Source organism: Hydrocarboniphaga sp. FW305-C-57 (genome assembly GCF_058783045.1).
In genome coordinates, this window is the sequence record NZ_JBYSYG010000004.1 from 169,847 (window position 1) to 227,517 (window position 57,671).

Here is a 57,671-nt window from a genome sequence, read left to right on the forward strand (position 1 = left end):
CGGGCTTCGCGGTCGACAGCCAGGTGCGCCGCACCGATGCGCTGCTGCGCGCCTACGGCATCGCCAGCGTTCCGGCGATCGTGGTCGGTGGCAAGTACACGACCAATGCGTCGATGGCGGGCGATTTCGACAAGATGATCAAGGTGACCGACTTCCTCATCGAGAAAGTCCGCCAGGAACGCAAGAAATAAACACCAATCGGGACTTGCCGCGGGCGACGCCGCGGCGAGCGTGGCGCACGATCGTCGCCGCCCGGCTCCTGGCCGGGCTTTTTGTTGGTGCGGGGACCGGTTCCGGCGCCACCGCTGCCGAGCTGTCGCTGATGTCGGTCGACCGGGCCTGCGAGCGGCTCGGCCAGCGCCTGCAGAGCGTCGATCCGGCCGATTGCCGGCGCGCCAACTTCCATCTCGGCGACGGCGCGAGCCGCCTGCGCCAGGCCCTGCTCTACAAGGACTTTCCGGCGCATGGCGACGTGTTCCAGCCGCGCCGCGTGCTGCTGATCGGCGGCATCCACGGCGACGAATTCTCGAGCGTCAGCATGGTGTTCCAGTGGATGCGCAAGCTCGAGCAGGAGCGCATCCAGCCGTTCTACTGGCGCGTGATTCCGAGCGCGAACCCGGATGGCCTGTTCGCCAACCCGGCGACGCGCGAGAACCGCGCGGGCGTCGACCTCAACCGCAACTTCCCGAGTGCGGACTGGAACAGGCGCGCACTGGCCTACTGGCGCAGCAAGGCCGGCTCGGACAAGCGCCGCTTCCCGGGCAAGTCGGCGATGTCCGAGCCCGAGACGCGCTGGCTCGTCTCGCAGATCGAGAGCTTCAAGCCCGATGCGATCGTCTCGGTGCACGCGCCCTATGGCGTGCTCGACTACGACGGCCCGTTGCGCCCGCCCGAGCGCTTCGGCTATTTGCGCCTGCAACCGCTCGGCGTTTACCCGGGCTCGCTCGGCAATTACGCGGGCGTCGACCACAAGCTGCCGGTGATCACGCTGGAGCTGCCCAACGCCGGCATCATGCCGACCGCCGCGCAATCGCAGCGCATCTGGACCGACATGCTGAACTGGCTCTCGCGCAATCTGCCGCGCGAGCGCCCGCCGCTCTACGAGCGGCTCGACGACGAGGTGTGGCTGAACCAGCCGCGCGATCCCTGAGAAGCTGCGTCGGGCTGCTGCGCTCGGCGTCTCTACGCCTGCCGAAGCTTCTCCGCTAACGGGAGCCGGCTGCCAGCTTCGGCAGGCTCTGCACCCCGATCGAATCGGGCAGTTCGCCGTAGCGGTGCGCGAGCCAGCGTTCCTGGAAGCAGTACCGTGCGACGTTGCTGATGTCGTAGAGATACCAGGCGTTGACCGAGCCGCCGATCACCGCCCCGACCACCGGCATCGCGCTCGCGGCCTTGCGCCAGCCCAGATGCCTGCCGGCCTGGAGCGCGAGATTGTTGAGACTCATCGTCGCGGCCTCCTTGGCGAGCTCGCGCTCGGCCGCGCGTTCGATGCCGTCACGCCAGGCCGCGTCGTCGAGCTCGGCGCTGTTGCGCCAGACCGCCTGCTGCGCAGCCTGCTTCTCCTCGATCGAATTGGCCGATGCGAGCGCGAAGATGGCGATACCGAGCCGCCGGCTCTCCTCGGGCGTCATCACCTGGCCATAGCACAGCGCGGTTCGCTGGATGCTGCGGAACGCGAGCACCAGCAGTGCCGGCACGTCGGCGACCATGCCGGCCGCACCGGCGATGCCGAGCACGGCGCCCGCTCCACCGGCCATTGCCATGCCGCGACGGCGCAGCCGGGCCGACAGCTGGTCGCAGACTTCGAGCTCGACGTCGAGCAGCTCTTCGATGCGCCCGACCTTGGCCTGCTTGAGCAGCGCCGCGTGACCCGAGAAGCGCCCGGCCGTGCTCTGCACCGCGGACAGCGCGGTGCGCAGGGCTTCGGTCGGAATCATCGTCTGCACGGCCTGGCTCGCCGGCCCGGCGGCCTTGCCGAACCAGCGCGCGGCCGGCGGTGGCTCCTGGGCCTGCCAGCGGCGGATTTCGGCCAGGCGATCGAGTTCGTAGCGGTTCATGGATTCACCTTAATGCGCAGCGCTGAACGATGGCCGTGGTTTCGGGATGGATCGTAGGACGGGCCGCGACCCGTCCTACGTCAGCCGCAGGCCGCCGTCGACCGGCAGCACCGCCCCGTTGATGTAGCCGGCCTCGTCGGACAGCAAGAAGCGCACGGTGCGGGCCACTTCGGCGCCGCCGCCGAGCTGCTTCATCGGAATGCGCTGCTGCTCGGCGAGGCGCTCGGCTTCGTCGAGCTTGTCGCCGACGCCCCAGATCATGCGGCCCGGGGCGACGCCGTTGACGCGGATGCGCGGGGCGAGCTCGATCGCCAGGCTTTCGGTGACCGACCACAGCCCGGCTTTGGCCGCGCAATAGGCGACGTAACCCGGCATCGGCTTGCGCGCGTGGATGTCGAGTACGTTGACGATGGCGCCGCTCCGCATGCGCGCCGCGCAGGCCTTGGCGAGGAACAGCGGGCCCTTGAGGTTGCTCGCGATGAGGTCGCCGAACTGGGCCGGCGTCAGCGTCTCGAGCGCGGTCGGGTAGAAGCTCGAGGCGTTGTTGACGAGCGCATCGAGCCGGCCCCAGCGCCCGATCGCGGTCTGCGCGAGCGCCTCGGGCAGCGCATCGTCGGCCATGTCGCCTGCGAAGCAGGCGGCCGAATCGGAGCGGCGGGCGTTGAAGTCGGCCTCGAGTTTGCGGGCGCCCTCGCCGGAGAGCCGGTAGTGCAGCAGCACGCGATAGCCGGCTTCGTGCAGGGCCGTGGCGATGGCCGAGCCGATGCGGCGGCCGGCGCCGGTGACGATGGCGACGGGCGGATTTCCGATGAGGGCTGGTTCTGACGAGTCGGTCTTCATGGCCTGCGGCGGGGACGTCGTTGCGGCTGAAGGGGCTCCGTCACGGGAGCGCGGTATGATGGAACGGCTCATTCCCCGCCCATTTCCGGTTCCCATTGTCGCCGAAGCGGCGCGATTCGTGCGCGGCCTTCCGCCTCCGTGGCTCCCTCAACTTTCACTCGATGCTCGACGCCATCCTGCTGGGCCTGATCGAAGGCCTCACCGAATTCCTTCCCATTTCCAGTACCGGTCATCTGCTGATCGCCGAGCACTGGCTCGGCCGCCGCTCCGACCTGTTCAACGTCGCCGTGCAGGCCGGCGCGATCCTCGCGGTGACGCTGGTCTATCGCGCGCGCATCCGCCAGCTCGCCACCGGCTGGAACGATCCCGCGCTGCGCGACTACACGCTCAAGCTCGGCGCCGCCTTCCTAGTCACCGCGGTGCTCGGCCTGCTCGCCAAGAAGCTCGGCGCCGAACTGCCCGAGAACACGCGCCCGATCGCCACCGCGCTGATCGTCGGCGGCCTGATCATCTTCATCGTCGAAGGCTGGGCCAAGCGCCAGCCGATCCGCGACCTGGTGACCTGGAAGCTGGCGTTCGCGGTCGGCGCGGCGCAGGTGGTCGCGGGCTCGTTTCCGGGCACCTCGCGTTCGGCAGCCGCGATCTTCGTCGCCATGCTGGCCGGGCTGACCAATCGCAAGCTCGCGGCCGAGTTCGCGTTCATGGTCGGCATTCCGACCATGCTCGCAGCCAGCGCCTACGAGCTGCTCAAGCTCGCGATGCACGGACAATTGCAGACCGAGAACTGGAGCGAGCTCGGCGTCGGCTTCGCGATGTCGGCGGTCACCGGCTTCATCGCGGTGAAGTGGCTGCTGCGTTACGTCTCGGGTCACAGCTTCGTGCTGTTCGCCTGGTATCGAATTGCGCTCGGAGCCATTTTGTTGATACTGCTCGGATAACACGATGGATCCGGGAGCATCGGCGGACACGGCGGAGGGGCCGGCCGGCGGTGAACAATTCGCGAGGACCAGGGAGACATGGTCATGGCCATTACGAGCCGTTTCACCGGCAAGCACGCGGTACTGCTGCTCTCGTCGACGCTGAGTCTGTCGTTCGCAGCGCAGGCCGGGCAAGGCCCTTACGTCGGAGTCGGGGGCGGAGTCAATTTCGTCGACAAGCAGAAGTACAGGATCTACTACCCCAACGGCGGGGGCATGCTCGATGACGGCACCGAGATCGGCCAGATCAAATTCGAGGACGGCTGGGCCGGCGGCCTCGTGCTCGGCTACGCCTCGGAGAGCTGGTTGCGTCCCGAGCTCGAGCTGCTCTACCGGCAGAACGATCTCGACCGTATCCACCTCGAGCCGGCCGGCCTGCTGTCCGGCCTGTTGACCCCGAACGGCACCGATCCGGACGGCGTCAAGGGCAACCAGAACGCCCAGACCGCGATGGTCAACCTCTGGGCCGACCTGTTCCGCAGCAGCCGGGTCCGTCCGTACGCCGGCCTCGGCCTCGGTGCCGCCCGTGTGGCGCTCAGCGACGGTGGCTATGACGGCCAGGACTTCAACAATAGTGCCACCACGGTTTTCGCCTACCAGGTCGGCGCCGGCCTGGGCTTCGATCTCGGCGACCATCTGACGCTGTCGCTCGATTACCGCTACCTGCAGACCGATCGCAGCAAGCTCAACCTGCTACGTGACGATCCGGCCACGCGCGTGAAGTTCCGCTACGAGGCCCAGACCGCGCTGTTGAGCCTGCGCTACTCCTTCGGCGAACGCGCCGAAGAGGCGCCGCCACCGGCTGCGCCGCCGGTCGAGGTGGTTCCACCCGTCGAGCCGCCGGCTCCGCCTCCTGCCCCGCCGCCGCCTGCGTGCGAGTCGCCCAAGCCGGGCGTGCCGTTCTCGCTCGAAGGCTGCGTGGTTGGGCAGACGCTAATCCTGCACGGCGTGAACTTCGAGTTCGACAAATCGCGCCTCACGGTCAACGCCAAGACCCTGCTCGATCTGGTGGCCGACGCCCTGCTCGCGCGCCAGGACATCCAGGTCGAGATCGCCGGCCACACCGATTCCAAGGGCGCCGATGCCTACAACCAGAAGCTGTCCGAAAGCCGGGCCGATGCGGTCAAGCTCTACCTGATCGAACGCGGCATCGATGGCTCGCGCATGAGCACCGTCGGTCATGGCGAGACCCAGCCGGTCGCCGACAACGCGACCGACGAGGGACGCGAGCTCAACCGGCGCGTCGAACTGCGCGTGACCGGCTCCAACCCGGCCGCAGGTCCGGCGCCGACGGTCGCCTCGCCGGTGCCCGAAGGCGACGTTCCGCCGCCGGCGGAGCCCGCGCCCGCTCCCTGAGCGAGGGGCGGTGGTGATGAAAAAGGCCGGCTTTCGCCGGCCTTTTTCATGCCGCGGGACCCGATGGCTTCCAGCGCTTGAGCGCCTGTTCGCGCCGCAGCCTGATCTGCTCGCTGATCGCGGGGCCTTCGAAGCCATCGCGCATGACCTCGCCGGCCTGGGTCGCCAGCGCCACCTCGCGGGCGCGGCGCAGGTAATCGACGGCCGGGTAGTCGCAGTCCTCGAGGCCGAGCCTGCCGCGCGCATCGCAGAGGCAGCTCTGCAAGGCCTGCTCGAAACCCTCGCCGTTCTTGCGGAAGGCTCCGAGCCGGTCGAGCAGCGCGAGCAGCGTGCCGGGCCGCAGCTCGCGCGCCCGATGCACGTTCAGGTGGTCGCGCGTGACCGTCAGCGCGAGGTCGCGGCAGGGGTTCGGCACGCGCAGGCGTTCGCAGAACGCGGCCACCAGCGGCAGCCCGCGCTCCTCGTGCATGCGATGGCTCGGCCATTCCGATTCCGGCGTCGCGGCCTTGCCGAGGTCGTGCAGCAGCGCCGCGACGCGCACCGGCAACGCGAACCGATGGCGGACCGACGCGTCGACCGCCATCAGCGTGTGGCGCAGGGTGTCGACCTCCGGGTGATAGTCGGCGCGCTGCGGAACCCCGCGCAGGGCGGCCACTTCGGGCATCACGCGGGCGAGCGCCCCGCTGGCCTCGAGGTCTTCGAAGAACACGCTGGGCTTCTCCGACTCCATCAGCGCGCGCTCGGTTTCCTTCCAGACGCGCTCGGGTACGAGGTCGTCGGCTTCGCCGGCCGCCACCATCCGCTGGAGCAGGGCCTGGGTCTCGGCCGCGACCGTGAAGCCGCGCGGGGCGTAGCGAGCATGAAAGCGCGCGAGCCGCAGGATGCGTACGGGATCCTCGGCGAAGCTCGCCGACACGTGGCGCAGCACGCGGGCTTCGAGATCGGCGCGGCCGCCGTAGGGGTCGATGATCCGGCCGTCTTCGTCCTGGGCCATCGCGTTGACCGTGAGGTCGCGGCGCAGCAGGTCCTCCTCGAGCGTGACCTCGGGCGAGGCGTCGGTGACGAAGCCACGATAGCCGCGCCCGGACTTGCGCTCGGTACGCGCGAGCGCGTGTTCCTCGCCGGTGTTCGGATCGATGAACACCGGAAAGTCGCGCCCTACGGGCTTGTAGCCGGCGGCGACCATGTCGTCCTGCGTCGAGCCGACCACGACCCAGTCGCGCTCGGTAACCGGGCGCCCGAGCAGCGCGTCGCGTACCGCACCGCCGACCAGATAGCGTTTCATCGGCCGCTGACCTCAGCCGCCCGGCGTGATCGGCTTGAGCAGCCTGTCGGCCGACTGCGGCTGGCCGCTCGCGCGCCAGCCGAACACCGCGCTGTGCCAGGTCACGCGCTGGATATAGCTGCGGGTTTCGTTGTACGGCACGTTCTCGATCCAGACGTCGGCGTCGAGCGACTCGGACGGCGGGCGCCAGCGCTGCACCGGCCGCGGACCGGCGTTGTAGGCGCCGAGTACGAGCACGAATTCCTGCTCGTAGCGTTCGAGCAGCTCCTTGAGATGCAGCGCCCCGAGCCGCGTGTTGACGGCCGGGTCGAACAGCGCGCTCGCATCGGGCGCGGGCTGGCCCTGGCGGCGCGCGGTATCGCGCGCCGTGCCGACGAGCAATTGCAGCAGGCCGAGCGCATCGGCCCGCGAGCGCGCGCGCGGATCGTAGAGGCTCTCCTGGCGCATGACCGCGAAAATCCACTGGCTCGGCACGCCCGACAGCTTCGAGGCGGCCTGCACCTCGGATTCGAACGGCCGCGGGTAGAGCAGCTCGAAGTCGTCGAACACCTGCGCCTTGCTCGCGGCGGTGACGGTCTGCACCCAGGCGTTCCAGGTGCCCGGCAGCCGCGCGGCCTGCATCGCCTGCGCGGGCGTCAGCGAGGCCAGCGTTTCGCCCCATTCGAGCGAGGACCATTCACTGCGACCGGCGAGCCAGAGTTCGCGCGCGCGCTGCACGCCGGGCTGCTGCACGAGCTGGCGCTGCATCGCCGGGTCCTGCGGAGCGGAAATCTGCGTCGGGGTGAAACCACGTCCCAGGCGTCCGGCGGCAAGCAAGGGATAGAAGCCGTTTTCGGCGACCAAGCCTTCGTACAAGGCTTTCGCACCCTCGGCATCGCCCTTGGCGGCGCGGGCGCGGGCCTTCCAATAGCGCCAGCGCGGTTGCGCCGCGAGCGTTGGCGGCATCTGGTCGATCCAGCTGGCGGCCAGCGACCATTGGCCGATCCACAGCGCCGCACGGACTCGCCACTCGTGCGCTCGCTCGTCCAGCGCTGCGAGATCGACCTGCTGAAACGCGGTGACCGAACCCGGCAAGCGGCTCCAGGCGTAACCGAGCGCGACCTCGCGGCGCAACTCTCCGGGCGTCGCCGGCGACGCGAGCGTGCACGGGCTACCGCAAGCCGCGATCAGCGCATTGACGCGCGGAGCCGCGGCGACCGGATCGCGACGCGAAATCTTGGTCACCGCGGCGGCGATCGCGGCCGGCTCCTGCTGGTTGATCAGCGTCGGGCCGCCGGCGATCAGCGAATCGATCTCCCGATCCGGGTTGGCGAGCAGCTGCGCCCACTCGCGCAGCTGCGGCAGCGCCTCGGGCGGCAGCGATTTGAGCAAGAACTGGGCGAGGTCGGCATTGCCGGCTTCGAGCGCCAGGCGCGCGCGCCGCGCGTTGCGCTCGGGCGTCAGCCAGCCCTGGTTGCGCGCCCATTCGAACGGAGCGACGCAGGCGTCCGGCAATTGCGAACCGGTCATCCAGACGCCGAGCAGCTTGTCCTGCAGCTGGGCGAGCGCGGCGGGCTCGGTCGGTGGAGTCGCCGTCAGCGCTCGCAGCTGTTCGCACTTGAGTCGGGCGTCGGCGCGGTTGTCGGCGTAATAGGTGATGAAGTCCGGCCAGCGCTGGCGGCGTGCGAGGTCGAGCAGCCAGTCGCGGCGCAGGTCGCGCGTCCACGGGACGTCGCCGTCGCGGCTCAGCAGCGCCCCGATCGCCGCATCGTCGGGCGCCAGGCCATAGCGCATCGGCATGCGCAGGCGCTGGGCTTCGAGATAGGGGTAGAGCATGTAGCGGCGCAGCGCGTCCGAGGCCTCGCCGGTGCTGCCGGCGAGCTGCGGGGCCGGCATCGCTTCGAGCGCCTTGAGTTGCTGGACGAACTCGGCGCGAACCGCAGCGTAGGGATCGGCCGGCGGCTGAGGCTGCTGGGCCTGCGCGGTGAGGCCCAGGCCGGTGCACAGCACGAGGGTCAGCCGCCGCAGTGGCAGGCCGGCGCGTCGGGTGTTGGCGGGTCGGTCGTTCACGCCGCCATCTTAGCCGCGCGGGCTGAACCGGGCCGATTCCACCTCCCGGTCGGCCGGCCCAGCGGTCCGATTCGGCTGTCATATAGACAAAGCATCCCGATGCTTAGACGGCCTGCGAACGGCAGGCTACCATCCGAAAGAAACGAGCTGGTAAAGGCAAGGGAACATGTTGAGGCACAAGCAAAAGGCTCTTGCCGCGGCAGGGCTGTCGGCGGTGATGACGGCGGTCGTCTCGGGTTGCGCGTCGTCTCCGGTCGCCGGCAGCGGCGAATACGCCGCCGCCAATACCGCCAGCATTCCGCCTCCGGCCGGCGTCATCCCGCCGCCGCAATCGACCTCGCGCTTCCCGGTCTACAACGAATCCGGCGCCACGCCGCCGCGTCCCTCGTTCGAATTCGAAAACACGCTGCCCGATCCGCGCGCCACGCCGGCCTACAAGAAATCCACCCGCGCCGAGGACGAGCAGCGCATCACCGCCGAGCGTCTCGCCCAATGGCAGCGCAGCGGCTCCGGTCTCTCTTCGATCACCACCACCGGTCTGGTCACCCAGGGCGTGCAACCGGCGCTGGTTCCGGCCGTGCAGACCAGCTATTCGGCGTCGATCACGCAGGCCGCCGTGCTGACCGAGGGTCCGGGCTATGCGCAGACCGACTACTACGCGGGCGACTACGCCGGCAGCTCCAGCGGCGCGGTGATTCCGCCGATGCCGCAGTCCGCGCGGCCGGGCGAGTGCTATGCGCTCGTGCGCACGCCCGAGCGGTACCGCAGCGTCTCGCGCGATTACGTCATGCGCCCGGGCTACGACAGCATTCAGATCACGCCGGCGCGCTACGAATCGCAGCAGCAGAGCTACGTCTCGAACGAGTCCTACGAGCGTCTCGAAATCATTCCGGCCACCTTCAAGACGGTGACCGAGCGCGTCGAAGTGTCGCCGCCGTCGGTGCGCTACATGGCCAGCGAGCCGGTCTACGAGACCGTGACCGAGCGCATTCTCGAAACCCCGGCGCGCCAGACCTGGAAGCGCGGCCGCGGCCCGATCCAGCGCGTCGACAACGCCACCGGCGAGATCATGTGCCTGGTCGAGGAGCCGGCCGTCTACAAGACCGTTTCGCGCAAGGTGCTCAAGCAGCAGCCGCAGATGCGCGAGGTGCAGGTGCCCGGCGAGTACCGCACGGTGACGCGCCGCGTGGTCGACCAGCCCGCGCAGGTGCGCCGCGTGGTGGTGCCCGAGCAGCGCTCGACGATGACCGTACAGCGCCTCGTGCAGCCGGCCAGCTACAACACCGTGCGCGTGCCCGACCAGATGGGCAGCGTCACCACGCGCGAGATCGCGGCGCCGTCGACGCTCGAATGGCGTCCGGTGCTCTGCGAAACCAACATGACCGACAGCACCGTCACGCGCGTGCAGCGCGCGCTCAAGAGCGCGGGCTTCGACCCGGGCCCGATCGACGGCAAGGCCGGCGCCAGGACCATGGACGCGCTCAACGCGTATCAGCGTTCCAAGGGCCTGCCGGAAGACCGCTACCTGAACCTGCAGACGCTGCAGTCGCTCGGGGTCGGCGCGTACAGCTAGGCCCGGCCTCACTCCTGAAAGCCCGCGATCGACGCGGGCTTTTTGCTTTCCGGAGCCCGCTCAGGAATCGAGCTTGCCGGCGTCGGGCAACAGGCTCACGCCGCGCAGCGGACTCGCGAGGATGGCGTCGTGCAGCGCGGTGATCGCGGCCAGGCGCGGGAAGGTCTTGCGCCAGACCAGGGCGATGCGCCGCGACGGCGGCTTGGTCGCGAACGGCTTGGCGACGATGAGCCCGGAATCGTCGCTGCGGTTCTCGACCGACGATCGCGGCAGCACGGTGATGCCGAGGCCGCCGGCGACCATGTGGCGGATGGTTTCGAGCGAGCTGCCGGTCTGTGCACGCGGGCCCCCGCCGTCGGGGTCGACGCACTTCGGGCAGGCCTCGACGACCTGGTCGCGGAAGCAATGGCCCGGCCCGAGCAGCAGCAGGTGCTCCTCGGCGAGCTTGCGCGCCGGGATCGCCTCCTCGTGGTTCCAGCGGTGGTCCTGCGGCAGCAGCACGACGAAATCCTCGTCGTAGAGCGGCCAGGCCATGAGGTTCTGCTGGTCGATCGGCAGCGCGACGACGGCGACGTCGAGCTCGTTGTCGCGCAACTGTTCGAGCAGCTTGGCGGTGAAGTTCTCCTCGATCACGAGCGGCATCGTCGGCGTGCGCTCGCGCAGCACCGGAATCAGGTGCGGCAGCAGGTAGGGCCCGACGGTGTAGATCGCGCCGAAGCGCAGCGGGCCGGACAGCTCGTCGCGGCCTTCGTGGGCGATGTCCTCGACGAGCTTGGCCTCGGCGAGCACGCGGCGGGCCTGGGCGATCACGCGCTCGCCGACCGGCGTCGGCCGCGCTTCGCCGCGATTGCGCTCGAACAGCAGCACGCCGAGTTCGTCCTCGAGCTTCTTGACGGCCACCGACAGCGTCGGCTGCGAGACGAAGGAGCGCTCGGCAGCACGGCCGAAATGACGTTCCTTGTCGAGATTGACGAGGTAGCGGAGTTCGGTGAGCGTCATAGCCAGTCGCGCGGCGAAAGGTATTGGGCGAGCGCGGCCTCGGCGCTGCCGGCTTCGGGCTCGAACTGGTATTGCCAGCTCGCGAGCGGCGGCATCGACATCAGGATCGATTCGGTGCGCCCGCCGGACTGCAGGCCGAACAGGGTGCCGCGGTCGAACACGAGGTTGAACTCGACGTAGCGGCCGCGCCGGTACAGCTGCCAGGCGCGCTCGCGTTCGCCGTAAGCCGCCGCACGACGGCGCTCGACGATCGGCAGGTAGGCGTCGAGAAAGCCGTCGCCGACGCTGCGCATGAGGCCGAAGCTCGCATCGAAGCCGCCCTCGTGCCAGTCGTCGAAGAACAGCCCGCCGATGCCGCGCGTCTCGCCGCGGTGCTTGAGCACGAAGTAGTCGTCGCATTGGCGCTTGAGGCGCGCGTAGACGCCGTCGCCGCTCGCCGCGCAGGCCTTGCGGGCGACCGAATGCCAGTGCTTCGCGTCCTCCTCGAACACGTAATACGGGGTCAGGTCGAAGCCGCCGCCGAACCACCACACCGGCTCCTCGCCGGGTTTTTCGGCGACGAAAAAGCGCACGTTGGCGTGCGCTGTCGGGATGTACGGATTGCGCGGATGCAGCACCAGCGAGACGCCCATCGCGCGAAAGCCGCGGCCCGCGAGTTCGGGCCGATTGGCGCTCGCCGACGGCGGCAGCTTGTCGCCCGCGACGAGCGAGAAGCCCACGCCCGCGCGCTCGAACAGCTCGCCGCCTTCGAGGATGCGCGTCACGCCGTCACCGCGCAGCGGCGCGTCGTCGGGCTTGCGCCAGGCGTCGGCGAGGAATTTCTTCGAGCCGTCGGCGGCTTCGAGAGCGCTGCAGATGCGGGCCTGCAGATCGCGCAGATAGGTTTCGACGGCGGCGGAGTTCATTACGGGGACGGCGAACGAGAGACGGTAGACGGAAAGGCTAACGTCTCGGCCGGCTTTCGTCTCCCGGGCTCAGGCGCGGACCGTGCGTCCGGACAGCAGGTCGCGAATCACCGTCGGCCGCGCCGAGCGTCCGAGCGCGCCGGGCACCACGGCGTCGATCCGCGATCCGAAGCGCAGGCGCACTTCGGTCAGGGTTTTCGCGGGCGCCTGGCCGCTGAGATTGGCACTCGTCGAGACCACCGGGCCGACCGCGTCGCAGAGCGCCTGGGCGACCGGCTGGCGCGTGAGCCGCACCGCGATCTTGCCGCTGCCGCCGGTGATCCACTTTGGTGCCGCCGGCGTCGCCGGCCACAGCCAGGTGAACGGGCCCGGCCAGGTGCGGTAGGCGCGCTCCTCGATCTTTTCGTTGAGCGGCTGCAGCCAGGGCTCGATGTCCTCGAAGTGCGAGGCGATGACGATGAGCCCCTTCTCGACCGGGCGGCGCTTGAGTTCGAGCAGGCGCATGACCGCGGACCGGTTCAGCGGGTCGCAGCCCAGGCCCCAGACGGCCTCGGTCGGATAGGCGATCAGCCCGCCGTCGCGCAGGGCCCTGTGGGCCTGGCGCAGGTGGATCGAGCTGACGACCGGAACCTCGAGCTTGGCGGGCTTCAAGATTTCTTCTTCGCGGACGATTTCTTGACCGCTTTCTTGGTGGCGCTCTTCTTGGCCGGGGCTTTTTTCGCGGCGGCCTTCCTGGTTGCGGCCTTGGCCTCGCCATCGGCCGCCTTCGCGCCCTTCCTGCCTTTTGAGGGTTTATCCTTCAAAGCAGCTTCATTCAAGAAAAACTCACAGTCCAGCGCCGACAGCGATTCCGGATCGCGCGTCTTCGGGATGTTCGCCCGGCGCGTGCCGTCGGTGATGTACGGCCCGAAACGGCCCTTGACGATGCGGATGCCGGTGCCGTCGAAGACCTTGATCGTCGCCGCTTCGAGTGCCGCCGCCTTCTGCTCGATCAGCTCGATCGCGCGCGGCAGGCCAATGGTGTACGGGTCGTCGTCGCGCTTGAGCGAGACGTAGCTCTTGCCGTGCTGCACGTAGGGCCCGAAGCGGCCGATGTTGACCTTCACCTCTTCGCCGTTCGGCAGCGTGCCGAGCCGGCGTGGCAGCTGGAACAGCGCCAATGCGTCTTCGAGCGTGATGGTGTCGATGCGCTGGTTCGCGCGCAGCGAGGCGAAGCGCGGCTTTTCGGGATCGTCCTTGGTGCCGATCTGCACGAACGGCCCGAAGCGGCCGAGGCGCGCGGACACCGGCTTGCCGGTTTCGGGGTCGATGCCGATCTGGCGCGCTTCCGAGACTTCCTGGCGCGACAGTTCCATCTTCTCGTCGACGCGCGGCTTGAAGTTGCCCCAGAACTGCGCGAGCAGCGGCTGCCAGGCCTTCTCGCCACGCGAGACGGCGTCGAGGTCGTCCTCGAGATGGGCCGTGAATTCGTAGTCGACGTACTGGTTGAAGTGATCGGTCAGGAACTTGTTGACGATCATGCCGACGTCGGTCGGCGTGAACTGCTTGCCGTCCAGGCGCACGTAGTCGCGCGCCTGCAGCGTGCTGATGATGGTCGCGTAGGTCGACGGACGGCCGATGTCGAATTCTTCGAGCGTCTTGACCAGCGAGGCTTCGGTGTAGCGCGGCGGCGGCTGGGTGAAGTGCTGCTCGGCGTCGAGCTCGAGCAGGTTCACGGTCTCGCCGACCACGAGCACCGGCAGGCGCTTGTCGTCCTCGTCGTCGTCCTCGCTCTTGTCGAGCGGGTCGGTGACCTTGATGTTGTAGGCGGCCAGAAAGCCCGGTTCGAGCAGTACCGAACCGTTGGCGCGGAACGCATGATGCGCGCCGGCCTTCAAGTCGGCGGCGACGGTGTCGAACACCGCGGCGGTCATCTGGCAGGCCATCGTGCGCTTCCAGATCAGCTCGTAGAGCTTGGCCTGGTCGGGCGTGAGATAGCGCGCGACCGACTTGGGCGTGCGCAGGGCCGAGGTCGGGCGCACGGCTTCGTGCGCTTCCTGGGCGTTCTTGCTCTTGCTCTTGTAGTAGCGCGGCTCGGGCGGCAACGTGTTGGGGCCGAATTCGCTGACGATGGTCTTGCGGATCTCGGCGATCGCTTCCTGCGCGAGGCTCACCGAGTCGGTACGCATGTAGCTGATCAGGCCGACGGTGTCGCCACCGAGGTCGACGCCCTCATAGAGCTGCTGGGCCGTGCGCATCGTGCGGCTCGAGGTGAAGCCGAGCTTGCGGTTGGCTTCCTGCTGCAAGGTCGAGGTCGTGAACGGCGGCGACGGGTTGCGGCGGCGCTGCTTCTTGTCGACGCTGGCGACTTTGAGCGAACCCTGCGCCGCCGCGAGGATGCGCTTGCGCGCGGCCTCGGCGCCGCCGGCTTCGGTCAGCGTGAACTGTTCGACTTTCTGCCCGTCGAGCTCGATGAGCTTGGCCGAGAACGACTGCGCTTCCTTTTGCGCGCGCGCTTCGAGCGTCCAGTATTCCTGGGCGACGAAGGCCTTGATCTCTTCCTCGCGCTCGCAGATCAGGCGCAGCGCCGGCGACTGCACGCGGCCGGCCGACAGGCCCGGCTGCACCTTGCGCCAGAGCAGCGGCGACAGGTTGAAGCCGACCAGGTAATCGAGCGCACGACGCGCTTGCTGTGCGTTGACGAGGTCGTCGGCGACGTCGCGCGGATGGGCGATGGCCTCGCTGACCGCGCGCTGGGTGATTTCGTGGAACACCACGCGCTTCACGGTCTTGCCCTTGAGCGCGTTCTTCTCCTTCAGCAGTTCGACCAGATGCCAGGAAATGGCCTCGCCCTCGCGATCAGGGTCAGTGGCCAGGTAGAGCGCGTCGGCCTCCTTCAGGGCGCTGATGATCGCCCGCACGTGCTTCTCGTTGCGGTCGATGATCTGGTACTTCATCTGGAAATCGGCTTCCGGATCGACTGCGCCGTCCTTGGGCACCAGGTCGCGCACGTGTCCGTACGAAGCGAGCACTTCGTAATCCTTGCCGAGGTACTTCTTGATCGTCTTGGCCTTGGCCGGCGACTCGACGATAACCAGATTCTTGCTCATTCCCGCCACTGCTGGGCGCGGGCCGGGGTGGCCGCGGGATCGTGCTTATAAAGGTAAGCCGCCGCACCTGTCTAGCGAGACTTCCGGAATTTGCAACTCCCCGAGCCCGGTTCGGAGAGGTGAATCGCCATAAAAAAGGGCCGGCGCGAAGGCCGGCCCTGCAATACGCTCAGCCACCGAAACCTGTTCCGGGCACTCTATTTATATGTGTGCCCGGTCGGTCGCTGGCTGGCTGCCGGATCAGTTGCGGCCGCAGAGGATCGACAGCAGCGGATAGTTCGCGAACGGGCAGCTCGAACCGGTACCGGTCCCCGTACCCGTGCCGCCGCCGAGACCGCCAGTCAGGGTGCCGAGCACCTGCTGCACGAGATTCACCACCGGGGCGAGCACCGTGCCGCCGAGCGCGCCGCCGGCGCCACCATTGGCGCCGCCCGAGAGCGCGGCCGTCAGCGGGCCGAGGATCGCCGGCAGCACCTGGTTTTCGATCGGGTCGAGGATCGGCGACAGCGCACCGTTGAGCAGGTTGTCGAAGGCCGGCGTGAGCACGGTGCCGACGGTACCCGCAACAAGCGTGGCGAGCTGGTTGGCGGCCTGGGCGATCTGGCTGCTGATCACGCCGGGCTGGCCGGCCTGCTCCTCGATCGCGGCGAGCGGCACGATCTGCGTGGTGACGTTGACGATCAGGTGGTCGAGCAGGCTCTGCAGGGCGCTGCTGGTGCCAGCCGCGTTGTAGCTCAACGCCGAATTGAGCAGCGCCTGGGTGTCGTTCAGCGCGGTCGAGATCGTCGACAGCGAACCACCGATTACGGGCGCCTCGTAGGCCTGCGCCGGAATCTGCGCGAGCGCCGCCTGCAGCGCGGTATTGAGCTGGGTGACCAGTGCGGCGACCGTCGACAGCTGCAGGTCCGCACCGCCGTTGCCGCCGCCGCTACCGGCCGACAGCTGGGTCGCAATCTGCTGCAGGACCGGGCCGAGCCGGGTCGACAGCGGCGCCAGCGGGGTGCCGTCGAGCGCGGTCAGCAGCTGCTGGAGCTGGGCTAGCGACAGCGAGCCGTCGGCCGAGCAGGTTGAGGCCTGGCCGGCGAGGCCTTGCAGCAGCGTGCTCAGGTTGACGACGAGCGAGTTCATCGCATCGGTCAGCGCGGCCTGGCTGATCGCGCCCGGGTTGGCCGCCGCGGACTGCAGCGGGGTGAGCACGGTGTCGACGAGGTCGAGCACGTTCTGGTTGACGATGGTGTCGGCGCAGATCAGCACCGACTCCAGCGGTGTGCCGCTGAGGGTATCGGCGAGCGGCGCGATCACCGAGCTGCTGAGCTGCGACTGCACCGGATCGAGCGGGCCGGCGACGGCCTTGCCGCCGATCGACGGGTTGGAAGGATTGGACGGCGTATCGGTATCCGACCCGCCGGAGCCACCGCCACCACCGCAGGCGGCGAGCAGGGTCATGCCGCTGAGCGCGGCGGCCGAAAGGATGAGTTTGATGGACGGCTTGAGCATTGGGATCTCCCCCAGGTGGAAAAGCTGGGAGGACCATAAGCCGCTGTTGATGTAGGAGTTTTCTGACGGGGGAAGAACGGCCGAGCGAGCGCGGACCGACGGTGCAAGGGCGAAAAATCAACACCGCCGGTCGTCCCCGACCGGCGGTTCATCAGCTTCCCACAGGGCTTTTCCGGGCCTGACGCGCAGTTCAGGCGTGCGGACCGTCAGGAAACTTTCATTACCTCAGTGCAGGTAATCGCCCTGGTAATACACGAGGTCTTCGACATGCTCGAAAGCTTCCTCGGCCTCGGGCTGGTTGATCAGCACGAGCAGGCAGACCCACTTCACGCGTTCGAGGTCGATCTCATTGTTGAAGGCCATCAGGCGGTCGATGACCACCTCGCGATTGACCGAATCGAGAATGCCGAGCTGCTCGAGGTTGAGCAGAAAGCCGCGGCATTCGGGAGACAGCTTGGCGAGCTCCTCGCGCGCGTAGAGGCGCATCGAGCGGCCGGCGCTGAAGTCGAGCGGCAGTTGGCGTTGTTCGGAGAGCCCTTCGAGCCAGGTGAAGGCGTGGTCCACTTCGTCGAGCGGGAAGCCGGCGGCGGTCAGTTCGTCGCGCAGCGTGTCCTGGTTGTCGGTGTCGGAGAATTCGCCGTGTTGATAGTTCTCGAAGAGATACATCAGCACGTCCAGCACGGTTTCTTTCATGTCGATCCCATTCCGGTTTGAAGAATAAGCGACCTGCGATGCCAGGGCTTGCTTGCCATGAATCGGCCTGAAAACAAGCGCATGTCCACCTTAATGGCGGAGTGATAAATTGTCACCAATTATTTTCGTTGGCTAATTCTCCTAACAAATCCACGCGCGCGCGGATCAAGTGGACGTCTGCCTCAGACGCATGATGCGGCCGACCGAGTCGCTTGCAAGCTGGCCGGTCAGCTCGCCTTCGAGCAAGGCGCTGCCGATGCGCTCGGAAGACCAGCCCAGCCTTTCGGTCAGCTGGTCGACCGCGGTCGGGGCATCGTCGAGCGCCTGCATAAGCGTACGCAAATCATGCGCCGGTTCGGCGCCGCCCAGGGTCAAGCTGTCGAAGATTTCATCCGCAGCGGTATCTGCAAGCGCCTGATTGCCGGTCGGAATCGAGAGCTGGAACGGCTCGGATTCACCGGCTTTGGGCGCCGCGTCGGGGCGCTCGAGCAGGCTGCCGAGCACGCCGGCGAGCTCGACGAAGACGTCGTCGACGGTCTCGACGAGCTTGGCGCCCTGGCGGATCAGCTGATGGCAGCCGCGCGCGAGCGGGTTGTGGATGGACCCCGGAATCGCGAACACCTCGCGTCCCTGGTCGGCCGCGAGCCTCGCGGTGATCAGCGAGCCCGATTCGCGCGCCGCCTCGACCACGAGCACGCCGAGCGCGAGGCCCGAGATGAGCCGGTTGCGGCGCGGAAAGTGTTCTGCCTTCGGCGGCGTGCCGGGCAGGAATTCCGAGATCAGCAGGCCGTGGCCGGCGATCGCATGGGCGAGGTCGCGATGCTGGGCCGGATAGACGCGGTCGAGCCCGGTGCCGCAGACCGCGATGGTGCCGCCGCCGGCCGCGAGCGCCCCGCGATGCGCGGCCCCATCGATGCCGAGCGCGAGGCCGCTGGTGATGACGAGCCCGCGGTTCGCGAGCGCCTCGGCGAAGGCCTGGGCGTTCTCGAGTCCGGCGGCGGTCGCGCTGCGCGCGCCGACGATGGCGATCTGCGGGGCATCGAGCAGGCCGACGTCGCCGATGCAGAACAGCGCCGGCGGCGAGGCGCCGATCTCGCGCAGGCGCTGCGGGTAGCGCGCATCGGTGTAGGCGAGCAGCTCATGGCCACGGCCGGCGAGCCAGGCGAGATCGCGTTCGAGCCGGGCCTCGTCGGGGGCTTCGAGCGCGTTCTGGTCGGAGCCGCTGATCGACAGCCGCTTCCAGCCGCGTCGGCCGGCGCCGATCGCGGCTTCGGCGCTGCCGAACTCGTCGACGAGCCGGCGGATCTCGGGCGTGCCGAGCGGGGAATGCAGCAGTTGCAGCCAGGCGCGCTGGTCGGCGGTGGTGAGGGCGTCGGTCATGCGTCCCACGCTAAGCGGGGCCGCGGCGCAGCGGCAAGAGCGCCGCCCGCTTCAAATCACGACTGGTTAACGGCTGGTGCCCGCCAGCGTGCCGGGTCTCGGCGCCTCGGCCTTGTCGAGCACGTGCGCGGGCCGCGTCACGCTCATGACCAGCGCGTACGACAGCCGCGGCGTGGTCTTGAACACGAGCATCAGGCCGGCCGGCTGGTCGGGCAGCTGCACGCGGTCCTTGGCATGCGGATCGCGCACGAGCTCGCCTTGGCGCAGGATCTGCAGCACGTGGCCGGCTTCGAGCCCGTGCTCGGCGCCGCGATTGATCGCCACGATCTGGTACTGGCTGATCTGCGAAATGCCGTCGAAGGCCGCGACGATGCGCCCGCCGATCGCATGCGTCGGCGCATGCGGGTGGAAATCGGCCTTGAAGGCTTCGTCATCGACCGGCAGCAGGCGATCGCCGATCAGCGCCTCGCGGTAGGTCGCGGAGAGCGCCATCGTCGCCGGCTGGCCGAACTGCCGGACCTCGGCGACGCCGACCGGAATCGCCTCGTGGCCGAGCACGCGCTGGTCGTCCGGGTCGCGATAGACCTGGCCCGGGCGCACGAGCGCGTAACGGTAGGGCTGTCCTTCGGGCAGGTTCCTGGCGTAGATCAGGTTGCCCTCGCCGCCGATCAGGTGATCGTCGACGAAGGCCAGCAGATACGGCGCGGCCGCGAGCTGCTCGGGCGTGACCAGGCGCGGGCCACGCAAAAAGTCGCGGATCGCATCGAGCGGAATTGTCGGAATCGCGCCTTCGATGGACGATTCGCGGATCTGTGGCGACAGCCGCTCGACCGCGAGCCCGAGCTGCGGCCGGCCGTCGACGACCGACAGCTGCAGCACGTCGCCCGGATAGATCAGGTGCGGATTCGCGACCTGGCCGTTGACGATCCAGATTTCCGGCCATTGCCAGGGGTCGAGCAGATAGCGGTTCGAAATGCTCCAGAGCGTGTCGCCACGCTGCACCGTGTAGGTCAGCGGCGCATCCGGTCGCAGCGCCACGGGCGCGGCTGGCGTGGCCATCGGCAGCGGCGCCGATACCGGCGCGGAGACGGGCACGTCGGCTGGTGGTGGTGGCGGCGCGGCCGGTGGCGGAGCGCTCGCGCAGGCGACGAGCGTGGCCAACAGCCCGAAGCCGGCGCAGAACTTCGGCGCGGGGCCGCGGCCAAAGGGGGGCTGTGACCGTTTATAATTTGGCATCACGCCATCCGGTTGATGCCGGCTTTGCGGACCTAAGTGCCCGTCGCCAGCGTGGTTTCGAAACTCTAGCTTTACAGGCGGATACTAGCCATGGCCGTTCTTGAGATACTTCACCATCCCGACCCGCGGTTGCGCATCAAGGCGCGACCGGTTGTCGATTTCGGCCCCGCGCTGCAGAAGCTCATCGACGACATGTTCGAGACCATGTACGCCGCTCCGGGCGTCGGTCTGGCCGCCACGCAGGTCGGTGTCGACCAGCGCGTCGCGGTGATGGACGCGGGCGCCGAAGGCAAGCCCGATCCGCAGGTGCTCATCAACCCGGTCATCGTCGAAGCCAGCGACAAGCAGGAAATGGAAGAAGGCTGCCTGTCGGTGCCCGACGTCGCCGACAAGGTGCAGCGCTACAACAAGCTCAAGCTCAAGGCCTTCGATCGCAACGGCTCGCCCTACGAAGTCGAGGTCGAAGGCCTGCGCGCCCAGGCGATCCAGCACGAGATCGACCATCTCGACGGCAAGCTCTACATCGACTACCTGTCCTCGCTCAAGCGCGAGCGCATTCTCAAGAAGCTGCGCAAGCAGGCCGCGCGCGCGGCGTAAGGTCGGCTCGTTTTGAAACTCGTCTTCGCCGGCACGCCGGACTTCTCGGTCGCGGCGCTCGACGCGCTGCACGCGACGCAACACGAGATCGTCGGTGTCTACACGCAGCCCGATCGCCCGGCCGGGCGCGGGCAGAAACTCACGCCCTCGCCCGTCGCGCAGCGCGCGGTCGAGCTCGGCCTGCCGGTGTTCAAGCCGCTCAAACTGCGCGGCAACGACGAAGCGATCGCCGAACTTCGTGCACTGAAGCCCGAGGTGATGGTCGTCGTCGCCTACGGGCTGATCCTGCCGCAGGCCGTGCTCGATATTCCGCTGCACGGCTGCTTCAACATCCACGCCTCGCTGCTGCCGCGCTGGCGCGGCGCGGCGCCGATCCAGCGCGCGATTCTCGCGGGCGACCGCGAATCGGGCGTGACGATCATGAAGATGGACGCCGGGCTCGACACCGGCCCGATGCTGCTGATCGAGACCACGCCGATCACATCGACGACCACCGCCGCCGAACTGCACGATGCGCTGCAGGCGCAGGGCTCGCGGCTCATCGTCGAGGCGCTGCGCAAGCTCGAAGACGGCACGCTGCGCGAGACCCCGCAGCCGGCCGACGGCGCGACCTACGCGCACAAGCTCGACAAGGCCGAAGCGCGCCTGGACTGGACGAAGACGGCCGTCGAACTCGAACGCGCGGTGCGTGGCTTCAACCCGGTGCCGGTGGCCTGGACCGAACTCGCGGGCGAGCGACTGCGCGTGTTCGCCGCGGCGGTCGACGAATCGCCGGCCGACGATGCCGAACCCGGCAGCGTGCTCGGCGTCGATGCGAGCGGCCTCGCCGTCGCGACCGGCAGCGGGCGCCTGCTGCTGCGTCAGGTGCAGTGGGCCGGCGGCAAGGTGCTGGCCGCGCATCAGGCCATGCAGGGGCGCGATCTGGGCCAGGCGCGCTTCGCATGAGCACGATTCCGCTCAGCGACGACACCCGCGACGACGAGCTCGTGCTGCCGCCCGAGCCCGAACGCCCGGATTGCTGCAACGGCGGCTGTGCGATCTGCGTGCTCGACGGCTGGTACGAAGAAATGGACGCCTGGCGCCAGGAATGCCGCGCGATCAAGGCCGCGCATGCCGCAAGACAGGCCGCAAAGTCCGAAGCCTCGCCGAAGCGTTCGGATTGAACATGCCGCGAGCGCATCGCCGTTCGCGTTTCCCACTTTCTGCTGTGATGGATCGATGAATTCCCCGATGAACTCTCGAGCGCTCGCCGCTCGCGCCGTCGCCCAGGTGCTGGCCGGCGCGAGTCTCGACGATGCGCTCGCCGCCGCACGCCGCCACTGCGGCGAGCGTGATCTTCCGCTGATCAAGAGCATGGCCTACGGTGTGCTGCGCGAGCATGCGCAGCTGCTCGCGCTGAGCAATTCGCTGCTGCAGCGGCCGCTCGAAAACGAGCCTGAAATTTCGGCGCTGCTCGAAGTGGGCTTCTATCAGCTGCGCCGCATGCGCATTCCGCCGCATGCGGCGGTGGCCGATACCGTCGCCGCGGTCGCGGCGCTCGATCGCCCGCGCATGTCGGGCCTCGTGAACGCGCTGCTGCGCCGCTATCAGCGCGAGCGTGAAGCGCTCGAAGCCGCGCTGCCGAAGGATTCGGCGACCACGCACAGCTTTCCGCAATGGATCGTCGATCGCATCCGCGACGATTGGGGCGACGCCGCCGAATCCGTGCTCGCGGCGAGCAACGAGCAGGCGCCGCTGGTGCTGCGCGTGAATCGTCGGCGCATCGATCGCGCGGGCTATCTCGCCAAGCTGCAAGCCGCCGGTCTCGCGGCGCAGGCCATCGAAGCCTTGCCCGAGGCGATCGCGCTCGAATCGGCGGTGCCGGTCGAAAAGCTGCCGGGCTTTGCCGACGGCGAAGTGTCGGTGCAGGACGCGTCGGCCCAGCTCATGGGCCAGCTGCTCGATCTCGAAGACGGCCAGCGCCTGCTCGACGCCTGCGCCGCGCCGGGCGGCAAGACCAGCCACGCGCTCGAACTCGCGAACGTGCAGGTCACCGCGCTCGACATCGATCGCGATCGCCTGCATCGCGTGCACGACAATCTGCGCCGGCTCGGCCTGAGCGCCGACATCAAGGCCGCCGATGCGAGCCGGCCGAGCAGCTGGTGGGACGAGCGACCGTTCGACCGCATTCTCGTCGATGCGCCGTGCTCGGGCAGCGGCGTGATTCGCCGCCACCCGGACATTCGCTGGCTGCGCCGGCCCGACGACATCGCACGCTTCGCCGATCGCCAGAAGAACCTGCTGACCGCGCTGTGGCCGCTGCTCGCGCCGGGCGGCGTGCTCGTCTACGCCACCTGCTCGATCTTCAAGGGCGAAGGCGAAGACGTGGTCAAGCAGTTTCTCGTGCGCATTCCGGACGCCAAGCAGGAAGTCATCGACACGAGTGCCTGGGGCGAGCCGCGCCGGCTCGGCCGGCGCATCGCGCCGAACGGCCCTTTCGACGGCTTTTACTACGCCAAGCTCGTCAAGCCCAAACGTCGCGGTAGTTAGTTCTTCGCGGACTCTGATCCCAGGTTCGACGCCCGTCCATGCGGGCGTCTACGGAGACCTGGCCGCCGTCGATGCGAGGCCGAGATGACGGTCGAAGAAAGCGAGCAGGCGCTCATAGCGCTGTGTTCGATGCGCTTGCTGGTAGAAGCCGTGAGCCTCGTTGTCTTCGATGTACTTTTCGTACGCGATGTCGTGGCGGTCGAGGGCCTTCATGAGCTGCTTGGCCTGACCAAAGGGCACGGTCGAATCCAGGCGCCCGTGGATCAGCAGCAGCGGCGCAGTGAGCTTGGCCGCCGCATCCACCGGAGATGAGAGGACGCTGCCGATGCCACTCATGTACAGCGCTATCAGGCTGCGTCCGTAAGCCGACTCGGACAGGAAGCTGTCCTTGCGCCAGGACTCGATATCGACGATGCCGCCTTCATCGACGATGCAACGAAACAGCGCAGGCCTTTGCGTCGCCGCGGTGAGCGCGACGTAGGCGCCGTAGGCTGCGCCGTGGATGCAGATGCGATCGCCATCGATCTGCCCTTGCTTGCGCAGCCATTCGAGATTGGCGATCAGCGCGCCGGCGAGTCCGATCGCGGGATCGGTTTGCGGCGCTTGTTGCGGCTGGTTGCGGCGCGCTTCGCTGTCGTAGTTGTCGATGTCGAGCACCGCATAGCCGCGGCTGGCGAGCGCCTGCGCATCGGCGTTCCAGGTCCAGCCGGTGGTCGCTCCGTAGAGGCCTTGCAGCTTGACGATCAGCGGCGGTTTGCTCGTGCCCGGGTTCTTGTTCGCGATCGGCAAGGTCAGATAGGCGGTGTCCGATGCCGCTGCCGCGGGCAACTTCAGAAAGCGCCGCGGCGACATCGCGGCCGGATCGATCCTGTCACGCGAAGACAGCAGGTGCTGTACCTGGTTGCGTGAGCGATCGAACAGGTAATAAGTGCCCGCGTCGCGATCGCTCATCACCTTGACCATCGCCTTGGCGCCATCGCGCGTGTAGTCGAGATAGAGCGCCGAATCCTTCGCCAGATCGCGCTCGAGCATTTGCAGAATGGCGCGGTCCGGATGAGTGCTCTCCAGATATTGCAGACGCGCCCGTTCGCTTTCGTAAACCCGCAAGGCGACCGGCTCGCGGCGATCGAACGAATAGACGACGTTCACCGAGCCGCGCGCGCAGCCCAGAACCGCACCGCCCTGCAGCGTGCCGCCTGCGCGGCGCACGAGGCAGCTTTGGGCCGGCCCGTTCATCTGCGTCTGCGTCTGCGCATGGAGCACGCTGCCGTCGGGCAGGATGCGTTCGACTTCGACGCGCAGGCCCGCGGGCGGCTGCAGCTCGATCCAGTCCGATGCTTCGTCGTCTCGCCAGTACAGGTGGTGTCGGCCTTCGTTGTCGAGCACTTCGACGCTCAGCACGCGGCCGCTCGAATCGGCCGCGAACGTCGCCTTGCCCTTGATCGGCGCGGTGGCGACGCGGATGCGGCTGCCCGCGTCGACGTTGAGCCTGTACGCCGACAGCGCTTCGCCGCGATCGCGCGAGCGGGAGTGCTCCAGCAACACCAGCACCTCGGCGTCGTTGCCGGCGATCGGATCGATCATCCAGCCGAAGGCGCGATCGATCTGTCCGTCGCGATCGCCGGAGAGGTAGCGCGGATTCTGGCCGTCGTAATCGACCGCGAACAGCTCGCCGTTGCGCCGCGGCGCGGCCCATCCTTCGGCCTGCACGGCGCCCGACAGCACCAGCCGCTTCGGTGACGCCCACCAGATGTCGTCGACGTGCTGCTTCACCGGCAATTGCAGGCGCAGGCTGGCCTCCATCGTCGCGGTACGCAGTACCACGAGCTGGCTGCGCTCGTCGTCGCGCATGATCGCGGCCACGTAGTCGCCGGTCGGCGATAGCCGTACTTCGACGAAATCGGGATGCGCGGCGAATACCGCGAGCGGAATGTCCGCAGCGGAGCCGGCCTGGGCCGGCAGCAACCTCAGCGCGCCGGCGAGCACGGCGGCGCACTTCCAGATCCAGGCGGCTTTGTTCATCCCGCGATTCCCTCCCCAAGGACGCGGCAGGTTACCAATCCTCGCAAGCCGTGGGTTCGTGGCCGGACGGCAGAAACGAAGAAGGCCGGCGAAAGCCGGCCTTCTTCTTCAAGCAACCAGCGCTTACTGACCGGCTTTGACGCTCGCATCGACGTCGGCGCTGACCGAGGTCGAGCCGACCGTGGAGCCGACCGCGCCGACGGTGGAGCCGACGCCGCTCGCCACGCCGCCGAGCACGCCCTTGGTCTTCTTGACGGTCTTGCCGGCCACTTCGCCGGTCTTGTCGACGGCCTTGCCGCCGGCTTCCTTGGTCTTCTGGCCGGCCTTGACCGCGCCGTCGTGGACCGCGTGCCCGGTGTCGACCGCGGCGTCCTTGGTGGCGCTGCCGAACTGCTTGGCCTTGTCGCCGGCCGCGCTCGCGGCGCCGCCGACGCTGGCGCCAAGGCCCTGGCCGGTCGAGGCGCCGGTCGATAGCGCGCCTTGCGCCTTGGCGTTCGCTCCAGCGGCGAGCGCGGCGGCCGCATCGGCGTCGGCCCTGGCCTGGGCGCCGGTCTGCACGGTGGTGTTGCCGGCCTGGACGCTCGCGCCCGCTCCGACACCGACTTCGGCGGCGAAGGCAGCTGGGGCGCTCAGCGACAGGGCGAGGATCAGGGCAGTGGTTTTGTTCATTGGAGATGCTCCGAGGGACGGCAAGGGATGAGTCGAAGACCGCGAAGTAAGAAAATGCTCACATCGAGCGGGGCTTAGGCTCTTGCAAGCTGCCCGACCGAGAGCTGAATCGGTTCGCAGTTTGCACGAGTGGCCGATCGGCGCCCTAGAGTATTTGCATCATCGGGCCGCTAGCCCTGCGTTGGCCCGTAAGGGCGTTCTTGCACCGCAACAATACCGGGCGTAAGGTTCGCGCCCATCGTGTCCCGAATCCGACCGTTGGCCGAGTGAAAATCATCATCCTGGGTGCTGGGCAAGTCGGCGGTACGCTGGCTGAAAACCTCGCGAGAGAATCGAACGACATCACCGTCGTCGACAAAGACCCCGCCCATCTGGCCGAACTCGGCGAGCGGCTCGACATCCGCACCGTCCATGGCTTCGCTTCCTACCCCGAGGTGCTGCGCCGGGCCGGCGCCGACGATGCCGAAATGGTCATCGCGGTCACCGACAGCGACGAGACCAACATGCTCGCCTGCAAGGTGGCCTACACCCTGTTCCAGACGCCGACCAAGATCGCGCGCGTGCGCTCGCAGGAGTATCTGCGGGACGGCAAGCTGTTCGAGCAGGACGCGCTGTCGGTGGACCTGCACATCTCGCCCGAGCAGCTCGTCACCGACTACATCCATCGGCTGATCGAGTACCCGGGTTCGCTGCAGGTGGTGGATTTCGCCGACGGCCGGGTGCGGCTGGTCGGTGTGAAGGCCTATTACGGCGGCCCGCTGGTGTCGCGCCAGCTCAAGGAACTGCCGCAGCATCTGCCCGACATCGAGGCGCGCGTCGCGGCCATCTATCGGCGCGGCCGGCCGATCCTGCCCGAAGGCGACACCATCATCGAGGCCGAGGACGAGGTCTTCTTCATCGCCGCGAGCGAGCACATCCGCCGGATCATGTCGGAGCTGCGCAAGCAGGACAAACCGGTCAAGCGCGTGATGCTCGCGGGCGGCGGCAACATCGGCCTGCGATTGGCCAAGGCACTCGAAGCGCAGATGCAGGTCAAGATCATCGAGCGCAACCGCGATCGCACCACGTATCTGTCCGAGCAGCTCTCGCGCAGCATCGTGCTGTGCGGCGACGCGGCCAACGAGCAGCTGCTGCTCGAAGAGAACATCGAAGACGTCGACGTCTTCTGCGCGATCACCAACGACGACGAAGCCAACATCCTGTCGGCGATGCTCGCCAAGCGGCTCGGCGCGCGCAAGGCGCTGTCGCTGATCAATCGCCTGTCGTATGTCGACCTCGTCGAAGGCGGCGCGATCGACATCGCCATTTCGCCGCAGCAGTCGACGGTGTCGGCCCTGCTCGCGCACGTGCGCCGTGGCGACGTGGTGCGCGTGCATTCGCTGCGTCGCGGCGCGGCCGAGGCGATCGAAGCCGTCGCGCACGGCGATCGCAAGAGCAGCAAGGTGGTCGGCCGGCGCATCGAGGAGATCAAGCTGCCGCCGGGCTCGACGATCGGCGCGGTGGTGCGTGGAGACGAGGTGATCATCGCGCATCACGACACCGTGATTCAGGCCGACGACCACGTGATCCTGTTCCTCGTCGACAAGAAGCACACGCGCGACGTCGAGCGGCTGTTCCAGGTCGGCGTTTCGTTCCTGTAAGCGGACGCGCCCTTGTACAGCGACTACAACCGGCGTTCGAATTCGGTCAGGCGCTTCGTCGCGGTGCAGCGCATCGTCGGCCTGCTGCTGATGCTGTTCTCGCTGACCATGCTGCCGCCGATCGGCGTCGACCTGCTCTACGGCGAGAACAAGTTCCACGCCTTCGTCGCGGCGATGTGGATCACGCTGATCACCGGCACCGTGATCTGGCTGCCCGCGCGCAAGGTGCGCAGCGAGCTCAAGGTGCGCGACGGCTTTCTGATCACGGTGCTGTTCTGGACCGTGCTCGGAACCTTCGGTGCGATTCCGTTCTACTTCACCGATTCGGCCTGGCACAGCGTCACCGACGCGGTGTTCGAATCGGTCTCGGGGCTGACGACGACGGGCTCGACGGTGGTCGCGCAGGGCGTCGACGAGCTGCCGCATTCGCTCAACTACTACCGCGTGCAGCTGCACTGGCTCGGCGGCATGGGCATCATCGTGCTCGCGGTCGCAGTGTTGCCGATGCTCGGCGTCGGCGGCATGCAGCTCTACATGGCCGAGACGCCCGGCCCGATGAAGAACTCCAAGCTCACGCCGCGCATCACCGAGACCGCGCGCGTGCTCTGGCTGGTCTATGCCACGCTCACGGTGATCTGCGCGCTGGTGTTCTGGGCGCTCGGCATGAGTCCTTTCGATGCGATCTGCCATGCGTTCTCGACGCTGTCGGCCGGCGGCTTCTCGACGCACGATGCGAGCATCGGCTACTTCAACAGCTTGTCGATCGAGATCGCGACGATCGTGTTCATGCTGATCGCGGCGAGCAATTTCACGCTGCACTACATGGCCTGGCAGCGGCGCAGCCTGAGCGTGCATCTGCGCAACGGCGAGTTCCGCACCTTTCTGACGTTGTTCGCGGTGTTCGCCGTGTTCGTCTGCGTGCCGCTGATCGCCTACGGCACCTATACGCCCGGCGAGGCGATCCGCCACGGCGTGTTCCAGCTTGTCGCCTACGGCACCGACGCGGGCTTCGCGACCGCCGATCCGACGAACTGGCCGAGCTACACGCCGCTGCTCGTGATGATCTCGAGCTTCATGTTCGGCTGCTCGGGTTCGACCGCCGGCGGCGTCAAGATGATCCGCCTGATCCTGTTCGTGAAGCAGGCGCTGCGCGAGCTGCAGCGGCTCGTGCATCCGAGCGCGCAGCTGCTGATCAAGATGGACGGCAAGACGGTGTCGAACGACATCGTCTACGCGGTCGGCGGCTTCTTTTCGGTCTACGTCGGGCTCACCATCATCCTGACCTTCGCGATGGTGGGCACCGGGCTCGACACCGTCACCGCGTTCTCGGCGGTGGCCTCGTCGATCAACAACGCCGGCCCGGGTCTCGGCTCGGTCTACGCCAACATGGCCGGCGTCAGCACCGCGGGCAAGTGGATCATGATCTTCGCGATGCTGCTCGGGCGCCTGGAGATCTTCACGCTGCTGGTGGTGTTCACACCGGCGTTCTGGCGGCGCTGAGCCTGGCCTGCTGGAGGCTCGCGAGCTGGCCTCGATGCGTCGGCGCTGACCTTCGTCGCTCCGTGTCAGGCGACCTTCGGCATGGCGATGTAAAAGGGCAGACTTCTCACGCGTTCGATCCACGATCGAATGGCGACGTATTCTTCCAGGGACAATCCGCCCTCGGGTGCCGCGGCAACATAGGGGTACATCGCGATATCGGCGATCGTCGGGCGATCGAGCTCCAGCCACTGTCGTGAGGCGAGGTGAGTTTCGAGTGCCCGGAAAAGGCGCTCGGAAATCCGCGAGGTCATTGCCCGGTCGGCCGGATAACCGAAATGCTCGGCCCCTCTTGCCAAGGCGGGTCCGAAATTCACGTTGGCCGCAGCTGTGCCCAGCCACTGACACACGCGAGCCGCCTGCGAAGGCTCCGTCGGCAACCACGCTTCACCGCCGTACTTTCGCGCAAGGTAAATGAGGATCGCCCCGGAATCGTGAAGGACGAGCGACTCGTCAACGAGGACGGGCAACTCGCACAACGGGTTCAGATCGCTGACGGGTGGACGCAGGTGTTCACCCGCAAGCAGATCGACGGTGATGACCTCGAGGTCGAGAGAGAGGATCGAGGCGAACAGTTTGATTTTGTGACAGTTGCCTGACCAGGCGTAGTCATAGAGTTGCATGCGTTGCTTCCTCGGAAGTCGGTTCAGTGAATTCAATAACGTTACCGTCGGGGTCCCGAATAAAAAGAAACTTGCGTCGTTCGAAAATCAGCGGACCTTCCGTGATGGCGATCTGCTCTGCCTCCAGCCATCGCGCCAGCTCGTCGATATCGTCGACGACGAGACAGGGATGCGTCGTACCGGGGAACTTGATCACTTCGTCGAGCAGGATGTTCTTTCGCTCCGGCCTGCGGACGGCATTGAAGATGAGGTTCAGATAGACGCCGGTCGCGCTGCGCAGCTCGCAGGCCGAGAACTCGGGGAAATCCGCTGTGCATGCGAAGCCGAGGCGACCGTAGAAAGCAAGCGCCTCCGTTCGGTCGGAGACCCGGATTCCGACATGGTCGTAACCGCGGATGGTGGGAGGCATACGGGAGGCTCGGTCGAGTACGCCTCGAATCTAGCTTGACGCTGGTCGTGAGAGAATCCTGGCTACGAGCACTGGACTCATGCAGAAAGTGGAGTAATCGTGGATCGCCTGGCCGCCATGCAAACCTTCGTCCAGATCGTCGACGCCGGATCACTCTCGGCAGCGGCCCGAAAGTCGGGGCGGTCTCTCGCCAGTACGGTCCGGACCTTGGCGGCCCTCGAGGCCCACCTCGGGGTTCGGCTCATCGAACGTACGACGCGCCGGATCAGATTGACGGATGAGGGTGCGAGCTATCGGGAGCATGCGCGTGCGGTGCTGCGGCTCGCCGACGACGCGGACAACGCCGTTTCGGATCGTCGACGGAGGGCGGCGGGACAGCTCACCGTTAGCGCTCCCCTGGTATTCGGGCGTCTTCACGTGGCGCCGGCGATCCTGCGTCTGATCGACAAGGAGCCGGACCTGTCCGTGCGTCTGATCTTGACCGATCGCGTGGTCAACCTGGTTGAAGAGGGATATGACGCGGCCGTGCGCATCGGCGTGCTGCCGGATTCGAATTTGCGCGCGATTCCGCTTGGGACGACGCGCTGGCTCTACTGCGCCAGCCCCGCCTATCTCAAGCGAAAGGGCATTCCTCGATCTGAACAGGCTTTGGCCGGGCACGACTGTCCCCACCTGGAGGGCGGCGGGAATCTCCAGCGCGGGTATTCACGCTTCGTCTGCAACGCTGCAGACACGCTGGTCGACGCGGCGCTGTCGGGCCGGGGCATCGTCCGCGTGCTGAGTTACCAGGTGGCCGAGCATCTTCGCCGGGGTCGCCTGCGCGAGGTTCTCGCGGATGCGTCTTCGACGCCCCTTCCGATCAATTTGATGTTCGCCCATCCCCATCTGATGGCCGCCCGCCTGACCGTGTTCCGGGACGCGCTTCTTCGGCTGCAGGGGTCGCTGGACTTTCTGCAGGACCGCGATCGGAAGACGCGGACCAGATCGTGAGCTTGTCTTCCGCAATGAGGAACCCGGAGAAGTTAGACTGAACGTCCTAAGTTGGCCGAGACGAATGCACCACGCAGGCTCGGAACGAGTCGCGGCATTCATGCCGAAGCGTTGCAGTAAAGCCCGTTAATACAAATTTTCACTATAGAAATGAGCGTCTTCACCAAAGTCAGCCACAGCGAGTTGCAGGACTTCCTCAAGCAATATCCGGTGGGTGAACTGATCGGGTTCCAGGGCATCGGCGAAGGGGTCGAGAACACCAATTATTTCGTCGATACCACCGACGGGCGCTGGGTGCTGACGCTGTTCGAGCGGCTCAATGTCGCGGACCTGCCGTTCTTTCTCGGCCTGATGGATCACATCGCCTCGCGCGGCCTGCCCGGCGCGATGCCGGCGCGCACGCACGCAGGCGAGAACCTGGTGTCGCTCAACGGCAAGCCGGCCGCGCTCGTGCGCCGCCTGGTGGGCCAGTCGGTGCTGTTTCCGACGCTCGAGCAGTGCAAGCAGGTCGGACGCTCGCTCGGCGAACTGCACGTGGCCACCGCTTCGTATCTGGGCCAGTGCGAAAACTCGCGCGGTATCGCCTGGCGCGAGAGCACCGGCCGCGGCCTGCTCGCGCACGTCGACGCGGACACGCGCGCGTTGATCGAGGACGAGCTGCGCGCCCAGGCCGCGCTCGACTGGAACACGCTGCCGCAGGGCGTGATCCACGCCGATCTGTTCCGCGACAACGTGCTGTTCGTCGATGACCGGCTCACCGGACTCATCGATTTCTACTACGCCTGCAACGACTCGCTGCTCTACGACCTCGCGATCACGCTCAACGACTGGTGCACCGAACCCGAAGGCGCACCGAACGAGGCGCGCTGGAACGCGATGGTGACGGCGTATCGCTCGCGTCGCGGCATCACGGCCGCCGAGATCGAGGCCTGGCCGCTGGTGCTGCGCGCGGCGGCGCTGCGTTTCTGGCTGTCACGCCTGTGGGACTGGACTTTCCCGCGCGAAGGCGACGTCGTGCACATGAAAGATCCGAACGCCTACCGGCGCATCCTCGAACACCATCGCACGCACGCGCCGATTGCGCTGGTCTAGAAGCGCGTGAGGCGTGAGGCGCCACTGCGGCCGCCGTTCGCGCCTCACGCCTCTCAGGTTTCAGAAGCCGTACTCGATCGATCCGTACAGCGGATAGAAGCTGCTGCCCTGGCCGGGTACGTAGGCTTCGGCGCCGAAGCCGATTCGCAGTTTCCCGAAGCCTGCGAGCAAGCCGATGGAGCCGTTCGCGCCGAAGCCGTGATCGCGCCTGCTCACGCGTAGGCCTTCGCCTTCCACCACCGCTTTCTGCCAGCCGTAGCCGAGGCCTCCGCGCACGTCGAGGAACAGGCGCGACTTGAGCGGAATCAGCGGACGCAGGCTCAGCGAAACGCCGCGCGACGCACCGGGCAGCTCGTCGACGATCGCATTCGCAATGCCTTGCGCGTCGGGGCTCGCGCTGCTGATGCGCGTGCGGTACTCGCCGAGATCGTAGGCGGCGAATTCGATCGCGTAACTCGGCATGAGCCACCAGCCCGCGTAGATCGCGCCATAAGCGTCCCGATGCTCGGTCTTCACCTGGGCGTCGTAGCCCGCCGAGGCGAGTTGATCGCGCAGCAGCGCATCGCTGATGTCGATGTGCGCCGGGCCACCGCGCACACCGGCGTACCAGCGCGGTGATTCAGGCGCCGCGTCGGCTGCGCTCGCGAACATCGGCAGCAGCGCGAGCAGGCCCGCTGTCAGTGTCGCGATCAGCGTCTTGCCCGAACGGCGCAGCAGCGCGGCGAAGCCGAGCAGCGCGATCAGTCCACCACCGAAAGCGCCACCGCCCGACTTGCCTTCGAGCTCGCTGCGATCGTCGTCGACGATCGTCACCGTGATCGAACCCGGCGTACCGATCATCGCGCCGCCTTCCGGTGCGGACAGCGTGAGCGTGAACTGCTCGTTGCCTTCGGCCAAGCCATCGTCCGCGATGTTGATCGCGATGGTCTTGCTCGCGCCGTCGCCGGCGGCCCAATTCAGCACGCCGCTCGCCGCTTCGAAATCGCTGCCCGCGCTCGCACTGCCGTTCTGCGTCGCATAGCGCACGCGCACCGCACCATCGCTGCCGCCGACGCGATTCACGCGCAGCACGATGCGGCCCGAGGCTTCATCGACGCTCGCACTCGCCGCGTCGAAGCGCAGTGCGCCCGGTGTCGGCTGCGGCGCGAGATCGTCGTCGACGATGGTGACGTGGCCGCTCGCGATCTCGCCGAGCCCCGCGCCGGTCGGCTGCGACAGCGCGATCACGAAGCGCTCCGCGCCTTCGACGAGCGTGTCGTCGGCGATCGCGATCGTCACCGTCTTCGGCGCGACATCGCCATCGGCCCATTGCACGAGCGTGTCGGTCGCTGCGTAATCGGCTGGCGACGATGCGCTTTCGTCCGCGGTGACCAGGCGAACACTTGCTGCGCCGTCGCCTCCATCGCTGCGCAGCAAGCTGATCTGCACCGACCCCGCGTTCTCCGCGATGGCGTAGTCGATCGCGCTCAAGGCGATCGAGCCCGGTCGATACGGCGCGTCGTCGTCGCCGATCGTGAGGCGTGCTTCGGCGAGGCCCAGTGTGGCGCCGCCGGTGGGCGCGGACAAACGCAGCGACACGGTTTCGTCGGGCTCGTCGACGTTGTCGTCGACGATCGGAACGAGCACGGTCTTGGGCGTCGTATCGCCATCGGCGAAGCTCACCTGCGTCGTCACGTCCTGATAATCCGCGCCGGCGGTGGCGCTGATCGCCGCGGTGCCGAAGCTTGCGGAAACCGCACCGGCACTGCCATCGGTGCGCGTCACCGTGATCGCCGCATGACCTGCATTTTCGTTCACACGATAATCCGCGAGCGCGAATTGCAGCGTGCCCGGCGACGGCGGCGCATCGTCGTCGATGATGCCGACCACGATGCTCGACGGCGCGCCGATCGCGGCACCGCCGCTGGCTTCGGACAAGCTCAGGCCGAAGCTTTCGGTGGGTTCATTGAGGCTGTCGTCGAGGATGCGCAGGGTGACGGTCTTGGTGCCGGCTTCGCCGTCGGCGAAGCTCACCACGGTGTCGACGGCTTCGTAATCGGAGCCCGCGCGCGCGGTTCCATCGAAGCTGCGCAGGCGCACGCCGACGGCCGATTCGCTGCCCTCGCTGCGGGTGATGCCGATGCTCACGGTGCCGGCCGATTCATCGACGCGCAGCAGCTCGTTCGCGAAGTGCAGCGAACCCGCGCGCAGGCTGTCGTCGCTCGTGATCGTCAGTGTGTGCGTGCGCTGCTCGCCTAGCGTCGCGTTCTCGGGCGTTTGCAGCGAGAAAATCAGGGTTTCATCGGGCTCGACACGCGTGTCGTCGACGAGCGCGATGTCGATCGCATGTTCGGTCGCGCCGGGCGCGAAGTAGACGCGATCGGAAGCCAGGCCGTAATCCACGCCGAGTTCCGCAGTTCCGGCCAGCGAGTACAACGCGTAGATCGCGCGGCCACTCGGTGCGGACAGACGCGCGATCACACGGACGATGCCGTCGGCCTCGCTCGCGATCGAGCTCGCCTGCGCAAAGCTCAGCGCGGGCGGCTCGTCGTTGTCGACGATGTTCACGCGCATCAGATCGAGTTCGCCGATGTTCGCGCCGCCGTCGGCGCCCGTGAGCGTGAGTTCGAACTGCTCCTCGTCCTCGTCGAGCGCATCGTCGGTGATGCTCACGAATACGGTCTTGGTCGCCGCATCGCCGTCGGCGAAGTTCACGCGTGTTTCGAGCGGCAGATAATCCGAACCCGACCGCGCGCTGCCGTTGCGCGTGCGCACGAGCGCGCTGACCGCCCCATCGCTGCCGCCGCTGCGCGTGACTTCGATGCCGAGCATGCCCACGTTCTCGCCGACTTCGACGCTGCTGACCGCGAATTGCAGCGTGCCCGGAACCGGCGGCTCGTCGTTGTCGTGGATGTACACGTCGGCCTGGTCCTCGTCGACTTCGGCGCCGACGACGTCGCTCATGCGGACGCGCACGGATTCCTGATCTTCGACAAGCGTGTCGTCAATGATCGGAACGCGCACGGTCTTGGGTTCGACGTCGCCGTCTTCGAACAGCACGATCGTATCGACCGGCGTGTAGTCTTCGCCCGCGGTCGCGTTGCCGTCGACGGTGATCACGCGCGCGCTGACTTCGCCCGCGCTGCCGCCGGTGCGCGTGATCGTGACGATCGCGTCGCCGTCGCCTTCACCGATGCTGTACTCGCTCGGATCGAAGCTCAGCGTACCCGGCGAGGGCGCGTCGCCGATCTGCAGGATCGCCTTGTTCGGCTCACCGAGTACACCGCTGGGACTGCCGAGCGTGAGGTTCACGGTGCGTCCGCCGCCGCCACTCAGGATCTGCACTTCGTAAGTCTTGCTGCCGGATTCGCCATCGAGCCATTCGAGCGTGCCGCCCGAGGTTCGATAGTCGCCGCCCGGATGCGCGGTGCCCGCGGTGCTGCCGTAGTTGACGCTGAAGGCGCCGGCGCTGCTGCCGCTGCGGCTCACGCTGATCGTCGCGCGCGTTCCGCTGCCGCCCGGCGTGGTGAAGCGCGCGCTCGTGAACTGCGCGCTCGAATCGGCGATCGCGTTGAGGCGCGTGACGAAGCCGTCGGTGCCGCCCGTGGGCTGCGCCTGATATTCGCCGCCTTGCGGGGAGGTCCAGAAGCCGCGGCCGAAAGTGCGACCGGCGACGACGACGCTACCGTCGTTCGCGAACGCGAGCGTGCGTGCGATGTCTTCGAAGCCGCTGCCGAGCAAGCTCGAATAGAGCAGCCGCGAACCGTCGGCCGAGAACACCGAGACGAAGCCGTCGCGCGCATCGGAGCTGGTGCTCGCATCGCTGCGCGACGCGGCCTGCAGCGAACCCGCCGTGGTCGGGAACGCGCGCTCACCGAAGTGGCTGCTGTAGCCGGCTGCATAGACCGAGCCGTCCGCATGCACCGCGAGCGCTTCGACCGATTCCTCACCGGAGCCGCCGATCAGCGTCGACCAGACCAGGCTCGCGCTGCCCGACAGCGTCGGGTCGATCTTGAGCACGAAGCCCTGCGTCGAGGCCGGATCGCGATTCGGGTCGTAAGCTCCCGGCGTGGTCGGAAAGCCCGCGAGCCGCGAGCTGTAGCCGCCGACGTAGGCACGGCCTTGCGCGTCGACCGCGAGCGCCTGCGCGCGATCGGGCCCGCCGCTGCCGAGCAGGGTCGAGTATTTGAGCGTGCTGCCGTCGAGCGAGAGCAGCGAGAAGAACGCATCGGAGTCTCCGTTGGTGGTCGTGTCGTAGCCATTCGGCGTGGTCGGGAACGCGCGCCGATCGGGGCTCGAAAAATCGAGTGCGGACCAGCCGGCGAGGTAAATGCCTTCGCTGCCGAGCGCGAGCGCGCGAATCTCCTCCTTCTCGGTGCCGCCGATCAGCGTGCTCCAGATCAGGTCGGCCGCCCCGGCACCGGCCGGATGCAGCTTGGCGACGAAGCCGTCGTAGTCGCCGTTGGCGCTGGTGTCGTAGGCGCCGTCGGTGACCGGAAAGCTGGCGCCGAAGCGGTTGTCGGCCTGGCCTGCGAAATAGATGTCGCCGGCCGCGTCCGTGGCGATGCCGTAGACGATGTCCAGTGCGCCCGCACCGCCGAACAGCGTGCCGTAGAGCAGTTGCGAGCCGGTCGGGTCGAGCTTGGCGATGAAGGCGTCGCCGACGTATTTGCCGGCGGTTTGATAGGCGCCGTCGGTGACCGGAAAGCCGCTCGCACCGTCCGCGCGCGTGGTACCGCCGACGATGATGTTGCCGTCGGCGTCGGTGGTCAGCGCGTAAGCCGCGTCGTCGCTGTTGCCGCCGATGTAGGTCGAGAACAGCAGCTCGCCGAGTTCGTAGTCGAGCTTGGCGACGAAGGCCTCCTGGTTGCCGCGGCAGAGCGTGTCGAAGGCGCCTTCGGTGACCGGAAAGCTGAACGGCCCGCCGCTCGAGGTCTGGCAACCGCCGATGCCGGCGACGATCACGCCGTCGGCGACCGTGGTGACCGCGTACAGGTCATCGCCCGCGACGCCGCCCAGATACGTGGAGTAGCGCAGCACCGGGTCGATCACGAGCTCGCGGCTGCGATCGTAGTCGCCGAGCTCGAAGCGCAGCGCGAAACCCTGGTCGGTGGTTTCGAGCGCATAGCCCGCGACGACGGGTTCGGCGCGCCCGTCCGCGCCGAGCTGATACGCGAACGGCCGATGCTGCGTCAGCGTTTCGCCGGCCAGCGTCAGCTGCAGATCGCCGGCTTCGTCGAGCTGCGCCGCCTGCGCGCCGCGGATGTCGATGACGATGCGCCGAGGATCGGCGTTCGGGGCCACTTCGAAGTCGTATTCGAGCTGCCGATCACGGCCGTAGTAGATCGCGTCGATGCCCGGATAGACCGCGCGCTGGCGCAGCTGGCCGTAGGTCGGCAGCTGCGTGCGCCACTGCGACGGATCATTGCCGAGCAGGTAGTTGGCGCGCGCCTTGAGCGGCTTTTCGGCGGCCGGCAGGCTCGTCGTGGCCGCGCGCAGGCGCAGGTCGAGATCGTGCAGTTGATCGTCCGGACCGCGCAGGCGCAAGGTCGCCGAGCGTCCGTCGATCGCGAGCGCGTAGCCGGCTCCGCGCGCCAGGTAGCGATCGCCGTGATGCTCGAACTGCAGCGGCAGCCGGGCCAGCCGTTCGGCGATCTCGCCATGATCCGGTGCCGGCGCCATCCGCGACGACGACGGTGTGACGGGCCGCTCGCCGAGGGCGAAGACCAGCAGGCCCAGGGCCGAAGTCGCCAGCCACAAGCCGCGGCCGGCAGTCGATTTGAAAAGCTCCATGATCCCGCTCTCCCACTCAAAACCAATGAGCCGGGCACGCTAGGCGGCGCGGTGTCGAGGGTCTTTGGGCGGGCCTGAGGGATTTCTGAGGTTTTCGTGAGGCCGGCGAAGAACGGACCCGCGCGAAGACGGCTGCGCGGCCTGCCGGTGGCCTGCTAGCCTTCGCGGCCGCCCGCCGACGAGTCCGGGCGGACACCGCAAACCAGCCGGCCCCGAGCGCCGGCGTGACGAGGACGCCGCATGTCGCAATCGAGCATCAACTCACCGTCCCGCGTGCTGCTCGCGAGCCTGGTCGGCACCACCATCGAGTTCTTCGATTTCTACATCTACGCGACCGCCGCGGTGCTGGTGTTCCCGAAGCTGTTCTTCCCGGCGTCGGATCCCACCTCGGCGACGCTGCAGTCGCTCGCCACCTTCGCGATCGCGTTCTTTGCGCGGCCGATCGGCTCGGCGCTGTTCGGGCATTTCGGCGACCGCATCGGCCGCAAGGCCACGCTGGTCGCCGCGCTGCTGACCATGGGCGGCTCGACCGTGGTGATCGGCCTGCTGCCGACCTACGCGAGCATCGGCGTGCTCGCCCCGGCGCTGCTCGCGCTGTGCCGCTTCGGCCAGGGCCTGGGCCTCGGCGGCGAATGGGGCGGCGCGGTGCTGCTGGCGACCGAGAACGCACCGCCCGGCAAGCGCGCCTGGTATGGCATGTTCCCGCAGCTCGGCGCACCGCTCGGCTTTTTGTGCTCGGGCGGCATCTTTTTGCTGTTGTCGGAGACGCTCACCGACGCGCAGTTCTTCAGCTATGGCTGGCGCATTCCGTTCGTGGCGAGCAGCGTGCTGGTGATCTTCGGCCTCTACGTGCGGCTGCAGATCACCGAAACGCCGGTGTTCCAGCAGGCGCTCGACCGCCACGAGCGCGTGAAGGTGCCGATGCTCGCGGTGCTGCGCGATCACCCGCGCGAGCTCGTGCTCGGCACGCTCGTCGCGGTCGCCACCTTCGTGCTGTTCTACCTGATGACGGTGTTCGCGCTGTCCTGGGGCACCTCGGCGCTCGGCTATGCGCGGCCGACGTTTCTGATGATCCAGCTGTTCGCGATCCTGTTCTTCGCGGCGACGATTCCGCTGTCGGCGAAGCTCGCCGATCGCTACGGCCGGCGCTTTTCGCTGATCTGGATCAGCGCCGCGATCGCCGTCTACGGCCTCGGTTTCGGGGCGCTGTTCGGCGGCGGCGATAAGGGCGTGGTGCTCGCGCTGACGATCGGCCTGGCGCTCATGGGCCTGACCTACGGGCCGCTCGGCACCATCCTGTCGGAGCTGTTCCCGACTTCGGTGCGCTACACGGGCTCGTCGCTGACCTTCAATTTCGCGGGCATCGTCGGCGCTTCGCTGGCGCCGTACATCGCCACCTCGCTGGCGACGAGCTATGGGCTTGCGAGCGTCGGCTACTACCTGAGCGGCGCCGCGCTGCTGACGCTGGTCGCGCTGCTGCTGACGCGCGAGACCAAGGACGAGGATCTCGCGCAGGTCGAGTGACCCTGGCGCCGTAAGAGAAAAAGCGCCGGATCTTCCGACCCGGCGCTTTTTTCATGCCTGGCTGAAACGCTCAGCGACGGCGACGACGCAGCCCCGCGGCGAGCAGCAACGGCAACAGCAGGCCGGCGCCGAACGCACCGCCGCCGCCACCACCGCTCGAGCCACCACCGCCGCCGCTACCACCACCACCCGAGGCCGGCGTGTCGTTCGGCACTTCGCCGAACTCGGTGAAGTCTTCCGTCACGCCGTCGTGGTCGCTGCTGTCGCGCTCGGGCGAGACAGCGTTCTTGCCGAGGCCGCGCAGCGCGAAGCCGTGGGCGCAGCGCAGGTAGTCGGCCTCGTTGACCGTCTTGGCGGCGGCGAGGATGCCGTCGCGCGCTTCGGTGTAGGTCGGCGACGCGGGCGTCGCCTTCAGGCCGGCGATGATGTAATCCATCATGTTGCTGCGGGCGTCGTCGAAGCTGCGCGCCGGGTTGTTGAGGATGCCCGCGTAGCACTGCCAGAGCGCGGTCGCCCAGATTTCGCCGGACGAATGCACTTCGGCATTGCCGGCGCCATCGGTGCCGTAGGCGATCGGCGCCTTGTCGGCCGGCAGCGCTTCGCCGGCCTTGATGTGCTTGAAGGTCAGCGGGTTCTTGGCGAAATCGGTCGAGTACGGAACGCGGCGGATGCCGAAATAGGCGTCGCCGGTCACGTACGCGCCCATGCCGTAGGCGCCCTGGTAGCGATCGTTGCCGGCCACTTGCTTGTCCTCCGGGCGCACCGACAGGATCATCGCCGAGAAGTCGCCCCAGCCCTCGCCCATGCTGCCGCCCTGGTTGTTGTCGAGGCCGGAGCCGTCGTTGACCAGGCGGTTGCTGACGTAGTGGAAGAACTCGTGGGCGATGACCTGGTTGTCGAGCGTGCCGTCGCGGTCGATCGAGGGATCGCGCTTGAGCGACATCGTCACCGTCTTGCCGGCCGCGATCGCGGCCTTGATCGCCTCGCCGGCGTCCTTGCGGATCATGATCGACGGAATCTGGTAGAGCTCGTCGGTGCTGACGAGGTCGAGCGGCACGTCGGCGTTGCCCATCGAGGTCGGGTCGCCGTCGCCGTTGTTGACGACGACGAGCGCGATCGCGCCCGAGATGCTCGCGAACTGCGCCTTGTTGGTGAAGTTGCAGTTGCCGCGGTCGATGATCGCGATCTTGCCGATCAGGTTCGGGTCCGGGATCAGGTTCGGAATCGGCAGCTCCAGACCCAGCAGCGGATCGGGCGGCGTCGACAAGCCGGTGCAGCCGTCGGTGACCGGATCGAGCTTGTCGTCGGCCACGGCGGCGTCCCCGGTCACCTCGAAGGTCTTGGGTCCGAAGCTCGCGCCGTTGAACTTGAGCGTGGCGACGCTTTCGGCCGGCGCGGTCACCTTCACTTCGCCGGCGATGGCGCCGTCGAACAGATACATCTGCATGCGCGGCGAGCTGCCGTCGGACGGCGTCGCCATGTTGGCGTTGTTGCGGCCCGAGGCGTCCTGGCCTTCGGCCTTGAGCACATCGCCTTCGACGCCGCCGCGGCCGAGGTTGGAGAGCTGCGCGTTGCCGGCCACTTCGTCGAAGCCGTGGTCGTACCAGGCGTCGTGCAGCCAGTTGTTGACGAAGAACAGGCTGACGTTGGCGGCCGCAATGGCGTTGTCGCCGGCCGGATTCTCGTCGCCGGTGATCGCGTAGTCGAAGGTGTCGGCGCTGGTGGCGGTGGCGCGGCTGTCGCCGGTGCCGGCCACGTAGCCGTCGCCCGGCGTCGGAACCGGCGTCACGATCGGCAGGAACACGCCGACGCCCGAGTCGATGTAGGCGTCGACGTTGTTGCCACTGGTGGTCGTCGCGCCGGCGTCCTTGATCCACGGATCGCCGTTCTCGATCGGCCCGTGATCGAGCGTCACGAGCGTGGACGCCGCGCCGACGCGCGGCGGCTGAGCGAACGGCGTGCTGCCCGTGTACGGCGCATAGCCGTTGCCGAGCGGCGAGTCGTAGGGCGTGTAGCGGCCGCTGGTGTCGGCGAAGGTCCGGTAGGTGTAGGCGGCTTCGTCGACGAGGTTCTTGCGGAACAGCATCGCGCTGCTGCTGCCCGAGATCACCAGTGAATACGCCATGCTGCCGCCGAGCTTGGATTCGCCGAACAGCTCGACGTAGTAGCCCGGCTCGAGGCGGCCTGCGCGCGGGTAGTAGACGCGCTTGACGCGCGGCTGGCGCAGCAGGCGCTGCGTGCCCGAAATCGCCGGAATCCCGAACAGCTGATAAGCGCCCTGGCTGACCGGGGCGCCGAGCAGCGTGGCCAGAAAGCTCTCGCCGCCGAGCTCGGTCCAGGCCGACACCACGGCCTGCTGCGCGCTGCGCGTGAAATCGGCCGGTGTGCCGGCCGCGTCGGTGGCGAAGTAGCCCGAGATCGCGACGAGCCGTCCGCTGCGATCGATCATCACGTTGAGGCTGCGGTTGAACACCTCGATGCCGTTGACGAGCTGCTTGAAGCGCACCACCGCCGGGCCGTTGCCGTTGTACTGCGAATCGGTGACCTGGGCCTCGGCGATCATCGCCTCGCTCAGCTCGAGCTCGGCGGCGTGGGCGCGCAGGTAATCGCGGGCCTGCGAGACGATCAGTGCATCGGCCTTGAGCGCGCCGACCGCGGGCACCGCTTCGTTTGCGGCCGCCCAGATGAAGGTCGGCTTGTTCATGCGCGCATCGAACCGCGAAGGCAGCGCGCCATTGCCGATCGCGGCGGCCTTGGGCTCGCTCGCTGGCGGAAGCTCGGCGCGGTAGGCGTCGAAGTTGGGCAGCGAGGCTTGGGAGACGCTCGCATAGGCCGAGCACAGGCCGACGAGCAGGCTTGCGCAGGATGCGCGCCGAAGCTTGAACAGGATCATGAAAAAGGAGTCCGAGATTCACGCCGCCAAGACGCTCGGGTCTCGCAGCGCGTGAGCAATTGGAACGGGCGCATCCCGCGACCGGGCAATCCGACATCGGCTGCATCGTCGGAGCGCAGGCTCGATCTCGAAAAGGGGAGAAACCCCCAAGGGTTCGGGGGTTCGGCGACGGCTGGGCTGGATTTACCTGTCGAGCGGTTCGGGTTCGTTGAACCGCCCTACGGTCCAGGCCTGCTCGGCGTTTCCTGTATCGGCCGATTCACGGCAGCACGTAGGTCGCGGTGACGAGCGCCGCCACGTCCTCGCGCGCGGTGGTGCGCACCTCGACCTGCATGACCGCCATGCGCCGGCCGCGACGCAGCACGCGCGCCTCGGCGATCACGTCGCCCGGCAAGGCCCGCGTGAGGAAGTTGCAGTTGAACTGGCTCGTCAGCGCCATTTCGTTCTGGTCGACGCCACCGGCCAGCAGCACCGCGTACATCGCCGCATCGGCGGCTGCCATCAAGACCGGGCCGGAGACCGAATCGCCTGGACGCAGCTGGCGCGGGTGATACGGAATGCGCACGCTCGCGCGGTCGTCCGCGACTTCGAGCACCTCGAGCCCTTCGTCCTCGGTGGACGGAAGTCCGACGCGAATCGCCTGCTGCACGTCGCCTGCGCTGATCAGGGTGGTCATTGCTCTATGCCTCCTGGTTTTTTGTCGTGTTCCTCGCGCGATCGACTCTACACCGGCAAGGTGAACGCTTCAGCCGCCCACGCGCAGCAGCCCGGCGACGCCGTCCCACAGCAGTTTGAGCGACAGCGCGATCAGCAGGCCCTTGAACAGCAGCGCGAACTGACGCTCGTCGAGATAGGCGTGCAGCCTGCGGCCGGTGATGGTGCCGGCGATCACCGCGACGCAGAGCGGAATCAGCACCTGCGGATTGGCGAATGCCGAAAAGCCCGCGAAACCATAGGCGAGCACGCGCAGCAGATGGCCGAGCATCTGCGTCAGCGCGAGCGTGCCGATGGTGGTTTCCTTGCGCCAGTCCGGACGCAGGAACAGCCTGCCGACGAACAGGCCGGTCGCGCCGACGAACAGACCGAGCGAGCCGTTGAGCAGGCCGGCGACGCTGAACAACACGGGCTCCGGAAGCTTCGAGGCGCCGCTGTCCGCGCTCGGCAGCATCGAGGCCAGGATCAGTGCCGCGAGCAGCAGCTGGGTCCAGTGCAGGTCGACGTGCTGTACCCAGGGCGCGAGCAGAAACGTGGCCGGCACCGAAGCGAGCAGGAACCAGCCCGTGGCCTTCCATTCGACGTGGCGCACATAGGCCGTCATGCGCGAGGCGTTCGAGGCCAGCTGCACGGCCGCGAACAGCGGAATCGCTTCCACCGGCGCGAGCCCGATCGCATAGAACAGGCCGATCAGCACGGTGCCGCCGCCGAGGCCGGCGACGCCCGACAGGGTCGAAGTCAGGAAGGCCGCGCCCGCCAGTGCGGCGACGAAGCCGAGGCTGTCGCTCACGCGTGAGCCCGGTGGATGTTCATGAAGCCCGGGCGGGCTCCACCTCGATGGTGACGTGGGCCAGGCCAGGCAGGCCGGCCAGGCACTGCTTGTATTCGGCCGGCGTCAGCGGCGCCACCGAATGCACCGACGCGATCACCGCGAACTTGCCCGGCGCGAGCCGCCACAGATGCAGGTCCGAAACCTGTGCCTGCGCGGCTTCGAGGCGCTGCTGGATGCGCCGCGCGAGCGACGGATCGACGCTGGCGTCGAGCAGGATCATGGCGGTGCGCCGGGCCAGCGACCAGGCCCATTGCAGGATCACGAGGCCGCCGACGATGCCGATGACCGGGTCGGTCCACTGCCAGCCCAGGTAGAGCCCGGCGAGCAGCGCCGCGATCGCCAGGATCGAGGTCAGCGCATCGGCGAGCACGTGCAGATAGGCCGAGCGCAGGTTGTGATCGGCATGCGAATCGTGCTCGCCTGCCTCGTGATCGTGATCGTGATCGTGATCGTGATCGTGATCGTGATCGTGATGGCCGTGGTCGTGCGAATGCCCGGCGCCGCCATGCAGCAGGCCCGCGCTCGCGAGGTTCACGAGCAGCCCGAGCACCGCCACGAGCAGCGCTTCGCCGTAGGCCACCGGCACCGGGCTGCGCAGGCGCTGCACCGACTCGATGATCATCAGCGCCCCGATCGCGCCGAGCATCAGGCTGCTCGTGAACGCCGACAGGTCGCCGATCTTGCCGGTGCCGAAGCTGTAGCGCGGGTTGCTCGCATGGCGACGCGCGAAGCCATAGGCGAACGCGGAGACGCCCAGCGCGGCCGCATGGCTGGCCATGTGCCAGCCGTCGGCGAGCAGGGCCATCGAACCCGACCAGTAGCCGACGGCGATCTCGACGACCATCGTCACCAGCGTCAGCGCCACCACCGCGATCATGCGGCGGCCGTTGTCGTGATGATCGTCGCCCAGGAAGGCATGGCCGCCGTCAGCCTCGCGCGCTGCCGGGCAGGCCGGCAGCTGGCCCGGCTTCGGCGCCTGGGCGGCGTGGTCATGGGAGTGGCCCCGATGAGGCCCCGGATGGGAATGGGAGTGAGCGGTCACGTGAGCAGGTGCGCGGGCAGGCCGACGCTCACAGTATGCCGCTGCGACGCTCGAACCGCAGATCGCCCCGGGGAGTGGACATCGGCGCGGCAGTCCCCATCATGTCGCCTCCGGCTCACGCCGGCATGAGAGTAAAAATTGATTGACGAAACATTAGTCAATAATTATTGCACAAGCATCCGGGCTGACCGGCCGGCCGTTCCACCCAAGCTGTCCACGCGAATTCCGATGAAACTGCGCTTCACCAAGATGCAGGGGGCCGGCAACGACTTCGTCGTCGTCGACGCCACGCGCGAGCGCTTCGCGCCGACACCGGCGCTGCTGCAGCGGCTGACCGACCGCCGCTTCGGCGTCGGCTGCGACCAGGTGCTCGTCATCGAGGCGGCCTCGACGCCGGATGTCGACTTCGACTACCGCATCTTCAACGCCGACGGCAGCGAAGTGGGCCAGTGCGGCAACGGCAGCCGGGCGTTCGCGCTCTACGTCGCCGAGAACGGCCTGTCCGACAAGCCGCGCCTGCGCGTACGCACGAGCACGTCGGTGATCGAACTGCAGCGCCTCGGCGGCAACCTGGTGCGCGTCGACATGGGCGCTCCGCGCTGGGCGCCCGAACAGGTCCCGCTCAGGCTCGCGCAGGCCGAGCGTTATCGGATCGACGTTCCGGCGTTCGGCACCGTCGAATTCGGCGCCGTCAGCATGGGTAACCCGCACGCGGTGATCGTGGTCGACGACGTCGACCGCGCGCCGGTCGAAGCGCTCGGCCGGGCCTTGCAGGCGAGCCCGGAGTTTCCCGAAAGCGTCAACGTGGGTTTTCTGCAGGTGCTCGGACGCGACGCCGGCCGGCTGCGCGTCTACGAGCGCGGTGCCGGCGAAACCCTGGCCTGCGGAACCGGCGCCTGCGCGGCGGCGGTCGTCGGCCGGCGCTGGGGTTTGTTCGACGACGCGGTGACCCTGAAGGCCCGTGGCGGCGACCTGCGGCTCGAGTGGGCCGGCGGTGCCGATGATTCCGTATTCATGACCGGTCCGGCCGAAACCGTATTCACCGGGGAGATCGAATGGCAGAAGTGAAGCAGCCGGCGGCGTTGGATGAAGAACAGGTGCTGGCCTACCTGAAGGCACGGCCGGATTTCCTGACGCGCCACCCCGAATTGCTCGAAACCCTGCAGCTGCAGCACACCAGCGGCTCGGCGGTCTCGCTGATCGAGCGCCAGGTCGAAGTGCTGCGCGGGCGCAGCCAGCGGCTCGAGGACCGGCTCACCCAGCTGCTCGAGAACGCCCGCGACAACGAGCGCCGGGCGACCAACGTGCATCGTCTCGCGCGCACGCTGATCCGCGCCCCGACGCTGGCGGCCGCGATCGTGGGTTTGCAGCAGTGCATGCGCGAGGACTTCGGCATCGACGAAGCCTGGGTCGGCGTGGTGCCGGGCCTGCTCAAGCGCAGCGACATCGAAGGCCTGCACCGGCTCGACGCCGAAGGCGCGGTCGCCAAGCAGTTCGAGAATTTCCTGCGCACCAAGCTCGTCGAATGCGGCCCGCTGTCCGAATCCCGCGCCAGGCTGCTGTTCCCGAAAGCGGCCGAATTGCCGCAATCGGCCGCGGTGGTGCCGCTCGAGCGCGACAAGAACCTCGGCATGCTGGTGCTGGCTTCGCGAGATCCGCAGCGCTTTCAGCCGCGCCAGGGCAAGCTGTTCCTCGAAATGACGGCCGAGCTGGTGGCAGCGGCAGTGCGAGCTAAGCTCGTTTCGTAGGCAATATCCTGCAAAACGCCGCCTAAAAGAGCTCAATCCGGCAAATAACTTGAGGGCTGGCCCTTACGGGATGCCTTACGTTCAGTTTTATCGGGCATAATCGCCGCTCGTTGCCATTCGGCGACGCCGCTGGCCGGCCTTAGCCAGCACACAAACCAACTGACCTGGGAGTTGTTCCATGAAACGTGAACTCGTGATTGCCCTGGGCCTCGCCTCTGTGCTGGCGCTGGCTGCGTGCAAGAAGCAGGAAGAAGTCGCCCCCCCGGAAGCCGCCCCCGCCGCTGAAGCGCCGGCCGAAGCTGCTCCGGCTGCCGAAGCGACCCCGGAAGCCGCTGCCCCGGCCGAAGCGCCGAAGTGCCCGACCGAATCCGATCCGAACGCCGCGTGCCCGGAATCGACCGCTCCGGCCACGCCGGCTGGCGAGTAATCGAGCGCCTAGCGTTTCGGTAGCAGTACCCACGAAGGCGGGAGGGCAACCTCCCGCCTTCGTCGTTTCTGGCGCCCTGGCACTGGCCGCAGCGGCATGGCGGAAGCGGTGGACCTTGGTTGAAAGACCGGCCGCCAGCCCCACATCAGCCGGACTCATAAAACGAGATCGAGTCCCGCTCATGAAACAATTCGACGGAACCACCATCCTCTGCGTACGCCGTGACGGCCAGGTCGCCGTCGGTGGCGACGGCCAGGTGTCGATGGGCAACACGCGCGTGAAGAACAACGCGCGCAAGGTTCGCCGCCTCTACGGCGAAAAAGTCATCGCCGGCTTCGCGGGCGGCACTGCGGATGCCTTCACGCTGTTCGAACGCTTCGAAGGCAAGCTCGAAAAGCACGGCGGCCAGCTCACGCGCGCGGCGGTCGAGATGGCCAAGGACTGGCGCACCGACCGCTACCTGCGCAAGCTCGAGGCGCTGCTGATCGTCGCCGACCGCGAGACCTCGCTGATGATCTCGGGCAACGGCGACGTCATGGAACCCGAGGCCCACGGCGTCATCGCGATCGGCTCGGGCGGCAGCTACGCCACCGCCGCGGCGCGCGCGCTGGTCGAGAACAGCGCCATGTCCGCCCGTGAAATCGTCGAGAAGTCGCTGCATATCGCGGCGGACATCTGCATCTACACCAACCACCATCTCACCGTCGAAACCATCGACGCCTGAGCACTCGAATGAGCCAAAACAATTCAGGCAGCGCGACCTCGATGACCCCGCGCGAAATCGTCCAGGAACTCGACCGCCACATCGTCGGCCAGCGCGCCGCCAAGCGCGCGGTCGCCGTGGCCCTGCGCAACCGCTGGCGCCGCCAGCAGATCGACGGCCCGCTGAAGGCCGAGGTGGTGCCCAAGAACATCCTCATGATCGGCCCGACCGGCGTCGGCAAGACCGAGATCGCGCGTCGGCTCGCCAAGCTCACGAACGCTCCGTTCGTGAAGGTGGAGGCGACCAAGTTCACCGAGGTCGGCTACGTCGGCAAGGACGTCGATTCGATCATTCGCGATCTCGTCGACGCGGCGATGAAGATGACGCGCGAACAGGCCACGCAGCGCGTGCGTGATCGCGCCGAAGTGGCGGCCGAGGATCGCGTGCTCGACGTGCTGGTGCCGCCGCCGAAGGATTTCGGCGAGGCCAGCAACCTGCGCACGAACGAGAACGGGGCTGCGCGCCAGGTGTTCCGCAAGCAGCTGCGCGAGGGCAAGCTCGATGACACCGAGATCGAGATCAAGCTCGCCGCCGGCGCCCCGAACCTGCAGCTCATGGGGCCTCCGGGCATGGAGGAGATGACGAGCCAGCTGCAGCAGATGTTCGCCAACGTCGGCCAGGGCAAGACGCGCTCCAAGAAGATGAAGATCAAGGAAGCGCTCAAGCAGCTCACCGACGAGGAAGCCGTCAAGCTCGTCGACGAGGAGGCGATCAAGCTCGATGCGCTGAGCAACGTCGAGGAAAACGGCATCGTCTTCATCGACGAGCTCGACAAGGTGGCCAAGCGCAGCGAGTACCAGGGTGCCGACGTCTCGCGCGAGGGCGTGCAGCGCGACCTGCTGCCGCTGATCGAGGGCAGCACGGTGACGACCAAGTACGGCAGCGTGAAGACCGACCACATCCTGTTCATCGCGAGCGGCGCGTTCCACATGGCCAAGCCGAGCGACCTGATTCCGGAGCTGCAGGGCCGCCTGCCGATCCGCGTCGAACTCGAGCCGCTCAAGACCGAGGATTTCGTGCGCATCCTGACCGAGCCGAACTACTCGCTGACCGAGCAGTACCGCGCCTTGATGAAGACCGAAGGCGTCGAGGTCGATTTCACCGAAAGCGGCATCAGGCGGCTCGCCGCGGTGGCCTGGACGGTCAACGAAACCACCGAGAACATCGGCGCGCGCCGCCTGCACACGGTCATGGAGCGATTGATGGAAGAGATCGCCTTCGACGCGCCCGACAAGAGCGGCAGCACGCTGACGGTCGACGAGGCCTATGTCGACGGCAAGCTCGGCAAGCTTGCGAAGGACGAGGATTTGAGTCGCTTCATTCTGTAAACGGCTGCATTCGCAGTGCTTAGGGCGGGTTAGCGGCTTCGCCGCTTAACCCGCTTTTTTGTTTCAGCTTCTCGATGTCGGGTGACGCGCGTGAAGCGCCAGCCCGCCCCAAGTCGTTCGTGGCATCGAGCGCCACACCGTCACCCTTTCGTGACACTTCGTGTCACCGCTGACCCTCTTCCTCGCGGATCGGGCGCCCTGAGCGAGCCTCGAGCGACGCCCTGCATTCCGCGATCCGTACGCCAGCGCATTCCGAGGCCGGAATGTTCCTCGTTACGTGCCTGGAAAGCCTTCCATTTTCAATCGTTTATGCACGCCGGGCGGAATGTTCGATGCCTGCCCGCAGCCGATGTTCCACGCATCCGCATTCGCTGGCACGGCCGATGCAACAGGGCCGCCCGCCAGCGCCGACCGCAGGTGGCGAAGGCTCGAGCGTTCGCGTTCGATGAGGAGAGACTCCCTCCGCGCCCGGATCACGGGGTTCGGAACAACCGTCCCGGCAGGGATGGATGCTTTGCAGCAGAAGTTCGTGCGCGGCCGTGCCGGCCTGCGCGAACGACCACCCATCACACAAAGGAGTTCGCGCAATGCGCTACGCACATCCCGGTACCGCCGGTTCGATCCTGACCCTGAAGCCGAAGTACGGTAACTACATCAACGGTGAATTCGTCGCCCCGGTCGAGGGCGCCTACTTCACCAACCCGTCGCCGGTGACCGGCCAGCCGATCGGCGAATTCCCGCGCTCGTCGGCCGCCGACGTGGAGAAGGCGCTCGACGCCGCCCACGCCGCCGCCGAAGCCTGGGGCGACACCTCGGTCACCGCGCGCTCGAACATCCTGCTCAAGATCGCCGACCGCATCGAGCAGAACCTCGAGCTGCTGGCCGTCGCCGAAACCTGGGACAACGGCAAGGCCGTTCGCGAAACCCTCAACGCCGACGTTCCGCTCTCGGCCGACCACTTCCGCTACTTCGCGGGCTGCATCCGCGCCCAGGAAGGCACGCTCGGCGAGATCGACGCCAAGACCACCGCGTACCACATCCACGAGCCGCTCGGTGTCGTCGGCCAGATCATTCCGTGGAACTTCCCGCTGCTGATGGCGGCCTGGAAGCTCGCCCCGGCGCTCGCCGCAGGCAACTGCGTCGTGCTCAAGCCGGCCGAGCAGACCCCGCTGTCGATCACCATCCTGATGGAACTGATCGGCGACCTGCTGCCCAAGGGCGTGCTGAACATCGTCCACGGTTTCGGCAAGGAAGCCGGCGAAGCGCTGGCGAGCAACAAGCGCATCGCCAAGATCGCCTTCACGGGTTCCACGCCGGTCGGTTCGCACATCATGAGCCTGGCGGCCAAGAACATCATTCCAAGCACCGTCGAGCTCGGCGGCAAGAGCCCGAACATCTACTTCGAAGACGTCATGCAGGCGGAGCCGGAGTTCATCGAGAAGTGCGCCGAAGGCATCGTGCTGGCGTTCTTCAACCAGGGCGAAGTCTGCACCTGTCCGTCGCGCGCTCTGATCCAGGAATCGATCTACGAGCCGCTGATGGCCGAGGTCATGAAGAAGATCAAGAAGATCAAGCGCGGCGATCCGCTCGACACCGACACCATGGTCGGCGCCCAGGCCTCGGCGCAGCAGTTCGACAAGATCCTGTCCTACTTCACGATCGCCAAGAACGAAGGCGCCGAAGTGCTCACCGGCGGCGACGTCGAGAAGCTCGAAGGCACGCTCGGCACGGGTTATTACATCCAGCCGACGCTGCTCAAGGGCACTAACAAGATGCGCGTGTTCCAGGAAGAAATCTTCGGGCCGGTCGTCAGCGTCACGACCTTCAAGACCGAAGAAGAAGCCCTGGCGATCGCCAACGACACCGAGTTCGGCCTCGGCGCCGGCCTGTGGACGCGCGACATCAACCGCGCCTACCGCGTCGGCCGCAAGATCAAGGCCGGCCGCGTCTGGACCAACTGCTACCACCTGTATCCGGCGCACGCCGCGTTCGGTGGCTACAAGAAGTCCGGTGTCGGTCGCGAAACGCACAAGATGATGCTCGACCACTATCAGCAGACCAAGAATCTGCTGGTGAGCTACGACACCAAGCCGCTGGGCTTCTTCTAAGCGAATCGGCTGCTGCGCTCGACGGCTCGCGCGAGGGCAGCAGCTGATTCGCTTTAGTTGGGGCTTCAAACGAAAAGGCCGCCTATCGAGGGCGGCCTTTTCGTTTCTTCTGTGCGCTGAGCGAAGGGAGGATCAATCGTCCATCCCGAGTTCCTTGATCTTGCGCGTCAGCGTGTTGCGGCCCCAGCCGAGGCGGCGGGCAGCTTCCTGGCGCTGGCCGTGGCAGGCCTCGAGGGCGACTTCGATCATCACGCGTTCGAAGGTCGGCACCGCTTCGCCGAGCAGGTCGCTGCGGCCGGTCTTGAGCTCCTGCGCGGCCCAGGCGCGCAGCTTCTCGGGCCAGTTGGCATCGACGAGGCCCGGCGTGGTGGCCATCGGCAGGCCGGCCGGCACCATCGGCTGCGCGATCGCCACCGGAGGCGGCAAGTAGGCCGGAACCACGGGCGTCGGCTCGGGCCGGCGCAGGTCGCGCAGTTCGGGCGGCAGGTCGTCGAGATGCACGTCCTGGCCGGGCGCCATCACGGTCAGCCAGCGACAGGTGTTCTCGAGCTGGCGCACGTTGCCGGGCCAGTCGAACTCCTGCAGGCGTTCCATCACCTCGGGCAGCAGGCGCTTGGGCTCGGTCTTGAGCTCGCGGCCGGCCTGGGCGAGGAAGTGGCGCATGAGCAGCGGAATGTCCTCGCTGCGCTCTCGCAGCGGCGGAATGCGCACGCGGATGACGTTGATGCGGTGGAACAGGTCCTCGCGGAACTTGCCTTCGCGGACCAGGGTTTCGAGGTCCTGGTGCGTCGCCGCGATCACGCGCACGTCGACCTTGACGGGCGAGACGCCGCCGACGCGGTAGAACTCGCCGTTCTGCAGCACGCGCAGCAGGCGCGTCTGCAGGTCGGCCGGCATGTCGCCGATCTCGTCGAGGAACAGCGAGCCGCCGTCGGCCTGCTCGAAGCGGCCCTTGCGCTGCATCTGCGCGCCCGTGAACGCGCCGCGCTCGTGGCCGAAGAATTCCGATTCCATCAAGTCCTTCGGAATCGCGGCCGTGTTGACCGCGATGAAGGGCTTGTTCGCGCGCGGGCTGTTGACGTGCAGGGCGCGCGCGACGAGTTCCTTGCCGGTGCCCGATTCGCCCGTGATCATCACCGTGATCTGGCTCTGCGACAGGCGGCCGATGGCGCGGAACACGTCCTGCATCGCCGGCGCTTCGCCGATGATCGCGGTGGGCACCGACGAGTCGCCGGGCGTTGCCTCGACGGTCTGCTGGCGCTTGGCCGCGGCCCGGCGTACGAGCGCGGCGACGCCGTCGACGTCGAAGGGCTTGGGCAGGTATTCGAACGCGCCGCCCTTGTACGAGGCGACGGCGGCATCGAGATCGGAATGCGCGGTCATGATGATGACCGGCAGCTCCGGCTTGGCCCGGTGCACGCGGTCCATGAGCTCCAGGCCGTTGACGCCCGGCATGCGGATGTCCGACAGCAGCACGTCCGGAGTCGCGTCGTTGAGCGCATCGAGCAGCTCGGCGGCGCCCGGGAACACCTGCACGCTCATGTTCTCGCGCGACAGCGAGCGCTCGAGCACCCAGCGGATCGATTCGTCGTCGTCGACGACCCAGACGGTCAGGGCGGCGCTCATGCCATCGCCCCAGCCGGCTTGTCCAGCGGCAGGAAAATCGAGAAAACGGTTGAACCGGGACGCGACTTGCATTCGATCAGGCCACCGTGCGTGTGCACGAGATATTGGGAGATCGGCAAGCCAAGACCCGTGCCTTCAGGGCGCATCGTGACCATGGGATAGAAGATCTTGTCGATCATGGAGGGAGGAATTCCGGGGCCGTCGTCTTCGATGTCGATCTGGGCGACGAGCCGGTGACGGGTGCCGCCGATCGTGTACTGGCGGCGGGTGCGCGAGCGCAGGGCGATGCAGCCGTCGCCGTCGACCGCCTGGAACGCGTTGCGGACGATGTTCAGCACGGCCTGGATCAGCTGTTCGCGATCGCCGATCAGGTCGGGGATCGACGGATCGTAATCACGCAGGAAGCGCACGCTCTGGGGCGCTTCGGCCTCGACGAGCTGGCGCACGTGCTCTAGCACCTCGTGCACGTTGACCGGCGCCTTCTGCGGGACCCGGTTCGGCCCGAGCAGCCGGTTGACGAGGTTCTGCAGGCGATCGACCTCGCGAATGATCACGCGCGTGTATTCACGGTGCTCGCTGTCGGGGAAATCGCGCTCGAGGAGCTGCGCGGCTCCGCGGATGCCGCCGAGCGGGTTCTTGATCTCGTGCGCGAGGTTGCGGATCAGCTCGCGGCTGGCCTCCTGCTGGGCCAGCAGCAGCTCGTCGCGCGAGATGCGCATGTGGCGGTCGAGCGGCAGGATCTCGATCAGCAGGCCGACGCCGCGCCCGAGCGTGAGCGGCGTGACCGTGCAATCGACGGTGATCGGCTCGTCGCCGGCCTTGCGCAGCTGCAGCTCGCGCTCGACGAAGCCGGTGCCCGCACGCATCGCCTCGCGCAGCCGCGAGGCATGCGGCTGCAGCTGCAGGATCGCCTGCGAGACGAGCTCGCCGATCGCATAGCGGCGGCTGACGCCGAACACGGTCTCGGCCGTGGAGTTGATCGACACGACGCGCAGGTTGGCATCCAGACTGATCACGGCCGTGGTGAGGCCATCCAGGATCTGGGCGGGCGCGTTGCGGCTGATGGGCGCGAGCTTCATGGGCGAGCGATTGCAAAACCTGGGCCACTGGAGGTCATGCCCGAGCGCTCATAGTGCGCGGCGCACCCCGCTGGTGCGCCCCCGATGCGAGCAGTCGACGACTGCTGCGCACCAATTTAATGCATCACTTCTTGCTCGGGGGCATGACGTGCACGATTACGGGCGGAGTCCGCACGAGCAGCTTGCCATCCCGGTCCACGACCCCGACGTCGACGAGGTGCGAGCCGCGGTCGACGTTGCCGATGAGGTGCCCGCGCTCCTGGGTCGGCTTGGCGTTCTGGGCGACGCCGTCGAGGTAATAAACGAGCCCGGCGCCCTCGGGCAGCGGGCTTTGCAGCTCCACGCGTACCGACAGCGTGCGGCTGGTGTCGCGAATCACCTGCTCGGGCTGCGGGGCGGAGATGCTGAGCCTGGGTTTGTCGGCGGCCGGGGGCTCGGCGCTCGGTTCGCTCGCACCGGCCGGCCTGGCGGGCGCGGTCGCCGTCGGAGTGCCCGGGATGACCTGCAGCTGCGGCAGCTGGGCCGGTTTGGTCTTCGCGTCGGGCGCCTTGTCACCGTAGTGCACGACCCCGTTGGCGTCGGTCCAGCGGTAGACCTCGGCCGCCGCCGACGGCAGGCTCAGGGTCAGCAGCAGGAGAGGGAGCGCGCGCATGGCTGCACTCTAGCCGCTGGGCGCCGGGCTCAGGAATAGCGCAGGCGAACGTCCGCGGATTTCAGATAGTCGGCTTCCTGCTCGAGGTCGGCCTGGGTCAGCGGATGCTGGGCCAGCCACTGGCGCGGGAATTCGAGATCGATTCCGCGCTTGCCGTTGCTCGGCTTGGCCTTGACCGGTACCTGCAGGCCCGGCGCCCGGCTGCGATGCAGCAGGGCCGCCAGCCGGAGCAGGATCGCGAGCTTGCGCACGGTCTCGCCGGTGGCGTCGCCGAGCTCGGTCAGCACGCTCGCGTTGAACTTGCTGCGATGCAGGCGCACGAGTGCGGCGAGCGGCTTCTGGTCGGTTTGCGAAAAGCCCTGCAGGTCGGCATGCCGCAGGATGTATTCGCCATGCTTCTGGTACGACGAATGCGCGATCACCAGGCCGATCTCGTGCAGCTGCGCGGCCCAGCGCAGCAGCGTCGCCGAGGTCTTGCGGTCGAGCTGCCAGCCGTCGCCGAGCTGGTCGAGCAGTCTCAGCGCGGTCTCGGCCACCGCCTGCGCATGCGCGGTGTCGACGCCGTAGCGGGCCGCCATCGCCTGCACCGACTCGTCGCGCACGTCGTGATCGGACAGGCGGCCGAGCAGGTCGTAGACCAGGCCTTCGCGCAGCGCGCGATCGGAGGTCTGCATGCGCTGCAGGTCCAGCGCATCGAACACGCCCGCGAGCACCGCGAGGCCGCCCGCGAACACCGGCCGGCGATCTTCGCGCAGGGCCGGGAAATCGATCTTCGAGACATGGCCGCGCGCGATCACCAGGTCGACGGTCTTCTCGAGCCCGTCGCGCGTGATCAGGTCGTCGGCCCAGCCCTGCTCGCGCATCACGCGCCAGACCCCGCGCACGGTGCCGCTGGCCCCGATCGCCAGATCCCAGCCCTGGCGGCGATAGCGGTGCTCGAGGAACTCGAGCTCGACGCGCGCCGCGAGGCGGGCCTGGCGGAAGCGCGCCCGGCTGATCTCGCCGTCGGCGAAGAACCGTCCCTGATGCACCACGCAGCCCATGCCGACCGATTCCATCAGCAAGGGCTGCGAACCGCGGCCGATGATGAGCTCGGTGCTGCCGCCGCCGATGTCGACCACGAGCCGGCGCTGGTTCTCGGCTCCGCCCATGCCATGGACGACGCCGCCGTAAACCAGCCGCGCCTCCTCGACGCCCGAGATGATTTCGATCTGGTGCCCGAGCGCCTGCTCGGCGCGGGACAGGAAGTCGCTGTTCTCGCCGAGCCGGCGCATGGTGTTGGTGCCGACCGCGCGCACCCGCCCGGCCGGAACGACGGCGAGCCGCTGGCCGAAGCGCTGCAGGCAGGCCAGGGCGCGCGCGGCGACCTCGTTGCTGAGCCGGCGCTGCTCGTCGAGCCCGGCGGCCAGGCGCACCGACTCGCGCAGGCGGTCGACCACCTGCAGCTCCTTGCCGGCCGAGCGCGCCACCATCATGTGGAAACTGTTCGAGCCCAGGTCCACCGCCGCGACCGTGGTTGCGCTGGCAAAGGCGGAGGAAGGGTTCGCGGGCTGGGCCATGCAGTGTGATGATTGATCGATTAAAGTTTCAAAGTTGGCGACCGAATAACAGATCGGCCGAATCGGCCTGCAGGCGGGGCCGTCGTCACGGCTCCGCCGACGCACTATAGCAACGCCATGCGCCGGCCCGGCGCCGCCGATGATTCGTTGACCCAGCCGCCTGAATCCCCGACAATTTCGCTTCTTACGCGCCGTCCGGTACCCATTTCGGACGCGCGCCATTTGCCAGCCCATTTTTAGTTTCTGCACGTCTGGGAGTCGACGGTATGAAATTCGTGCGTCAGGGCGCTTACGCCCTCGCCGCTGTGGCCAGCCTGTGTGCGACTCTGTCTGCTTCGGCAGCCGGGGACGCCGCCGAAGGCCGCAACAAGGCCGATACCTGCATCGGCTGCCACGGTATTCCGTATTACACGAATGCCTATCCGACTTACCGCGTGCCCAAGATCGGTGGCCAGTCGGCCGAATACATCGTCACCGCGCTGAAGGCCTATCGCTCGGGTGAGCGCAAGCATCCGACGATGCATGCCCAGGCCGCGAGCATGACGGACCAGGACATGGAAGACATCGCCGCCTTCCTGACCGCCGCTCCGCGGCATCCGACCGGCAAGTAAGAGCGACCCATGCGTACGTTTGACAAAGGCCCGCTTGTGAAGAAATCCCTCGTGCTGCTCGCGCTGGCGCTCGGCGCCTCCGCTCCCGCCTACGCCGAAGAGCATGGTCATGAAGCCGCCGGCGGCGACTCCAAGCTCGACCAGTTGCTGCCGGTCTGCCAGTCCTGCCACGGCGAACACGGCGCCAAGCCGATCCTGCCGAGCTACCCGGTGCTCGCCGGCCAGCACAGCAACTACATCGAGCACGCGCTCAAGGACTACCGCTCGGGCGTGCGCGGCAACGCGGTCATGAAGGCGCAGGTCGCCAATCTGTCGGATGTCGACATCAAGGCGCTGTCGCACTACTTCTCGCAGCAGGAAAGCCCGCTGTACACGATCACGCTGCCGAAGTCGGGCATGCCGGCGTCGGAACAGTCGCCCGAACAGGCCAAATAATTGCAACAAGCGAAAGGGCCGGCTCTGCCGGCCCTTTTTTCATTTGGGGAGCCGCTCGAATCGTGGCATGACCGAGCGGCACGGCGGCACGAACGAATAAGCCTCACTGACGGTTCGAACTGAGAGAAGATTCATGCGACAGATTTTGATGGCCAGCCTGGTGCTGCTGCTGGCCGCCTGCGGTGGCGGATCGTCGACCGGCGACGGGCCGGGCGAACCGACCGTGCCCGATCCGGGTACCACCCCCACTCCCGATCCGGAACCTCAGCCCGAGCCTGAGCCCGAACCGGAGCCGGAACCCGAACCGCCGGCCCCGCCTCCGCCGGCCAGCGTGTCCTGTTCGTCCGAGTTCAGCGTCGAAAAAGCCAAGGCCGGCGGCGACTGCAGGCCGACCACCGGCGCCTATTGCGAGCTGCCCGAGGAAAACAGCCTGCGCTATCTCTCGGCCGATCCGCTGCCCTGCGCGGGCGTCAGCATCAGCGAATATTCGGTGCGGGCAGCCGGCATGCAGT

General features: G+C 67.5%; 48 protein-coding genes (2 of these 48 running past the window's edge). 23 read left to right on the top strand and 25 right to left on the bottom strand.

Annotated elements, in window-relative coordinates; genetic code table 11:
• Together AC3WUM_RS10230 and AC3WUM_RS10235 are read left to right on the top strand one after the other, a co-directional pair.
• Positions 1-191, top strand: the 3' end of a protein-coding gene (locus AC3WUM_RS10230; protein WP_492410177.1) for a thiol:disulfide interchange protein DsbA/DsbL. Its footprint begins 469 nt before the window's first position; only the last 191 of its 660 coding nucleotides appear in the window; the start codon falls outside the window, past its left edge; its stop codon occupies positions 189-191.
• A gap of 131 nt (positions 192-322) precedes the next feature.
• Entirely contained in the window at positions 323-1,150 is an 828-nt protein-coding gene (locus tag AC3WUM_RS10235) for a M14 family zinc carboxypeptidase (RefSeq protein WP_492410178.1), read from the top strand.
• A gap of 55 nt (positions 1,151-1,205) precedes the next feature.
• Here AC3WUM_RS10235 and AC3WUM_RS10240 read toward each other — a convergent pair whose 3' ends face one another.
• Together AC3WUM_RS10240 and AC3WUM_RS10245 are read right to left on the bottom strand one after the other, a co-directional pair.
• On the bottom strand, positions 1,206-2,057 hold the full coding sequence (locus AC3WUM_RS10240; RefSeq protein WP_492410179.1) for an EcsC family protein: 852 nt from the start codon (positions 2,055-2,057) through the stop codon (positions 1,206-1,208).
• Positions 2,058-2,132: 75 nt separating this feature from the next.
• Positions 2,133-2,897, bottom strand: a complete 765-nt coding sequence (locus tag AC3WUM_RS10245; RefSeq protein ID WP_492410180.1) for an SDR family oxidoreductase — start codon at positions 2,895-2,897, stop codon at positions 2,133-2,135.
• Positions 2,898-3,058: 161 nt separating this feature from the next.
• Between AC3WUM_RS10245 and AC3WUM_RS10250 the strand changes: the two genes are divergently transcribed.
• Both AC3WUM_RS10250 and AC3WUM_RS10255 read left to right on the top strand, forming a co-directional pair.
• Positions 3,059-3,835 (top strand): undecaprenyl-diphosphate phosphatase, encoded by a 777-nt coding sequence (locus AC3WUM_RS10250; RefSeq protein WP_492410181.1) that lies wholly within the window; start codon positions 3,059-3,061, stop codon positions 3,833-3,835.
• 84 nt (positions 3,836-3,919) lie between these two features.
• The gene (locus tag AC3WUM_RS10255; protein ID WP_492410182.1) at positions 3,920-5,230 is read left to right on the top strand and encodes an OmpA family protein; all 1,311 of its coding nucleotides are present in this window, start codon (positions 3,920-3,922) and stop codon (positions 5,228-5,230) included.
• Positions 5,231-5,276: 46 nt separating this feature from the next.
• Here AC3WUM_RS10255 and AC3WUM_RS10260 read toward each other — a convergent pair whose 3' ends face one another.
• Positions 5,277-6,515, bottom strand: coding sequence for a multifunctional CCA addition/repair protein (locus AC3WUM_RS10260; protein ID WP_492410183.1), 1,239 nt, complete (start codon positions 6,513-6,515; stop codon positions 5,277-5,279).
• Positions 6,516-6,527: 12 nt separating this feature from the next.
• Positions 6,528-8,564: a lytic transglycosylase domain-containing protein gene (locus AC3WUM_RS10265; protein WP_492410184.1), complete on the bottom strand. Its 2,037-nt coding sequence runs from the start codon at positions 8,562-8,564 to the stop codon at positions 6,528-6,530.
• A gap of 166 nt (positions 8,565-8,730) precedes the next feature.
• Here AC3WUM_RS10265 and AC3WUM_RS10270 point away from each other — a divergent pair, with 166 nt between their 5' ends.
• On the top strand, positions 8,731-10,137 hold the full coding sequence (locus AC3WUM_RS10270) for a peptidoglycan-binding domain-containing protein (RefSeq protein ID WP_492410185.1): 1,407 nt from the start codon (positions 8,731-8,733) through the stop codon (positions 10,135-10,137).
• Positions 10,138-10,197: 60 nt separating this feature from the next.
• Here the strand turns inward: AC3WUM_RS10270 and AC3WUM_RS10275 are convergent, their stop codons facing one another.
• From AC3WUM_RS10275 to AC3WUM_RS10310, 8 genes are all read right to left on the bottom strand, one after another.
• A complete protein-coding gene (locus AC3WUM_RS10275; RefSeq protein WP_492410186.1) occupies positions 10,198-11,136 on the bottom strand; it encodes a hydrogen peroxide-inducible genes activator in 939 nt (312 codons plus the stop codon).
• The gene (gene hemF, locus AC3WUM_RS10280; RefSeq protein ID WP_492410187.1) at positions 11,133-12,041 is read right to left on the bottom strand and encodes an oxygen-dependent coproporphyrinogen oxidase; all 909 of its coding nucleotides are present in this window, start codon (positions 12,039-12,041) and stop codon (positions 11,133-11,135) included. Before hemF ends, AC3WUM_RS10275 begins: the two co-directional genes overlap by 4 nt.
• Positions 12,042-12,110: 69 nt before the next feature.
• Positions 12,111-12,692, bottom strand: coding sequence for an L-threonylcarbamoyladenylate synthase type 1 TsaC (tsaC, locus tag AC3WUM_RS10285; protein WP_492410188.1), 582 nt, complete (start codon positions 12,690-12,692; stop codon positions 12,111-12,113).
• Positions 12,689-15,130 (bottom strand): DNA topoisomerase I, encoded by a 2,442-nt coding sequence (locus AC3WUM_RS10290; protein ID WP_492410189.1) that lies wholly within the window; start codon positions 15,128-15,130, stop codon positions 12,689-12,691. The genes tsaC and AC3WUM_RS10290 overlap by 4 nt, the downstream gene beginning before the upstream one ends.
• 240 nt (positions 15,131-15,370) lie before the next feature.
• A complete protein-coding gene (locus AC3WUM_RS10295) occupies positions 15,371-16,627 on the bottom strand; it encodes a hypothetical protein (RefSeq protein ID WP_492410190.1) in 1,257 nt (418 codons plus the stop codon).
• 225 nt (positions 16,628-16,852) lie between these two features.
• Positions 16,853-17,320 (bottom strand): Smg family protein, encoded by a 468-nt coding sequence (locus AC3WUM_RS10300; protein WP_007184762.1) that lies wholly within the window; start codon positions 17,318-17,320, stop codon positions 16,853-16,855.
• A gap of 165 nt (positions 17,321-17,485) precedes the next feature.
• Positions 17,486-18,700, bottom strand: a complete 1,215-nt coding sequence (dprA, locus tag AC3WUM_RS10305) for a DNA-processing protein DprA (RefSeq protein ID WP_492410192.1) — start codon at positions 18,698-18,700, stop codon at positions 17,486-17,488.
• A gap of 66 nt (positions 18,701-18,766) precedes the next feature.
• Entirely contained in the window at positions 18,767-19,861 is a 1,095-nt protein-coding gene (locus AC3WUM_RS10310; protein WP_492410193.1) for a LysM peptidoglycan-binding domain-containing protein, read from the bottom strand.
• A 165-nt stretch (positions 19,862-20,026) separates the two neighbouring features.
• Here AC3WUM_RS10310 and def point away from each other — a divergent pair, with 165 nt between their 5' ends.
• From def to rsmB, 4 genes are all read left to right on the top strand, one after another.
• On the top strand, positions 20,027-20,533 hold the full coding sequence (gene def, locus AC3WUM_RS10315; RefSeq protein ID WP_492410194.1) for a peptide deformylase: 507 nt from the start codon (positions 20,027-20,029) through the stop codon (positions 20,531-20,533).
• Between the two features lie 12 nt (positions 20,534-20,545).
• A complete protein-coding gene (gene fmt / locus AC3WUM_RS10320; RefSeq protein WP_492410195.1) occupies positions 20,546-21,478 on the top strand; it encodes a methionyl-tRNA formyltransferase in 933 nt (310 codons plus the stop codon).
• Complete coding sequence (locus AC3WUM_RS10325; RefSeq protein ID WP_492410196.1) at positions 21,475-21,696, top strand: oxidoreductase-like domain-containing protein; 222 nt, start codon at positions 21,475-21,477, stop codon at positions 21,694-21,696. Before fmt ends, AC3WUM_RS10325 begins: the two co-directional genes overlap by 4 nt.
• 67 nt (positions 21,697-21,763) lie before the next feature.
• A complete protein-coding gene (gene rsmB, locus AC3WUM_RS10330; RefSeq protein ID WP_492410197.1) occupies positions 21,764-23,062 on the top strand; it encodes a 16S rRNA (cytosine(967)-C(5))-methyltransferase RsmB in 1,299 nt (432 codons plus the stop codon).
• Positions 23,063-23,110: 48 nt separating this feature from the next.
• Here rsmB and AC3WUM_RS10335 read toward each other — a convergent pair whose 3' ends face one another.
• Together AC3WUM_RS10335 and AC3WUM_RS10340 are read right to left on the bottom strand one after the other, a co-directional pair.
• Positions 23,111-25,084 (bottom strand): alpha/beta hydrolase family protein, encoded by a 1,974-nt coding sequence (locus AC3WUM_RS10335; RefSeq protein ID WP_492410199.1) that lies wholly within the window; start codon positions 25,082-25,084, stop codon positions 23,111-23,113.
• Between the two features lie 123 nt (positions 25,085-25,207).
• Entirely contained in the window at positions 25,208-25,753 is a 546-nt protein-coding gene (locus AC3WUM_RS10340) for a hypothetical protein (protein WP_492410200.1), read from the bottom strand.
• A gap of 266 nt (positions 25,754-26,019) precedes the next feature.
• Between AC3WUM_RS10340 and trkA the strand changes: the two genes are divergently transcribed.
• Complete coding sequence (gene trkA, locus AC3WUM_RS10345) at positions 26,020-27,393, top strand: Trk system potassium transporter TrkA (RefSeq protein ID WP_492410201.1); 1,374 nt, start codon at positions 26,020-26,022, stop codon at positions 27,391-27,393.
• Between the two features lie 12 nt (positions 27,394-27,405).
• Entirely contained in the window at positions 27,406-28,893 is a 1,488-nt protein-coding gene (locus AC3WUM_RS10350; RefSeq protein ID WP_492410202.1) for a TrkH family potassium uptake protein, read from the top strand.
• Positions 28,894-28,958: 65 nt separating this feature from the next.
• Here the strand turns inward: AC3WUM_RS10350 and AC3WUM_RS10355 are convergent, their stop codons facing one another.
• Together AC3WUM_RS10355 and AC3WUM_RS10360 are read right to left on the bottom strand one after the other, a co-directional pair.
• Entirely contained in the window at positions 28,959-29,555 is a 597-nt protein-coding gene (locus AC3WUM_RS10355; protein ID WP_492410203.1) for a glutathione S-transferase family protein, read from the bottom strand.
• Positions 29,542-29,964, bottom strand: a complete 423-nt coding sequence (locus tag AC3WUM_RS10360; RefSeq protein ID WP_492410204.1) for a VOC family protein — start codon at positions 29,962-29,964, stop codon at positions 29,542-29,544. Before AC3WUM_RS10360 ends, AC3WUM_RS10355 begins: the two co-directional genes overlap by 14 nt.
• A gap of 99 nt (positions 29,965-30,063) precedes the next feature.
• On the opposite strand from AC3WUM_RS10360, the gene AC3WUM_RS10365 reads away from it, so the two are divergent.
• Both AC3WUM_RS10365 and AC3WUM_RS10370 read left to right on the top strand, forming a co-directional pair.
• Positions 30,064-30,954 carry a LysR family transcriptional regulator gene (locus tag AC3WUM_RS10365; RefSeq protein ID WP_492410205.1) on the top strand — a complete coding sequence of 297 codons (891 nt, stop codon included), beginning with the start codon at positions 30,064-30,066 and terminating at the stop codon, positions 30,952-30,954.
• A 150-nt stretch (positions 30,955-31,104) separates the two neighbouring features.
• Positions 31,105-32,046, top strand: coding sequence for a homoserine kinase (locus AC3WUM_RS10370; protein ID WP_492410206.1), 942 nt, complete (start codon positions 31,105-31,107; stop codon positions 32,044-32,046).
• Between the two features lie 60 nt (positions 32,047-32,106).
• Here the strand turns inward: AC3WUM_RS10370 and AC3WUM_RS10375 are convergent, their stop codons facing one another.
• Complete coding sequence (locus AC3WUM_RS10375) at positions 32,107-37,818, bottom strand: Calx-beta domain-containing protein (RefSeq protein WP_492410207.1); 5,712 nt, start codon at positions 37,816-37,818, stop codon at positions 32,107-32,109.
• Positions 37,819-38,058: 240 nt separating this feature from the next.
• On the opposite strand from AC3WUM_RS10375, the gene AC3WUM_RS10380 reads away from it, so the two are divergent.
• Positions 38,059-39,342 carry an MFS transporter gene (locus AC3WUM_RS10380; RefSeq protein ID WP_492410208.1) on the top strand — a complete coding sequence of 428 codons (1,284 nt, stop codon included), beginning with the start codon at positions 38,059-38,061 and terminating at the stop codon, positions 39,340-39,342.
• 70 nt (positions 39,343-39,412) lie between these two features.
• Here the strand turns inward: AC3WUM_RS10380 and AC3WUM_RS10385 are convergent, their stop codons facing one another.
• The 4 genes from AC3WUM_RS10385 to dmeF form a co-directional block, all read right to left on the bottom strand.
• Positions 39,413-42,235 (bottom strand): M36 family metallopeptidase, encoded by a 2,823-nt coding sequence (locus AC3WUM_RS10385; RefSeq protein ID WP_492410209.1) that lies wholly within the window; start codon positions 42,233-42,235, stop codon positions 39,413-39,415.
• Between the two features lie 259 nt (positions 42,236-42,494).
• Positions 42,495-42,911, bottom strand: coding sequence for a PaaI family thioesterase (locus tag AC3WUM_RS10390; RefSeq protein ID WP_492410210.1), 417 nt, complete (start codon positions 42,909-42,911; stop codon positions 42,495-42,497).
• Positions 42,912-42,980: 69 nt separating this feature from the next.
• A complete protein-coding gene (locus tag AC3WUM_RS10395) occupies positions 42,981-43,739 on the bottom strand; it encodes a sulfite exporter TauE/SafE family protein (RefSeq protein ID WP_492410211.1) in 759 nt (252 codons plus the stop codon).
• A 19-nt stretch (positions 43,740-43,758) separates the two neighbouring features.
• A complete protein-coding gene (gene dmeF, locus AC3WUM_RS10400; protein WP_492410212.1) occupies positions 43,759-44,823 on the bottom strand; it encodes a CDF family Co(II)/Ni(II) efflux transporter DmeF in 1,065 nt (354 codons plus the stop codon).
• 228 nt (positions 44,824-45,051) lie between these two features.
• Between dmeF and dapF the strand changes: the two genes are divergently transcribed.
• The 6 genes from dapF to exaC all read left to right on the top strand — a co-directional run bounded on the left by dapF (position 45,052) and on the right by exaC (position 51,197).
• Positions 45,052-45,891, top strand: coding sequence for a diaminopimelate epimerase (dapF, locus tag AC3WUM_RS10405; protein ID WP_492410213.1), 840 nt, complete (start codon positions 45,052-45,054; stop codon positions 45,889-45,891).
• Positions 45,879-46,571 (top strand): DUF484 family protein, encoded by a 693-nt coding sequence (locus tag AC3WUM_RS10410; protein WP_492410214.1) that lies wholly within the window; start codon positions 45,879-45,881, stop codon positions 46,569-46,571. The genes dapF and AC3WUM_RS10410 overlap by 13 nt, the downstream gene beginning before the upstream one ends.
• A 178-nt stretch (positions 46,572-46,749) precedes the next feature.
• A complete protein-coding gene (locus tag AC3WUM_RS10415) occupies positions 46,750-46,998 on the top strand; it encodes a hypothetical protein (protein ID WP_492410215.1) in 249 nt (82 codons plus the stop codon).
• Between the two features lie 181 nt (positions 46,999-47,179).
• Positions 47,180-47,722, top strand: a complete 543-nt coding sequence (hslV, locus tag AC3WUM_RS10420) for an ATP-dependent protease subunit HslV (RefSeq protein ID WP_492410216.1) — start codon at positions 47,180-47,182, stop codon at positions 47,720-47,722.
• Between the two features lie 8 nt (positions 47,723-47,730).
• Positions 47,731-49,089, top strand: a complete 1,359-nt coding sequence (gene hslU, locus AC3WUM_RS10425) for an ATP-dependent protease ATPase subunit HslU (RefSeq protein WP_492410217.1) — start codon at positions 47,731-47,733, stop codon at positions 49,087-49,089.
• Between the two features lie 587 nt (positions 49,090-49,676).
• Complete coding sequence (gene exaC, locus AC3WUM_RS10430; RefSeq protein WP_492410218.1) at positions 49,677-51,197, top strand: acetaldehyde dehydrogenase ExaC; 1,521 nt, start codon at positions 49,677-49,679, stop codon at positions 51,195-51,197.
• 132 nt (positions 51,198-51,329) lie between these two features.
• On the opposite strand, the gene ntrC is transcribed toward exaC, so the two are convergent.
• From ntrC to AC3WUM_RS10450, 4 genes are all read right to left on the bottom strand, one after another.
• A complete protein-coding gene (gene ntrC / locus AC3WUM_RS10435; protein WP_492410219.1) occupies positions 51,330-52,823 on the bottom strand; it encodes a nitrogen regulation protein NR(I) in 1,494 nt (497 codons plus the stop codon).
• On the bottom strand, positions 52,820-53,902 hold the full coding sequence (glnL, locus tag AC3WUM_RS10440) for a nitrogen regulation protein NR(II) (RefSeq protein WP_492410220.1): 1,083 nt from the start codon (positions 53,900-53,902) through the stop codon (positions 52,820-52,822). The genes ntrC and glnL overlap by 4 nt, the downstream gene beginning before the upstream one ends.
• A gap of 124 nt (positions 53,903-54,026) precedes the next feature.
• Positions 54,027-54,554, bottom strand: a complete 528-nt coding sequence (locus AC3WUM_RS10445) for a DUF4124 domain-containing protein (RefSeq protein ID WP_492410221.1) — start codon at positions 54,552-54,554, stop codon at positions 54,027-54,029.
• Between the two features lie 29 nt (positions 54,555-54,583).
• Positions 54,584-56,113 carry a Ppx/GppA phosphatase family protein gene (locus AC3WUM_RS10450; protein WP_492410222.1) on the bottom strand — a complete coding sequence of 510 codons (1,530 nt, stop codon included), beginning with the start codon at positions 56,111-56,113 and terminating at the stop codon, positions 54,584-54,586.
• Between the two features lie 266 nt (positions 56,114-56,379).
• Between AC3WUM_RS10450 and AC3WUM_RS10455 the strand changes: the two genes are divergently transcribed.
• From AC3WUM_RS10455 to AC3WUM_RS10465, 3 genes are all read left to right on the top strand, one after another.
• Complete coding sequence (locus AC3WUM_RS10455) at positions 56,380-56,724, top strand: c-type cytochrome (RefSeq protein ID WP_492410223.1); 345 nt, start codon at positions 56,380-56,382, stop codon at positions 56,722-56,724.
• A 9-nt stretch (positions 56,725-56,733) separates the two neighbouring features.
• Positions 56,734-57,159, top strand: a complete 426-nt coding sequence (locus tag AC3WUM_RS10460) for a c-type cytochrome (RefSeq protein WP_492410224.1) — start codon at positions 56,734-56,736, stop codon at positions 57,157-57,159.
• A 133-nt stretch (positions 57,160-57,292) separates the two neighbouring features.
• Positions 57,293-57,671, top strand: the 5' end (the start) of a protein-coding gene (locus AC3WUM_RS10465) for a CE1 family esterase (protein ID WP_492410225.1). 797 nt of this gene lie beyond the right edge of the window; 379 of the gene's 1,176 nt are visible here — the first part of the coding sequence; it begins with the start codon at positions 57,293-57,295; the stop codon falls past the right edge of the window.

Coding starts and splice junctions, on each gene's coding strand:
- AC3WUM_RS10235 (WP_492410178.1), top strand. CDS start 323: ATGTCGGTCGACCGGGCCTGCGAGCGGCTCGGCCAGCGCCTGCAGAGC.
- AC3WUM_RS10240 (WP_492410179.1), bottom strand. CDS start 2,057: ATGAACCGCTACGAACTCGATCGCCTGGCCGAAATCCGCCGCTGGCAG.
- AC3WUM_RS10245 (WP_492410180.1), bottom strand. CDS start 2,897: ATGAAGACCGACTCGTCAGAACCAGCCCTCATCGGAAATCCGCCCGTC.
- AC3WUM_RS10250 (WP_492410181.1), top strand. CDS start 3,059: ATGCTCGACGCCATCCTGCTGGGCCTGATCGAAGGCCTCACCGAATTC.
- AC3WUM_RS10255 (WP_492410182.1), top strand. CDS start 3,920: ATGGCCATTACGAGCCGTTTCACCGGCAAGCACGCGGTACTGCTGCTC.
- AC3WUM_RS10260 (WP_492410183.1), bottom strand. CDS start 6,515: ATGAAACGCTATCTGGTCGGCGGTGCGGTACGCGACGCGCTGCTCGGG.
- AC3WUM_RS10270 (WP_492410185.1), top strand. CDS start 8,731: ATGTTGAGGCACAAGCAAAAGGCTCTTGCCGCGGCAGGGCTGTCGGCG.
- AC3WUM_RS10275 (WP_492410186.1), bottom strand. CDS start 11,136: ATGACGCTCACCGAACTCCGCTACCTCGTCAATCTCGACAAGGAACGT.
- hemF (WP_492410187.1), bottom strand. CDS start 12,041: ATGAACTCCGCCGCCGTCGAAACCTATCTGCGCGATCTGCAGGCCCGC.
- AC3WUM_RS10290 (WP_492410189.1), bottom strand. CDS start 15,130: ATGAGCAAGAATCTGGTTATCGTCGAGTCGCCGGCCAAGGCCAAGACG.
- AC3WUM_RS10295 (WP_492410190.1), bottom strand. CDS start 16,627: ATGCTCAAGCCGTCCATCAAACTCATCCTTTCGGCCGCCGCGCTCAGC.
- AC3WUM_RS10300 (WP_007184762.1), bottom strand. CDS start 17,320: ATGAAAGAAACCGTGCTGGACGTGCTGATGTATCTCTTCGAGAACTAT.
- dprA (WP_492410192.1), bottom strand. CDS start 18,700: ATGACCGACGCCCTCACCACCGCCGACCAGCGCGCCTGGCTGCAACTG.
- def (WP_492410194.1), top strand. CDS start 20,027: ATGGCCGTTCTTGAGATACTTCACCATCCCGACCCGCGGTTGCGCATC.
- AC3WUM_RS10325 (WP_492410196.1), top strand. CDS start 21,475: ATGAGCACGATTCCGCTCAGCGACGACACCCGCGACGACGAGCTCGTG.
- rsmB (WP_492410197.1), top strand. CDS start 21,764: ATGAACTCTCGAGCGCTCGCCGCTCGCGCCGTCGCCCAGGTGCTGGCC.
- AC3WUM_RS10335 (WP_492410199.1), bottom strand. CDS start 25,084: ATGAACAAAGCCGCCTGGATCTGGAAGTGCGCCGCCGTGCTCGCCGGC.
- AC3WUM_RS10340 (WP_492410200.1), bottom strand. CDS start 25,753: ATGAACAAAACCACTGCCCTGATCCTCGCCCTGTCGCTGAGCGCCCCA.
- AC3WUM_RS10355 (WP_492410203.1), bottom strand. CDS start 29,555: ATGCAACTCTATGACTACGCCTGGTCAGGCAACTGTCACAAAATCAAA.
- AC3WUM_RS10360 (WP_492410204.1), bottom strand. CDS start 29,964: ATGCCTCCCACCATCCGCGGTTACGACCATGTCGGAATCCGGGTCTCC.
- AC3WUM_RS10370 (WP_492410206.1), top strand. CDS start 31,105: ATGAGCGTCTTCACCAAAGTCAGCCACAGCGAGTTGCAGGACTTCCTC.
- AC3WUM_RS10375 (WP_492410207.1), bottom strand. CDS start 37,818: ATGGAGCTTTTCAAATCGACTGCCGGCCGCGGCTTGTGGCTGGCGACT.
- AC3WUM_RS10380 (WP_492410208.1), top strand. CDS start 38,059: ATGTCGCAATCGAGCATCAACTCACCGTCCCGCGTGCTGCTCGCGAGC.
- AC3WUM_RS10385 (WP_492410209.1), bottom strand. CDS start 42,235: ATGATCCTGTTCAAGCTTCGGCGCGCATCCTGCGCAAGCCTGCTCGTC.
- AC3WUM_RS10390 (WP_492410210.1), bottom strand. CDS start 42,911: ATGACCACCCTGATCAGCGCAGGCGACGTGCAGCAGGCGATTCGCGTC.
- dapF (WP_492410213.1), top strand. CDS start 45,052: ATGAAACTGCGCTTCACCAAGATGCAGGGGGCCGGCAACGACTTCGTC.
- AC3WUM_RS10410 (WP_492410214.1), top strand. CDS start 45,879: ATGGCAGAAGTGAAGCAGCCGGCGGCGTTGGATGAAGAACAGGTGCTG.
- AC3WUM_RS10415 (WP_492410215.1), top strand. CDS start 46,750: ATGAAACGTGAACTCGTGATTGCCCTGGGCCTCGCCTCTGTGCTGGCG.
- hslV (WP_492410216.1), top strand. CDS start 47,180: ATGAAACAATTCGACGGAACCACCATCCTCTGCGTACGCCGTGACGGC.
- hslU (WP_492410217.1), top strand. CDS start 47,731: ATGAGCCAAAACAATTCAGGCAGCGCGACCTCGATGACCCCGCGCGAA.
- exaC (WP_492410218.1), top strand. CDS start 49,677: ATGCGCTACGCACATCCCGGTACCGCCGGTTCGATCCTGACCCTGAAG.
- ntrC (WP_492410219.1), bottom strand. CDS start 52,823: ATGAGCGCCGCCCTGACCGTCTGGGTCGTCGACGACGACGAATCGATC.
- glnL (WP_492410220.1), bottom strand. CDS start 53,902: ATGAAGCTCGCGCCCATCAGCCGCAACGCGCCCGCCCAGATCCTGGAT.
- AC3WUM_RS10445 (WP_492410221.1), bottom strand. CDS start 54,554: ATGCGCGCGCTCCCTCTCCTGCTGCTGACCCTGAGCCTGCCGTCGGCG.
- AC3WUM_RS10450 (WP_492410222.1), bottom strand. CDS start 56,113: ATGGCCCAGCCCGCGAACCCTTCCTCCGCCTTTGCCAGCGCAACCACG.
- AC3WUM_RS10455 (WP_492410223.1), top strand. CDS start 56,380: ATGAAATTCGTGCGTCAGGGCGCTTACGCCCTCGCCGCTGTGGCCAGC.
- AC3WUM_RS10460 (WP_492410224.1), top strand. CDS start 56,734: ATGCGTACGTTTGACAAAGGCCCGCTTGTGAAGAAATCCCTCGTGCTG.